54 protein-coding genes (2 of these 54 running past the window's edge) are annotated in these 54,795 nt (G+C 65.1%); 32 read left to right on the top strand and 22 right to left on the bottom strand.

Going from position 1 to position 54,795, the window contains the following annotated elements; translation table 11 throughout:
* Together BLEFHOIH_RS23245 and BLEFHOIH_RS23250 are read left to right on the top strand one after the other, a co-directional pair.
* On the top strand, positions 1-1,101 hold the 3' portion of the coding sequence (locus BLEFHOIH_RS23245; protein WP_088348414.1) for an MltA domain-containing protein. 12 nt of this gene lie to the left of the window's left edge; 1,101 of the gene's 1,113 nt are visible here — the last part of the coding sequence; its start codon lies beyond the left edge, outside the window; the stop codon is at positions 1,099-1,101.
* 256 nt (positions 1,102-1,357) lie between these two features.
* Positions 1,358-1,987, top strand: coding sequence for a Smr/MutS family protein (locus BLEFHOIH_RS23250; protein WP_088348415.1), 630 nt, complete (start codon positions 1,358-1,360; stop codon positions 1,985-1,987).
* 26 nt (positions 1,988-2,013) lie between these two features.
* Here BLEFHOIH_RS23250 and BLEFHOIH_RS23255 read toward each other — a convergent pair whose 3' ends face one another.
* On the bottom strand, positions 2,014-2,499 hold the full coding sequence (locus tag BLEFHOIH_RS23255; RefSeq protein WP_088348416.1) for a VOC family protein: 486 nt from the start codon (positions 2,497-2,499) through the stop codon (positions 2,014-2,016).
* Between the two features lie 374 nt (positions 2,500-2,873).
* Between BLEFHOIH_RS23255 and BLEFHOIH_RS23260 the strand changes: the two genes are divergently transcribed.
* Positions 2,874-3,272, top strand: coding sequence for a DUF2541 family protein (locus tag BLEFHOIH_RS23260; protein ID WP_088348417.1), 399 nt, complete (start codon positions 2,874-2,876; stop codon positions 3,270-3,272).
* Between the two features lie 172 nt (positions 3,273-3,444).
* Here BLEFHOIH_RS23260 and dnaQ read toward each other — a convergent pair whose 3' ends face one another.
* From dnaQ to leuS, 5 genes are all read right to left on the bottom strand, one after another.
* Positions 3,445-4,134, bottom strand: coding sequence for a DNA polymerase III subunit epsilon (gene dnaQ / locus BLEFHOIH_RS23265; RefSeq protein ID WP_088348418.1), 690 nt, complete (start codon positions 4,132-4,134; stop codon positions 3,445-3,447).
* Between the two features lie 3 nt (positions 4,135-4,137).
* A complete protein-coding gene (gene coaE, locus BLEFHOIH_RS23270; RefSeq protein ID WP_088348419.1) occupies positions 4,138-4,791 on the bottom strand; it encodes a dephospho-CoA kinase in 654 nt (217 codons plus the stop codon).
* 12 nt (positions 4,792-4,803) lie between these two features.
* A complete protein-coding gene (locus BLEFHOIH_RS23275) occupies positions 4,804-5,634 on the bottom strand; it encodes a shikimate dehydrogenase (protein ID WP_088348420.1) in 831 nt (276 codons plus the stop codon).
* A gap of 188 nt (positions 5,635-5,822) precedes the next feature.
* A complete protein-coding gene (locus tag BLEFHOIH_RS23280) occupies positions 5,823-6,374 on the bottom strand; it encodes an LPS assembly lipoprotein LptE (protein ID WP_088348421.1) in 552 nt (183 codons plus the stop codon).
* The gene (gene leuS / locus BLEFHOIH_RS23285) at positions 6,361-8,964 is read right to left on the bottom strand and encodes a leucine--tRNA ligase (RefSeq protein WP_088348422.1); all 2,604 of its coding nucleotides are present in this window, start codon (positions 8,962-8,964) and stop codon (positions 6,361-6,363) included. The genes BLEFHOIH_RS23280 and leuS overlap by 14 nt, the downstream gene beginning before the upstream one ends.
* Positions 8,965-9,100: 136 nt before the next feature.
* Between leuS and BLEFHOIH_RS23290 the strand changes: the two genes are divergently transcribed.
* On the top strand, positions 9,101-9,784 hold the full coding sequence (locus tag BLEFHOIH_RS23290; protein WP_088348423.1) for a YggS family pyridoxal phosphate-dependent enzyme: 684 nt from the start codon (positions 9,101-9,103) through the stop codon (positions 9,782-9,784).
* 11 nt (positions 9,785-9,795) lie between these two features.
* Here BLEFHOIH_RS23290 and BLEFHOIH_RS23295 read toward each other — a convergent pair whose 3' ends face one another.
* Complete coding sequence (locus BLEFHOIH_RS23295) at positions 9,796-10,656, bottom strand: DMT family transporter (protein WP_088348424.1); 861 nt, start codon at positions 10,654-10,656, stop codon at positions 9,796-9,798.
* A gap of 84 nt (positions 10,657-10,740) precedes the next feature.
* Here BLEFHOIH_RS23295 and BLEFHOIH_RS23300 point away from each other — a divergent pair, with 84 nt between their 5' ends.
* The 3 genes from BLEFHOIH_RS23300 (at position 10,741) to coaA (ending at position 13,781) form a co-directional block, all read left to right on the top strand.
* A complete protein-coding gene (locus BLEFHOIH_RS23300; RefSeq protein ID WP_088348425.1) occupies positions 10,741-12,162 on the top strand; it encodes a PLP-dependent aminotransferase family protein in 1,422 nt (473 codons plus the stop codon).
* A gap of 317 nt (positions 12,163-12,479) precedes the next feature.
* On the top strand, positions 12,480-12,809 hold the full coding sequence (locus BLEFHOIH_RS23305) for a phosphoribosyl-ATP diphosphatase (RefSeq protein ID WP_088348426.1): 330 nt from the start codon (positions 12,480-12,482) through the stop codon (positions 12,807-12,809).
* A gap of 3 nt (positions 12,810-12,812) precedes the next feature.
* Positions 12,813-13,781 carry a type I pantothenate kinase gene (coaA, locus tag BLEFHOIH_RS23310; protein ID WP_088348427.1) on the top strand — a complete coding sequence of 323 codons (969 nt, stop codon included), beginning with the start codon at positions 12,813-12,815 and terminating at the stop codon, positions 13,779-13,781.
* Positions 13,782-13,888: 107 nt separating this feature from the next.
* On the opposite strand, the gene BLEFHOIH_RS26950 is transcribed toward coaA, so the two are convergent.
* Complete coding sequence (locus BLEFHOIH_RS26950) at positions 13,889-14,044, bottom strand: hypothetical protein (protein WP_170937344.1); 156 nt, start codon at positions 14,042-14,044, stop codon at positions 13,889-13,891.
* Positions 14,045-14,467: 423 nt separating this feature from the next.
* Here BLEFHOIH_RS26950 and BLEFHOIH_RS23315 point away from each other — a divergent pair, with 423 nt between their 5' ends.
* From BLEFHOIH_RS23315 to BLEFHOIH_RS23330, 4 genes are all read left to right on the top strand, one after another.
* Positions 14,468-15,094, top strand: a complete 627-nt coding sequence (locus BLEFHOIH_RS23315) for a trimeric intracellular cation channel family protein (RefSeq protein ID WP_245297159.1) — start codon at positions 14,468-14,470, stop codon at positions 15,092-15,094.
* Between the two features lie 114 nt (positions 15,095-15,208).
* Entirely contained in the window at positions 15,209-16,435 is a 1,227-nt protein-coding gene (locus BLEFHOIH_RS23320; protein ID WP_088348428.1) for a hypothetical protein, read from the top strand.
* The gene (locus tag BLEFHOIH_RS26445) at positions 16,428-17,375 is read left to right on the top strand and encodes a hypothetical protein (protein WP_125461870.1); all 948 of its coding nucleotides are present in this window, start codon (positions 16,428-16,430) and stop codon (positions 17,373-17,375) included. The genes BLEFHOIH_RS23320 and BLEFHOIH_RS26445 overlap by 8 nt, the downstream gene beginning before the upstream one ends.
* Positions 17,372-18,184 (top strand): polysaccharide deacetylase family protein, encoded by an 813-nt coding sequence (locus BLEFHOIH_RS23330; protein ID WP_170937345.1) that lies wholly within the window; start codon positions 17,372-17,374, stop codon positions 18,182-18,184. Before BLEFHOIH_RS26445 ends, BLEFHOIH_RS23330 begins: the two co-directional genes overlap by 4 nt.
* Positions 18,185-18,296: 112 nt before the next feature.
* Here the strand turns inward: BLEFHOIH_RS23330 and BLEFHOIH_RS23335 are convergent, their stop codons facing one another.
* A complete protein-coding gene (locus BLEFHOIH_RS23335; protein WP_088348431.1) occupies positions 18,297-19,292 on the bottom strand; it encodes an adenosine kinase in 996 nt (331 codons plus the stop codon).
* Positions 19,273-19,929: an endonuclease III gene (gene nth / locus BLEFHOIH_RS23340; RefSeq protein WP_088348495.1), complete on the bottom strand. Its 657-nt coding sequence runs from the start codon at positions 19,927-19,929 to the stop codon at positions 19,273-19,275. The genes BLEFHOIH_RS23335 and nth overlap by 20 nt, the downstream gene beginning before the upstream one ends.
* A 119-nt stretch (positions 19,930-20,048) precedes the next feature.
* Here nth and BLEFHOIH_RS23345 point away from each other — a divergent pair, with 119 nt between their 5' ends.
* On the top strand, positions 20,049-20,540 hold the full coding sequence (locus BLEFHOIH_RS23345) for a DUF2244 domain-containing protein (RefSeq protein ID WP_088348432.1): 492 nt from the start codon (positions 20,049-20,051) through the stop codon (positions 20,538-20,540).
* Positions 20,541-20,545: 5 nt separating this feature from the next.
* On the opposite strand, the gene BLEFHOIH_RS23350 is transcribed toward BLEFHOIH_RS23345, so the two are convergent.
* Positions 20,546-21,109 carry a hypothetical protein gene (locus BLEFHOIH_RS23350; RefSeq protein ID WP_088348433.1) on the bottom strand — a complete coding sequence of 188 codons (564 nt, stop codon included), beginning with the start codon at positions 21,107-21,109 and terminating at the stop codon, positions 20,546-20,548.
* Positions 21,110-21,221: 112 nt separating this feature from the next.
* Between BLEFHOIH_RS23350 and dapB the strand changes: the two genes are divergently transcribed.
* The 3 genes from dapB (at position 21,222) to BLEFHOIH_RS23365 (ending at position 23,402) form a co-directional block, all read left to right on the top strand.
* The gene (gene dapB / locus BLEFHOIH_RS23355) at positions 21,222-22,019 is read left to right on the top strand and encodes a 4-hydroxy-tetrahydrodipicolinate reductase (RefSeq protein ID WP_088348434.1); all 798 of its coding nucleotides are present in this window, start codon (positions 21,222-21,224) and stop codon (positions 22,017-22,019) included.
* A gap of 84 nt (positions 22,020-22,103) precedes the next feature.
* Positions 22,104-22,724: a 2,3-bisphosphoglycerate-dependent phosphoglycerate mutase gene (locus BLEFHOIH_RS23360; RefSeq protein ID WP_088348435.1), complete on the top strand. Its 621-nt coding sequence runs from the start codon at positions 22,104-22,106 to the stop codon at positions 22,722-22,724.
* A gap of 96 nt (positions 22,725-22,820) precedes the next feature.
* A complete protein-coding gene (locus BLEFHOIH_RS23365; RefSeq protein ID WP_088348436.1) occupies positions 22,821-23,402 on the top strand; it encodes a DUF4337 domain-containing protein in 582 nt (193 codons plus the stop codon).
* 48 nt (positions 23,403-23,450) lie between these two features.
* Here BLEFHOIH_RS23365 and BLEFHOIH_RS23370 read toward each other — a convergent pair whose 3' ends face one another.
* Entirely contained in the window at positions 23,451-24,098 is a 648-nt protein-coding gene (locus BLEFHOIH_RS23370; RefSeq protein ID WP_210191749.1) for a VOC family protein, read from the bottom strand.
* Positions 24,099-24,108: 10 nt separating this feature from the next.
* Positions 24,109-26,139 (bottom strand): thioredoxin domain-containing protein, encoded by a 2,031-nt coding sequence (locus tag BLEFHOIH_RS23375; RefSeq protein ID WP_088348438.1) that lies wholly within the window; start codon positions 26,137-26,139, stop codon positions 24,109-24,111.
* Between the two features lie 33 nt (positions 26,140-26,172).
* Between BLEFHOIH_RS23375 and mnmE the strand changes: the two genes are divergently transcribed.
* From mnmE to BLEFHOIH_RS23400, 5 genes are all read left to right on the top strand, one after another.
* Entirely contained in the window at positions 26,173-27,489 is a 1,317-nt protein-coding gene (gene mnmE, locus BLEFHOIH_RS23380) for a tRNA uridine-5-carboxymethylaminomethyl(34) synthesis GTPase MnmE (protein ID WP_245297161.1), read from the top strand.
* A gap of 273 nt (positions 27,490-27,762) precedes the next feature.
* Positions 27,763-29,634, top strand: a complete 1,872-nt coding sequence (mnmG, locus tag BLEFHOIH_RS23385) for a tRNA uridine-5-carboxymethylaminomethyl(34) synthesis enzyme MnmG (protein ID WP_088348439.1) — start codon at positions 27,763-27,765, stop codon at positions 29,632-29,634.
* A gap of 1 nt (position 29,635) precedes the next feature.
* A complete protein-coding gene (gene rsmG / locus BLEFHOIH_RS23390) occupies positions 29,636-30,316 on the top strand; it encodes a 16S rRNA (guanine(527)-N(7))-methyltransferase RsmG (RefSeq protein ID WP_245297162.1) in 681 nt (226 codons plus the stop codon).
* Complete coding sequence (locus tag BLEFHOIH_RS23395; RefSeq protein WP_088348440.1) at positions 30,313-31,149, top strand: ParA family protein; 837 nt, start codon at positions 30,313-30,315, stop codon at positions 31,147-31,149. Before rsmG ends, BLEFHOIH_RS23395 begins: the two co-directional genes overlap by 4 nt.
* Positions 31,150-31,281: 132 nt before the next feature.
* Positions 31,282-32,196 (top strand): ParB/RepB/Spo0J family partition protein, encoded by a 915-nt coding sequence (locus tag BLEFHOIH_RS23400; RefSeq protein ID WP_088348441.1) that lies wholly within the window; start codon positions 31,282-31,284, stop codon positions 32,194-32,196.
* Positions 32,197-32,713: 517 nt separating this feature from the next.
* Here BLEFHOIH_RS23400 and BLEFHOIH_RS23405 read toward each other — a convergent pair.
* Entirely contained in the window at positions 32,714-32,962 is a 249-nt protein-coding gene (locus BLEFHOIH_RS23405; protein WP_088348442.1) for a hypothetical protein, read from the bottom strand.
* A 331-nt stretch (positions 32,963-33,293) separates the two neighbouring features.
* On the opposite strand from BLEFHOIH_RS23405, the gene BLEFHOIH_RS23410 reads away from it, so the two are divergent.
* Entirely contained in the window at positions 33,294-34,640 is a 1,347-nt protein-coding gene (locus tag BLEFHOIH_RS23410; RefSeq protein WP_088348443.1) for an AAA family ATPase, read from the top strand.
* Positions 34,641-35,730: 1,090 nt separating this feature from the next.
* Here BLEFHOIH_RS23410 and BLEFHOIH_RS23415 read toward each other — a convergent pair.
* The 3 genes from BLEFHOIH_RS23415 to BLEFHOIH_RS23425 form a co-directional block, all read right to left on the bottom strand.
* Complete coding sequence (locus BLEFHOIH_RS23415; protein WP_088348444.1) at positions 35,731-36,261, bottom strand: GNAT family N-acetyltransferase; 531 nt, start codon at positions 36,259-36,261, stop codon at positions 35,731-35,733.
* A gap of 73 nt (positions 36,262-36,334) precedes the next feature.
* Positions 36,335-37,387, bottom strand: a complete 1,053-nt coding sequence (locus tag BLEFHOIH_RS23420; RefSeq protein ID WP_088348445.1) for a putative zinc-binding peptidase — start codon at positions 37,385-37,387, stop codon at positions 36,335-36,337.
* A gap of 83 nt (positions 37,388-37,470) precedes the next feature.
* A complete protein-coding gene (locus BLEFHOIH_RS23425; protein ID WP_088348446.1) occupies positions 37,471-38,694 on the bottom strand; it encodes an argininosuccinate synthase in 1,224 nt (407 codons plus the stop codon).
* Between the two features lie 171 nt (positions 38,695-38,865).
* Between BLEFHOIH_RS23425 and BLEFHOIH_RS23430 the strand changes: the two genes are divergently transcribed.
* A complete protein-coding gene (locus BLEFHOIH_RS23430; protein WP_088348447.1) occupies positions 38,866-39,477 on the top strand; it encodes a 2-hydroxychromene-2-carboxylate isomerase in 612 nt (203 codons plus the stop codon).
* Positions 39,478-39,559: 82 nt separating this feature from the next.
* The gene (locus tag BLEFHOIH_RS23435) at positions 39,560-39,826 is read left to right on the top strand and encodes a hypothetical protein (RefSeq protein WP_125461871.1); all 267 of its coding nucleotides are present in this window, start codon (positions 39,560-39,562) and stop codon (positions 39,824-39,826) included.
* A 435-nt stretch (positions 39,827-40,261) separates the two neighbouring features.
* Here BLEFHOIH_RS23435 and BLEFHOIH_RS23440 read toward each other — a convergent pair whose 3' ends face one another.
* The gene (locus tag BLEFHOIH_RS23440; RefSeq protein WP_088348449.1) at positions 40,262-40,831 is read right to left on the bottom strand and encodes a hypothetical protein; all 570 of its coding nucleotides are present in this window, start codon (positions 40,829-40,831) and stop codon (positions 40,262-40,264) included.
* Positions 40,832-40,968: 137 nt separating this feature from the next.
* On the bottom strand, positions 40,969-41,574 hold the full coding sequence (locus tag BLEFHOIH_RS23445) for a hypothetical protein (RefSeq protein WP_125461872.1): 606 nt from the start codon (positions 41,572-41,574) through the stop codon (positions 40,969-40,971).
* Positions 41,575-41,842: 268 nt separating this feature from the next.
* Here BLEFHOIH_RS23445 and grxC point away from each other — a divergent pair, with 268 nt between their 5' ends.
* From grxC to BLEFHOIH_RS23460, 3 genes are read left to right on the top strand one after another with little or no spacing between them, the layout of a single operon-like run.
* The gene (gene grxC / locus BLEFHOIH_RS23450; protein ID WP_088348451.1) at positions 41,843-42,100 is read left to right on the top strand and encodes a glutaredoxin 3; all 258 of its coding nucleotides are present in this window, start codon (positions 41,843-41,845) and stop codon (positions 42,098-42,100) included.
* Positions 42,101-42,131: 31 nt separating this feature from the next.
* Positions 42,132-43,007, top strand: a complete 876-nt coding sequence (locus BLEFHOIH_RS23455; protein WP_088348498.1) for a carbon-nitrogen hydrolase family protein — start codon at positions 42,132-42,134, stop codon at positions 43,005-43,007.
* Positions 43,004-43,438, top strand: coding sequence for a DUF1178 family protein (locus tag BLEFHOIH_RS23460; RefSeq protein ID WP_088348452.1), 435 nt, complete (start codon positions 43,004-43,006; stop codon positions 43,436-43,438). Before BLEFHOIH_RS23455 ends, BLEFHOIH_RS23460 begins: the two co-directional genes overlap by 4 nt.
* A gap of 173 nt (positions 43,439-43,611) precedes the next feature.
* On the opposite strand, the gene BLEFHOIH_RS23465 is transcribed toward BLEFHOIH_RS23460, so the two are convergent.
* Both BLEFHOIH_RS23465 and ubiG read right to left on the bottom strand, forming a co-directional pair.
* Positions 43,612-44,022: a DUF2306 domain-containing protein gene (locus BLEFHOIH_RS23465; RefSeq protein WP_088348453.1), complete on the bottom strand. Its 411-nt coding sequence runs from the start codon at positions 44,020-44,022 to the stop codon at positions 43,612-43,614.
* 196 nt (positions 44,023-44,218) lie between these two features.
* Positions 44,219-44,953 (bottom strand): bifunctional 2-polyprenyl-6-hydroxyphenol methylase/3-demethylubiquinol 3-O-methyltransferase UbiG, encoded by a 735-nt coding sequence (gene ubiG, locus BLEFHOIH_RS23470; RefSeq protein ID WP_088348454.1) that lies wholly within the window; start codon positions 44,951-44,953, stop codon positions 44,219-44,221.
* 230 nt (positions 44,954-45,183) lie between these two features.
* Here ubiG and BLEFHOIH_RS23475 point away from each other — a divergent pair, with 230 nt between their 5' ends.
* The 5 genes from BLEFHOIH_RS23475 to BLEFHOIH_RS23495 all read left to right on the top strand — a co-directional run bounded on the left by BLEFHOIH_RS23475 (position 45,184) and on the right by BLEFHOIH_RS23495 (position 52,105).
* Positions 45,184-46,440, top strand: a complete 1,257-nt coding sequence (locus BLEFHOIH_RS23475) for an aspartate kinase (protein ID WP_088348455.1) — start codon at positions 45,184-45,186, stop codon at positions 46,438-46,440.
* A gap of 79 nt (positions 46,441-46,519) precedes the next feature.
* Positions 46,520-48,799: a phosphoenolpyruvate--protein phosphotransferase gene (gene ptsP / locus BLEFHOIH_RS23480; protein ID WP_088348456.1), complete on the top strand. Its 2,280-nt coding sequence runs from the start codon at positions 46,520-46,522 to the stop codon at positions 48,797-48,799.
* A gap of 120 nt (positions 48,800-48,919) precedes the next feature.
* Positions 48,920-50,008: a peptide chain release factor 1 gene (prfA, locus tag BLEFHOIH_RS23485; RefSeq protein WP_088348457.1), complete on the top strand. Its 1,089-nt coding sequence runs from the start codon at positions 48,920-48,922 to the stop codon at positions 50,006-50,008.
* Complete coding sequence (prmC, locus tag BLEFHOIH_RS23490; protein ID WP_088348458.1) at positions 50,001-50,927, top strand: peptide chain release factor N(5)-glutamine methyltransferase; 927 nt, start codon at positions 50,001-50,003, stop codon at positions 50,925-50,927. The genes prfA and prmC overlap by 8 nt, the downstream gene beginning before the upstream one ends.
* Before the next feature lie 428 nt (positions 50,928-51,355).
* Complete coding sequence (locus tag BLEFHOIH_RS23495) at positions 51,356-52,105, top strand: DUF4167 domain-containing protein (protein ID WP_088348459.1); 750 nt, start codon at positions 51,356-51,358, stop codon at positions 52,103-52,105.
* A 70-nt stretch (positions 52,106-52,175) separates the two neighbouring features.
* Here the strand turns inward: BLEFHOIH_RS23495 and BLEFHOIH_RS23500 are convergent, their stop codons facing one another.
* Positions 52,176-52,949, bottom strand: a complete 774-nt coding sequence (locus BLEFHOIH_RS23500) for an MOSC domain-containing protein (protein ID WP_088348460.1) — start codon at positions 52,947-52,949, stop codon at positions 52,176-52,178.
* A gap of 168 nt (positions 52,950-53,117) precedes the next feature.
* Between BLEFHOIH_RS23500 and clpB the strand changes: the two genes are divergently transcribed.
* On the top strand, positions 53,118-54,795 hold the 5' portion of the coding sequence (clpB, locus tag BLEFHOIH_RS23505) for an ATP-dependent chaperone ClpB (RefSeq protein WP_088348461.1). The gene runs 929 nt beyond the window's last position; the window shows 1,678 of its 2,607 coding nt (coding positions 1-1,678); it begins with the start codon at positions 53,118-53,120; its stop codon lies beyond the right edge, outside the window.

The raw sequence follows: 54,795 nt of genomic DNA on the forward strand, positions 1-54,795 counted from the left end.
AATCTGTGGCAGTGGCAATTTTCCGATGCCGAGGCCAAGGGCCTCAAATCCTTCGATAAGACGCCGCTCGAATTCGCGGCGGTCCCCGGCTGGGCGGATGACGATCATGCCGCCGCCTTCGCCGCCTTCCGCAAATCCTGCGGCAAACTTCTCACCGATGCCAAGGAAGGCGACCGCATCAAGCCGGCCTGCGAGCTGGCGACGATGCTGCCGGAGAAGCTGCGCCGCGAGGATGCGCGCCAGTTCTTCGAGAACAATTTCAAGCCGCATCTGGTCAAGCGGCCCTCGACAGGCGCCATGCTGACCGGCTATTTCGAGCCCGAGATCAAGGGCTCGCTGACGCCGACGCCCGAATACAAGATCCCAATTTACGCCCTGCCGAGCGACCTGACCCTGATCCGGCAGCCCTCCGATCGTGGCACGCTGGCGGCGGACCTCACTGCGGCACGCGCCACCGCCGGCGGGCTCGTGCCCTATTACACCCGCCAGGAGATCGAGCAGGGTGCGCTCGCCGGCCGCGGATTGGAGATCGCCTATCTCGCCGACCCCTACGATGCCTTCGTCATGCAGGTGCAGGGCTCCGGCATGATCCGGCTGCCCGACGGCAAAACCTTGCGTGTCGGCTTCGCGGGCAAGAACGGTCATCCCTATTCCTCGATCGGCAAGATCCTCGTACAGGCCGGACAATTGCAGGCGACGTCGGCCTCGCTCGACCAGTTGCTGACCTGGCTGCGCGCCGACCCTGAACGCGGCCGGCAAATGATGTGGGAGAACAAGTCCTATCCGTTCTTCCGCGTGCTCGACCCGTCCGAGGCCGGGGAGGGGCCGCATGGCGCGCTCGGCCTGCCGCTGATGCCGGGGCGCAGCCTCGCCGTCGATCCGCGCTATCACGCGCTCGGCACGCCGATCTGGGTCTCGGCGCCCGATATGAAGGACGCCAAGGGAAAGCCCATCGCCCGGCTGATGGTGGCGCAGGATACCGGCTCGGCCATTCGTGGGCCGGTGCGCGGTGATTTCTTCTTTGGAAGTGGCGACGCTGCCGGACGCAGCGCCGGCGTCACCAAGCACATCTGTGATTTCACGGTTCTCATCCCAAATTAACGGCGAAGCGCGGGGTCTCTGACTGCTCCCCGCGCCGAGCCGATCGCGCCAGAGCCTTATCCTTCCGTTTGCCGGTGGGGCCGTCCAAGCTCGTGGCGAGCTGCATTTGCCGTCAAATTCGGTCCGGCTTTTGCGGATGATGCTTTAGAGTCAGATGCTTACGCAGGAATTGCCGGACAGCCGGAGCCTTGATGCTTTTGGGGGGAGGGCGAGGCGGCGATCGTGCGCAACGCCCCTCGCCGAACACAGAGGATTTATGAATTCGGAGCCGCCATCGCGCAAAAGGCCGCTGACCGCCGAGGAGGCGGAGCTGTGGACCTATGCCATGCGCGAGGCGAATGCTCTGCGCCGCCGCGGCCGTGAGGAGAAGCGCGAGGCGGAACGGCTGGCCGATGAGGCCAAGGCTGAGCGTTTTGCCCCGGAACCGTCTCCTGCCACGAAGGTGCAGCCGGCCGCTAAACCGAGCGCGGATAAACGGCCAGAGCGCCGTCCTCCGCCGCCGAAATCACCGCCTCCGCTCGCTCCCTTCGACGACCGCGACCGCCGCAAACTCTCGCGAGATCGCGACCTGATCGACGCCCGCCTCGATCTGCACGGCATGCGCCAGCGCGAGGCGCATGGGGCGCTGCGGGCGTTTCTGTTCGCGTGCGTGACGCGCGGCCATCGGCATGTGCTGGTCATCACCGGCAAAGGCGTCCGCGCCGATGTGGAGCGCGTGCGCGATCATTTCATCGAGGAACGCGGCGTACTGCGCCGGCTGGTGCCGCAATGGCTGGCGGATGCGGATCTGCGCGGCATCGTGGTCAGCTACACCGCCGCCGGGGTCCGCCACGGCGGCGATGGAGCGCTGTATATCCGTCTGCGCAAGCAGGGAGCCGGAGGATAACTCCTATTGCGCGCCCGGAACCTTGCCTAAGCGCCGTCATAAGCCCTTTGCAGAGCCGCAACATTCGGCTTGCTCATCTTGAGCATGGCCTGCATCGCCCGGCCGGCCTTTTCCTTGTCGGCGTCGAGCAGCATATCGATGAGTGGCGCCCAATTGACCTGCCATGACAGGCCGAAACGATCCTTGAGCCAGCCGCAGACGCTCGGTTTGCCGCCATCCGCCAAAAGTGCATTCCAGTAACGGTCGACCTCGCCCTGGTCCTTGCACTCGATCAGGAACGATACCGATTCGTTGAACTTGAATTGCGGGCCGCCATTGATGGCGGTGAACACCAGACCGTCGAGCTGGAACTCGATGGCCATGATCTCGCCTTCGGGGCCGGGACTGTCCTTCAGGTAATGCGAGGTGCGCAGCAGCTTGGAGTTTGGAAAAATCGAAATGTAGAAGTCGACCGCTTCCTTCGCTTTGAAATCGAACCAGAGGTTCGGCGAGATGCGTGTGCGGATGGTCATTCGTGCGCTCCTTCGGCTGTGATCCTGCATAGGACGCGCCGAGGACGTCGCCTCCGACATTGGCGGGTCGAAAAACGTCGGCGGTAAACGTCCGCCACCCGCATTGCTGTACTTTAAGACTACATCCGAAACGCAATCTGAGATTGCTTCCGGCGGCGCAGGCTGCCGCGGATTGTGCCCCGATCGACCTTCGGGCGGGCGTGCGCCGAGCATGGCCCAAACATCTTGGTGCCGAGCGCTTGCTCTGCCGCATTTATGCGCGCTGCCCGAAGCCCGACTGACACATTTTGGTGCAGCCTATTCGTGGCCGCTTCCGGCCGAACCTGCTACCCGAAGCAAAGCCTGACTAAGAGCCAGCAAGACAGGGAGTGACGATGAATTCAGGAGCCAAATTCCTCACCGGCGCGCTGCTTCTCTCGGCCGCCATGAGCTCGCCCGCCATGGCCCGCGACCATTGGGACGAACTGGGCTGCCAGTCGGTCGGCTTTTTGGGCGACCGTGATGTCATCAAGATCGGACGCCGCGAAGGCCGCTTCAAAGCCATTAAGCTGAATGTGTCCGGCAACGCCGTCCATATCATGGACCTCAAGGTCGTCTACGCCAACGGCGCGCCCGACGACATCCAGGTGCGTTCGGAAATCCGTGAAGGCGGTGAGACGCGTCCGCTGGATCTGCGGGGCCGCGAACGCGCCATCGACCGCGTCGAGCTGGTCTATCGGGCCAAGCCCAATTTCCATGGCAAGGCCAGGGTCTGCGTCTCCGGGCTGCAATAAGCCCTGACAGGAATGGAGCGGGGGGCTCTTTGCATCTCCTGCATCATAAGAAAGCGTTGCGGCACCTCGCTTACTCAGGGGCCGCGACAGATGAGCGGCGGACCGTGATCGCTTTACAGGTGGCGATCACGGTCCAGCCCTCTGAATCCGTACTGTCCGTCCCCGCGCGCGCCTACTGGTACTGCCGCCAGACTGCGGCGCCCCCGAGTTCCTCGATGAACGCCGCATGGGCAGCCGCCTCGGCCTCGGCCAGATTGGCCGGCAGCGGAGTCGGACGGAGCTGAATGACCGCCGAGCCCGCCGTGCCGCGACCGGTCGCCGAGCGCCGGGCGGACAGGTCCAAACCAGGCTGCTGGCCGCCGATGAGCTGCAAATACACATCCGCCAGCAGCTCGGCGTCGAGCAGAGCGCCGTGCTTGGTCCGAGCGGAATTGTCGATATTGTAGCGCTTGCAGAGCGCGTCGAGGCTGTTCGGACCGGCGGGATGTTTGCGGCGGGCGAGCGCCAGCGTGTCGAGCACGCGCTCCGGCGGGATCGTCGATCGGCCGATGCGGTTCAGCTCGAAATTGATGAAATTCATGTCGAAGGCGGCGTTGTGGAAGATCATCCGCCCGCCGTCGACAAAATCCAGAAACGACTCCACCAGATCGCCGAACAGCGGCTTGTCGGCGAGGAACTGCGTCGACAGGCCGTGCACGCGGAAAGCGTCCTGCGGCACCTCGCGCTCGGGGTTGATATATTGATGCCAGACGCGGCCCGTCGGGATGAAATTGGCCAGCTCGACGCAGGCGATTTCGACCAGCCGGTCGCCCTTATGCGGGTCGAAGCCGGTGGTCTCGGTGTCCATGACGATTTCGCGCATCGCTCAGCCCCCCAAATCGCCGTCCCCGGCGGACTCGGTGTGGAGCCGGCGCCAGAGATCGATCTTGTCCCCGGCGCGATGTTTCAATGATTCGAGGATTTTATCGACCTGCGCGATGGTTTCGTCCAGAGGCAAGCCTGTGTCGACGAGATAGTCGGCACGGGCGCGCTTTTCCGCGTCGGACATCTGCTGGGCGCGGATGGCGGCGAGTTTTTCCGGCGTCATGCCGGGGCGGGCCATGACGCGCTCGGTCTGCACCTGTTCGGGCGCGCTGACGACCATCGAGGCATCCACGATACGGTCGCCGCCGGTCTCGAACAGCAGCGGAATGTCGAGCACACAGATCGGCTCGCCGGCGGCGGCGCAGTCCTGGATGAAGCGCCATTGGGCCAGCCGCACCAGCGGGTGCACCAGCGCTTCGAGCCTGGCGAAAGCGTCCGGCATTTGCATCGCGGCCGCCGCCAGTCTGGCGCGGTCGACCTTGCCGCCCACCGTGGTACCGGGGAAGGCCGATTCGATATGCGGCACGGCCTCGCCCTCATAGAGGCGGTGGACGATGCCATCGCTGTCGATGACGGGCACGCCGCGCGCCGCGATGTGGTTGGCGACGGTGGTCTTGCCCATCCCGATGGAGCCCGTCAGACCGATAATCAGCATTGCCCCGAAAACCTAATGTGCGTTCAGATCGGCGATGATAAGCGCGCGCAGCTCCGGCGTCACCTCCGGGCGAATGCCGAACCATTTCTCGAAGCCGGGCACGGCCTGATGCAGCAGCATGCCGAGGCCGTCAGCCACGCGGAAGCCGGAGGCGCGGGCGCGGCGCAGCAGGTCGGTTTCGAGCGGGGCGTAGACGATGTCGTTAACGACGGCGTACGGCGCGAGGGGGGAAAGGTCGAGCACAAGAGGGGGCGCGCTGGTCATGCCGAGAGTGGTGGTGTTCACGACCAATGCACAGCTTTTCAACATGCTGGTGCCCTGCTCCCAGTCGTACACGGCAATGGCGGGGCCGAAAATGGCGGCGAGCGCTTCGGCGCGATCGCGGGTGCGGTTTGCCAGACGGATCTGCTGAAAGCCGCGATCGAGCAGTCCGCGAATGATCCCGCGCGCCGCGCCGCCCGCCCCCAGGACGGCGACTGGCTGGCGGGTTTCATCCCAGCCTGGCGTGCGGTCGTCGAGATTGGCGAGGAAGCCGTAGATGTCGGTGTTGGAGGCGCAAAGCACGCCGTCTTCGAGCCAGAGCGTGTTGGCGGCTTCAACACTGCGCGCGGCGGCGTCGGGGCGGGCGGCGGCGCGGAAGGCTGTTTCCTTGTGCGGTACGGTGACGTTGCAGCCGGCAAAGCCATGGCCGGCGAGGTCACGGAAGAACTCGGGCGCCTCATCGGGGGTGACGGGCCGGCGCACGTAATCGCCGTCGATACCGTAGGATTTCAGCCAATAGCCATGGATGAGCGGCGAGCGCGAATGCGCAACCGGCCAGCCCGCGACGCAAGCTCGTTTCATTCAGCGCTTCCCATTGGCGTCGTGCTCCGCAGCTTTCCTGGTGGTTATCGCATTCCGGCGCATGCGGGAATCGAAAAAGCGCCAGCGCGATCTGGTTGCAGGATCTAACAATAGGCGGGGGCTCAAACGAAATGGCCCCGTCCTCAGGACGGGGCCACTTGAAATTCGTCAGCCTCGACTAGGCGGCCTTAAGCATTCGTCGAGAAATACGCCGCCAGCCTTGTCCGAATGGCTTCCGCGATGGTCCTGGCGGTGCGGTCTTCGGCGTCGCGTCTGGCGCGGATGTCGGCAAACACCGAGTCGACCTTGTCATAGGCGGCGCGGGAATTGCTATGGCCTTCAAGCACGACTTCATTGTCCGACAGGCGGATCAGCCTGAACTGGCTGTAAAGCTGGAACACCTGCGACTTCGGATCGCCGGTGTCGCTGACCAGAGTATTGATCAGCGACTCCTTCACCGAGATGTCGAGCCGGTATTTGGATTTGTCGGCCGCCTCGCCGCCATTGGTGGTCTTGAAGATCAGCTCGTTGCGCACGCGCTGGCCGACGCGGCCCGGAATGGTCGTGATATCGACCGTGCGCATTACGTCTTCGAGCTGCGCGCCGCTGGCCGTCGGGCCGTAGAGCGGCTGCCAGCCGCAGCCGCCGAGCATCGCGACGCCCAGAATAAGCCCGCCCGCTGCGGCAAGCCTGATAGATTTTGCGAGTGCCCCCACCCTTGCGACCTCAAGCAACGACATTGACGATCCTTTGCGGCACCACGATGATTTTCTTGATCGCCCGGCCCTCGATGGCTCTCTGGACGCCGTCCAGCTTCAGGGCGGCAGCCTCCAGGTCGGCCGTCGATGCGTCGCGCGAAATCAGAAGCTCGTCCCGCCGCTTACCATTCACCTGTACGGCAATGGTCACCTTATCGTCAACGAGCAGAGCCTTTTCGACCTCGGGCCAGGGCTGTTTTGCGACCAGACTGTGGTAGCCGAGCCGCGCCCAGCACTCTTCGGCAAGGTGCGGCATCATCGGCGCGAACATCTGAACCAGCAATTCACCCGATTCCCGGAGCGCCCAATCTAGGCCCTCATCTGCGGCGGATTTTTGTCCCTGTAGCGCCGCGCCGAATTTGTTGGCGAGGTCGTAAATCGCCGCAACCGCCGTGTTGAAGCGCAGGTTCTGAATGTTGCGGCTCACCGCGTCGAGCGCGCGATGGGCGGCGCGGCGCAACTCGTCCGCGGCGGGGCCGAATTTCTCAGGCCGCTTGGCGCCGAGCGGCGCGCCCTGGCTCGCGGCCTCGTCGACCAGACGCCACAAGCGCTGGATGAACCGCCATGCGCCCTGCACGCCTTCCTCGGTCCATAGCACGTCGCGCTCGGGCGGACTATCGGAGAGCATGAACCAGCGCGCGGTGTCCGCGCCGAAATGGGCGGTGAAATGGTCCGGGTCGACGGTGTTGCGCTTCGACTTGGACATCTTCTCCGCCGCGCCGATCGTCACCGGGCGGCCGCCATCGACAGTGACGGCGCGGCGGTCGCTCGCGTCATTGCCGGTGAAGCGGACCTCGTCCGGGCTTAGCCACTTGCCGTCCTCGTCCCGATAGGTCTCGTGGATTACCATGCCCTGCGTGAACAGCCCGGCGAAGGGCTCGGCGAGATCGACATGGCCGGTCGTGCTCATGGCGCGCATGAAGAAGCGCGAATAGAGCAGATGCAGGATCGCGTGCTCGACGCCGCCGATATATTGGTCGACCGGCAGCCAGTAATCCACCATGTCGCGCTCGACCGGCACCGTCGCGTGCGGCGAACAGAAGCGGGCGAAATACCAGGACGAGTCGACGAACGTATCCATTGTGTCGGTTTCACGCCGGGCGTCGCCGCCGCAGCTTGGGCAGGCGACATGGGTGAAATCGGGATGGCGGTCGAGCGGATTGCCCGGCTTGTCGAAGCTGACATCCTCGGGCAGCAGCACGGGCAGCGTTGCCGCCGGGACCGCGCCGCATTTTTCGCAATGGATGATCGGGATCGGGCAGCCCCAATAGCGCTGGCGCGAAATGCCCCAGTCGCGCAGGCGGTAATTCACCTTGCGCTTGCCTTCGCCGCGCTTCTCCAGCCGCTTGGCGACCTCGTCCTTCGCCTCTTCGACGCTCAAGCCGTCGAGGAAGCTGGAATTGGCGATCCGCCCCGGCCCGGTATAGGCCTCGCTGCCGACATCGAAGCTCTTCGGGTCCTCGCCCTCGGGGATGACGACCGGCTTCACTTTCAGCTTGTATTTGCGGGCGAAATCCAGGTCGCGCTGGTCATGCGCCGGGCAGCCGAAAATCGCGCCGGTGCCGTAATCCATCAGGATGAAATTGGCGACATAGACGGGAAATTTCGCCTTGCGGAAGGGATGCGCGACCTTCAGCCCGGTGTCGTAGCCCTGCTTCTCGGCGCGCTCGATCTCCTCCGTCGAGGTGCCCATGCGATGGCACTCGTCGATGAAGGCTTTCAGCTTCGTGTCCTTCTTTGCCAGGGCGGTCGCCAGCGGATGGTCGGGCGAGATGGCGCAGAAGGACATGCCGAAAATCGTGTCCGGCCGCGTGGTGAAGACCTCCAGCGTCTCCTGGCCCTCGGGCAGCGCGTCGCCCTCGAGCGGGAACTGCATCAGCAGCCCTTCCGAACGGCCGATCCAGTTGCGCTGCATCAGCCGTACCTTGTCCGGCCAGCGGTCGAGCGTGTCGAGCGCGGCCAGCAAATCGTCGGCATATTCGGTGATCTTCAAGAACCACTGGCTCAGCTCGCGTTGCTCGACGACGGCGCCCGAGCGCCAGCCGCGCCCGTCGATGACCTGCTCATTGGCCAGCACGGTATGGTCGACCGGGTCCCAATTGACCTTGCTCTTCTTGCGGTAGACGAGGCCGCGCTTGAACATGTCGACGAAAAGCCGCTGCTGCTGCGCGTAATATTCCGGGTCGCAGGTGGCCAGCTCCCGGCTCCAGTCCAGCGACAGGCCGATGCCCTTGAGCTGCGAGCGCATCGCCGCGATGTTCTCATAGGTCCAGGTCTTGGGGTGGACCTTGCGCTCGATAGCGGCGTTCTCGGCCGGCAGGCCGAAAGCGTCCCAGCCCATCGGATGCAGCACATTATAGCCGCGCGCCCGCATATAGCGCGCGATCACGTCGCCCATCACATAATTGCGGACATGGCCGACATGGATGCGCCCGGACGGGTAGGGGAACATCTCGAGGACGTAGTATTTCGGCAGCGCTTCATCCATCTGGCTGCGGTCGATCTGGGCATCCTCCCAGACTTTGCGCCAATGTTTTTCGCGATCCGGTGCATTATAGCGTTCAGCGGCCATGGGTGTTGTCTTGTGCTTCGTTTGCGCTCGCCTCATGACGGGGCGTCATTCGGTGTGGTATCCAGCCGAAAAACAGGTGCACGGTCAAGCAGCGCTTGGACCCGCGCCACAACATTCTCGGCTCAGGTGGCAGAATATGACGTCAGACGGTGAAGCTGCGGGAAGGCTGGAGGCGATCCGCCAGCGGGTGGCGTCGGCCGCGCACGAGGCGGGACGCCAGCCGGATATGGTCACGCTGGTGGCGGTGAGCAAGACGTTCGCCGCCGAGAACATCGAGCCGGCGATCGCGGCGGGGCAGCGGATTTTCGGCGAAAACCGGGTGCAGGAGGCGAAGGAGAAGTGGCCGGGCCTTCAGGCGGCGCATCCGGGCCTCGAGCTGCACCTGATCGGGCCGCTGCAATCGAACAAGGCGCGCGACGCGGTGGCGCTGTTCGACGTCATCCACACGCTCGACCGGCTGAAGATCGCCCGGGCGCTGGCCGCCGAGATGGCCGCGCAGGGGCGGACGCCGAAGCTGTTCATCCAGGTCAATACGGGTCTGGAGCCGCAGAAATCGGGCATCGCGCCCGCCGAGACGGAGGGTTTTTTGCGCGAATGCCGCGAGGGGCTGGGCCTTCGCATCGAGGGGCTGATGTGCATCCCGCCGTTTGACGCGCCGCCCGACGAGCATTTCCGTCTGCTGGCGCGGCTCGCCGGCGACCTCGGTCTGCCGGGCCTCAGCATGGGCATGAGCGCCGATTTTGAAACCGCCATCCGCCTCGGTGCGACGCATGTCCGCGTGGGGTCGGCGATTTTTGGGGCGCGGGTGAAGCAGGGTTAGTGAGGGCGGGCTCAGCGAAACCTCCGCGCGCCCGCCACGCACGCGATCACGGCGAAAGTCACCGCCAGCATCATCCAGCTCACCGGCTCATGCAGCAGCGTCGCGGCGAGGGCGAGGCCGAAGAACGGCTGCAGCAATTGCAATTGGCCGACCGCCGCAATGCCGCCTTGGGCGAGGCCGCGATACCAGAAGACGAAGCCGATCAACATGCTGAACAGCGAGACATAGCCAAGGCTGAGCCACGCCGCTGCCTCGATGCCGGAGAAGCTCGCCGGCCTGGTGGCGATCGACAGCGCCAGCATCACCGGCAGCGACAGCACAAGCGCCCAGGAAATCACCTGCCAGCCGCCGAGCGTGCGGGATAGCGTCGCGCCCTCCGCATAGCCGAGCCCGCAGACGATGATGGCCGCGAGCATCAACGCGTCGCCGATGGGCGAGGCGGTCAGCCCTTGTGCTAAGGCGAACCCGGCCACCAGGGCGCTGCCGAGCGCTGAGAACAGCCAAAATGCCGGCTTCGGCCGCTCGCCGCCGCGCAATACGCCGAAGATCGCCGTCGACAGCGGCAGCAGCCCGATAAAGACGATCGAATGGGCGGAGGTGATGTGCTGCAGCGCCAGCGCCGTCAGTACCGGAAAGCCGACGACGACGCCAAGCGCGACGATCAGGAGCGATAGGATATCGCCACGCGCGGGGCGTTTCTGCTCGAAAGCCAGCAGGAGGCAAAGCGCCAGAGCGCCTGCAATGGCCGCACGGGCGACGGTTAGAAAGACCGGGTCAAACTGCATGACCGCGAGGCGCGTGGCCGGAAGCGAACCACTGAAGATCACCACCCCGACAAATCCGTTGATCCAGCCGCTCGCCGCCCGGTCCATGTGACGCTCCTATGCTCCGGTCGCTTATGGGAGGGGGCGGCTGGCAATTCCAGGGACAGTCCGGTACGGTTTCAGGAAACTGTTATGGGATCGGATGCAGCACGGATGATGGACGCCAAAGGCGGAACACGGGTGGCGATGGTCATGGCCGCGATAAAGCAGCGCATTGCCGCCCGCAGCCTGACACGAGGCGACAAGCTGCCGTCGGTCCGCGCTTTTGCCGGCACCGTGCAAGTCTCAACCTCCACGGTGGTCGAAGCTTATGACCGGCTCGTCGCCGAAGGGGTGATTCAGTCCCGTCCTGGCTCCGGCTTCTATGTGGCCAGCCCGGCAGCTCCGCTCGCGCTATCCGCGATCGAGCCAAAACTTGACCGCGCCATCGATCCGTTCTGGGTGTCCCGACAATCGCTCGACGCCGGGGGCGCCGACCTGAAGCCGGGCTGCGGCTGGCTGCCCCCGTCCTGGCTGCCGGAAGAGGGGGTGCGGCGGGCGCTTCGGACGTTGTCGCGGGCCGACGGGCCGGCGTTGGCGGACTACGGCTCGCCGCTCGGGCTTCCGCCTCTGCGCCAGCTCATGGCGCGGCGCATCGGCGAGCGCGGCATCGATGCATCGCCCGACCAGATCATGCTTACAGAATCAGGGACGCAGGCGCTCGACCTGCTATGCCGGTTCCTGCTCGAGCCGGGCGATTGCGTGCTGGTCGACGATCCCTGCTACTTCAATTTCCACGCCTTGCTGCGGGCCCATCGCGCCCGCATCGTCAGCGTTCCCTACACGCCGGCAGGGCCGGACATCGCGCTGTTCGCGGAGGCGCTCCGGGAGCACCGGCCCCGACTCTACATCACCAATTCGGGGATTCACAACCCAACCGGAGCCACGCTGTCGCCGGTGACGGCGCACCGGGTGCTGAAGCTTGCCGAACAATCCGGCCTCACCATCATCGAGGACGATATTTTCGCCGATTTAGAGCACAGTTCCGCACCGCGCCTTGGCGCCTTCGACGGGCTCGACCGCGTGATCCACATCGGCAGCTTCTCCAAAACCCTGTCCGCCTCGGCCCGCTGTGGTTTCATCGCCGCCCGCCCCGACTGGATCGAAGGCTTGATCGACCTGAAGATCGCGACCTCCTTCGGAGGGGGACGGCTGAGCGCCGAGCTCGTCTTCAATGTTTTGCGTGACGGGAGCTACCGGAAACATCTCGAAGCGCTGCGCCTCCGGCTCTCTCGCGCCATGATCGAGGTCGGCGCTCGGCTGAAATCGCTTGGTATCGAGCCCTGGCTGGAACCCCAGGCCGGCATGTTCCTATGGTGCCGGCTGCCCGAAGGCATCGATGCCGCCGACGTCGCCCGGGATGCGCTCGCCGAGAACATTGTCCTTGCTCCTGGCAACGCTTTCAGCCTGTCGCAGTCGGCGACGGGCTATCTGCGCTTCAACGTTTCGCAGTCGCAGGATGACCGCATCTTCGAGGCGCTGCGACGGTCGATCACGCAAAGAGCATGCCCATGACCCTTTGCGCGGAGCCTCCGACGAGGCCGACGCCCTACAAATTCGTTGATGCGCGGTGCTAAAAACGATTCAGCGCTCGGCGAAGAAGTCGCTTCGTTCCCGATAGATTCACCACTTCCCGCATCGTCCTTCCTGCGCTGGCCTTATCCCGTACCATTCCGGCACGGGCCCTGGCGGACGCCGGGAACGGAACCTACCTAACTATTGGTGATTTCAATCGCAACTTCGGGTAAACAAGGCGGGATGCGCGGCCATGGTGGCTTGCGGCGTCTTCGCTCGTAGAACTCCAGACGCCGCAGGACGGCAAAGCTCAAAGCATGGCCAGCGATACATTGTCCACCCTCGCCGCGACCATCAGCGCAAGGCGGCTTGCCAGTGGCGATGCGTCCTATACGCGCCAGCTTCTCGATGCCGGCCCCGCCAAATGCGCGCGCAAATTCGGCGAGGAGGCGGTCGAGGCCATCGTCGCCGCGCTCGACGAAGACGACGAGGCGCTCAAGGCGGAAGCGGCCGATGTGCTCTACCACCTGCTGGTGCTGCTCGAAGTGCGCGGCATTCGGCTGGATGAGGTTTTCAGCGTTCTCGAAGCCAGGATGAGCCGATCGGGGCTCGCCGAAAAGGCTTCACGGTCCCAGCCGCAAGGGTAGCCTATGCTCACCAGACCAGCAACGCAGCGCGCTCGGTTCGAATTCTCCCCCTATCGTATATTTACCCGCGAGGAATGGGCCAAGCTGCGAGGCGGCACGCCCATGACGCTGTCCGACGAAGAGGTGGCGCAACTTTCGGGCGTCATCGAGCGGATCTCAGCCGAGGAGGTGGTGGACATCTACCTGCCGCTCTCGCGACTGCTGAACCTTTATGTCGGCGCGACGCAGAATCTGCATTCCGAATCGAACGGCTTTCTCGGCAAACAAGACGGCAAGACGCCGTTCATCATCGGCATCGCCGGCAGCGTCGCCGTTGGCAAGAGCACCACGGCCCGCGTTCTGCGCGCGCTTCTCGCCCGTTGGCCAAATCATCCGCGCGTCGACCTAGTCCCGACCGATGGTTTCCTGCTGCCGAACGCCGTGCTCGAGAAACGCAATATCATGAACCGCAAGGGCTTTCCGGAGAGCTTCGACCAGAAGGCGCTGCTGCAATTCATGGCGGACGTCAAGGCCGGTCGGCCGAATGTCAAGGCGCCGGTCTATTCCCATTTCGACTACGATATCCGCCCCGGCGATCATATCGTCATCGACCGCCCGGATGTGCTGATCGTCGAGGGGCTGAACGTTTTGCAGCCGGCGACCTTGCCGAAGGACGGCGAGGCCATCCCCTTCGTCTCGGACTTTTTCGACTTCTCGATCTATATCCATGCCGAGCCGGCGACGATCGAGAACTGGTATGTGACGCGGTTCCGCGCTCTGCGCGAGACCGCCTTCCGGCATCCGGACGCTTATTTCCACCGCTACGCCAATTTGTCCGACGAGGAATCGCGCCGCGTCGCGCTCGACATCTGGCAGCGCATCAATCTGCGCAATCTGGAAGAGAACATCCTGCCGACGCGCCAGCGCGCCGATCTCATTCTCGACAAGGGCACCGATCACTTGATCGAGACGGTCTGGCTTCGCAAGCTTTAGCCGATACGAACCGGAAGCTTAGCCGCTACCGCGAACCGCGCTCCACGAGGGAGTAAAGGCAGCGGCGGCGCAGAGTCGGCCGGCCGCTGCGGTCGGACGCTAAAAGCTTATTTCTTCGAGCATTTCTTCGCGGTGTCGTCCCATTTCATCTTGGCCTTGGTGCATTCGGCCTTGGTTTTGGGGGCGTCGGCGGCATAGACGGGAGCGCTGACCGCAAGCAGAAAGCCAGCGACAAATGCGGCATTCACGACCTTCGTAATCATGCGAGATCTCCTTCAGGGGTATCGGACCGTCATCCTAGGTCCGTTTGACCGTGTACGCCGGAAATACAGGATTGTCTAAGCCATCCGCGTTAGAAGAGACGAAGTTCTCCAGCGCTATCGCTCCACGGCAACAGTTGCATGAAAGTTGTGAACCCCGATAGCTGCGGTGGGACGAGGCAAACCGGCTGCACGGTCAAATATGTATAAAGACGTAATTACGACAAGCTTGGGGAAAGCTTCGGCTGAATGATTCTCTCGCCTTTGGATTGTATGCAAAATTACCGAGGCTCAAGCATTAAGCCCGCGTCCGACGTCGACGGGCGTAGGCACGCCCGCCCTTCCAGCACTCGAGCCGGTGACGCGGCCGCCTCCGGGCTGCTACAAGCGGAGATAATCGTCCTTAGCCAACCGGATGCCCGCCTCGTGCTCCCACCTCTTTTCCATGCGCTTGATATCATCGGCGTTGCCGTCTTCGCGACCACCGGCGCACTGGTCGCCAGCCGCAAGCAGATGGACCTGATCGGCTTCGCCTTGCTGGCGACGCTCACCGGCATTGGCGGTGGGACCGTCCGCGACATCGTCCTGGATCGGCCGGTGTTCTGGCTTATGGATCAGTCCTATCTAGTGATCTGCATGGTGGTGGCCACAATATCCTTCTTCGCCGCGCACCTCATACAAAGGCGCTATCCGGTGCTGCTCTGGCTCGACGCCGTCGGTCTTGGCGCCTACGGGGTGCTCGGCGCCCACGTCGCCGTCCAGTCCGGCGCCGGGCTGATCGTGGCGGCCGCGCTCGGCGTCATCACGGCGACCTTCGGCGGCATGATGCGGGACGTGCTCAGCCAAGAGACACCCCTTATTCTAAAGCAAGAATTATACGCCACCGCTGCCCTCGCTGCCGCCGCGACCTATCTCGGTGCGGTCGGCCTCGGCGCCTCGACCTGGATGGCTGCGGTGATCGGAGTCGCGGCTGGATTCGCGCTGCGCGCGGGCGCCATCCAATGGAACTGGTCGCTGCCGCGCTATAAGCCGCGCGAGGGGCGGAGCTATTGACCCCTCCTGTGGATAGCGCCGAGACAGCTCAAGGTTGCTTTTGACTTTTTGTACATCCGGACTATGTTCCGGTCAGTTGATCCTCATCTCATTGAGCAATTCGTTTATTTTCAAATGAAGATTTATTCGCCGATCTACGTGAGCCGATTTTTCGCTCTCGCGGATCAAACAATATTTGCCGTCGCGAATTTTACGCTGACAGTGACGATCGCCAGGTATCACGGCGAGAGCGAGCTGGCGGCGTTCGGCATTGCATTGTCGATCGCTCTTATCCTGCAGGGTATCCAGCTCAACAATTATATCATTCATTTGAACATGCTGGATCGCAGGGTCTTCAGGTTCCGCCGCCGAAGGATATTGGGCGAGCATCTTATCGCGACCATGCCATTCATCATCGGCGCCGCAGCCCTGAGCATCATTTGCGTCAGCCTTGTGGGGCCGAGCATGCTGACAAGGGTCGCCGTCGCGACCATGGCTTGCTTCGCCATTTACTGCCATGTCGGTTTCGAGCGGGTGTTCTTCACCAAGGAAGACAATTACATCGCCCCGTTCCTCAGCTCCGCCGTGTACTTTCTCGTCAACCTCTACATGCTGAAGAGCCATGCCAGCGTGAGCTTTAACCAGGCCATGCTCGTATTGTTCGCCTTCGGCATGGTGCGATACGCCGTGCTGATGTTCGCTGGTCGCCCCGATCTTCGCCGCGGCGCGGCGCTCCTTAGAATCGATCTGCGGCGGAATTCGCTGGGGTCGCTGCTGGGTATGATCGGCTATTCCGGCTACACCCACGTCCCAGTCTTCGCCCTTGGCGCCTTCTCGACACCGGGGCAGGTCGCCGCTTATGTCGCGTTTCGGAGCGCGCTGCAGCCCTCGCAAATCATCATGCGCAGCATGGATGTTGTGGATAAGAACCAATTTCGCGAAGCCATCAGGGCCAGCGACAAGCCGCGCCAGGTTTTGCTTTATCAGGTGCTCTTCTACGGCGGCATGTCGACGGCGATGAGCCTGGCGATCTGCTTCTTCTCAAAAGATATCGTCGATATTCTTTATCACGGGAAATATTATGATTATATCGGCGTGCTCTACATCTGGGCTACCATCACCGTCTTCTTCAACATGACCCAGCCCATCGAAAGCGCGATTGTTCTGAAGAAGATGTTGACGACTTTCAATGTCGTTCGTTCCGCGGTCGGTGTCTTAACCGCTATCGTGACCGTCTTCATCGCCACACCCTTCGGCGCCTTCGGCGTTGCAACCACCAGCATGCTCGCCGGATTGGCCGTATTCTCGCTGGGCGGCGTGATCTCGCTCATCGCGCTTTGTGGACGACCTCAGCATGGATAGGGCCCGTCACAAACTCAAACTGGACGAGGTCGGGGTAGAGGCTGACACCCGGTTAAAGGCGAGTTTGAATGAATTGGCCCATCGATGTTCCGCGCAGGATCAGGCGCTGAGTGGCGTCTTGCGGCGAGTTCAGCGGGCAAGGGATACGCTGCCGCCTTCCATCCACTATAACCGCTTTCCACTCGCCATCTGCCGCATCATTGCCGAGACCCTGCCGCCCGCCGATGTCGATGGCGTCATGCGCGCAAAGCGCTATGTCGTTGCCAATCTGCTGATCGGCAACGCCTCTCGACTTCTGAAGCGCTATTCCCACCCTATGATTGCCGCGTGCATGGTCAGGAACCTGGACCGGATTGCGAGCAACCTGCTCGGGGCCGACGACGACTACGCGGTCTATGACCATTTTGTCAAAGACGTCAACTACGTCAGCGGAGCCTTCGTTCACCTCGGAGCTCGGGCCATCTCGTTGAACGCGAATGCGTCGCTGAGCTCGCTGGTTTCGAGGCCAGCCCTTGGCGCGTATTCTGGGGCCGGCGGATGGATCCGAGCGGTCGCGCGAGGCGGTCGGGGCTGGTTCAGAGCCCATACCGACAACCGGATGATGGAGGATTTCAACGAACTCGGAAGCGAGCGGTTTTATCGCAACGTCGCCGCGCTGCTCCAAGACAATCCCAAGATTCTCGGTTTGGTCTCGACCACCTGGTTCCTCGATCCGCAGATCCTGACGATCGCCCCGCATCTGGCCTATTGGCAACTCACGCCCGTCAAGCACGGTGCCTTCCTTTATCGCCACGGGCCCACGGCGCAGCATACCGCCTGGGCGATTGAAAAGTCGCAAACGCGCCGCAAGCTGGTCGAGGAGGGCCGGTATGTTCCGCAATGCTACTCGATGACCTGGCCGCGCAAGGCGCTTTGCAATTGGGCGGGGATTCCGCAATGATCGGCCGCACCGGCGTCGGCCTCTTCGACCGCGCTCTCGGCAAGGCCCGGCGGGCCTATGCCGAACGCTGTACTTTTGCCCATATCAGCATCCCAGCGGACTTCCGCGCGGTCAGCTTCTGCTTCGACGACTTTCCGCTCAGCGCCGCCGAGGATGGCGCCCGGACGCTGGAAAGCTTCGGCCTCAGAGGGACCTTCTACACCTGCTTCGGCACCTTAAGCCACGACAGCCCGAGCGGCCGTCTGGCGGGCATGCAGGACGTTGCGGCGCTTCATCGCAACGGCCACGAGATCGGCTGTCATACCTACGACCACATGAATTGCTCGTTCGTCGAAGCGGACGACGCGGCGCAATCTTGCGACCTCAATCGCAGGGTCGCGGCCGAGCGCGGCATTACCATGGAGAATTTGGCCTATCCACAGGGCGGCATCAGGGCCTCCACCAAACAATTGCTCAGCACGCGCTACGCCACCGCGCGCGGCACGCTTCAGGGCGTCAATCGCGGCCTTACCGACGCGCATGGGCTCCGGGCCGTGCGGATCTATGAGCACCACGCCGCCTCGGCCATGCGCCAGCGCATTGACGACGTCGCCCTCGAAGGTGGCTGGCTGATCCTCTACACCCACGACGTCGCCACGTCGCCGTCCCGTTATGGCTTGTCGAAGTCACGCTTCCGCGACCTGATCCTCTACACGATCGGGAGAAATCTGCCCGTTCTGACCATTGCCGAAGTGGTCCGCCTCATCGGCCACGCCGGGGCGGCGCATGTGGGATCCGGACCGATACCGGCCACAGCGGGCCAGGCGTAATCGTCGGGCGCCGCCCCTCCCGTCCAACGCGGGTGCCGGTGTCCGCCGCGAAGAACAAGAGAGGCCACTGGGTCCGAGCCCGGCGGCGCCCCCAACCCCATCCGCGTGAGCGTCAGATCAACCCTTGTGCCCGAGCCAAGGCCGCCAGCGATGTTTCCGGCCGCGGACCGATATGCGAGATCACCTCCGCCGCGGCGATGCTGGCCAGACGTCCGCAGACGCGGAGGTCAAGACCGCGCGCGCGGCCGAACAGGAAGCCTGCCGCATAAAGATCGCCCGCCCCCGTCGTGTCGAGAACGCGCGCGACCGGCTCGGCGGGGATCTCGATCAAGTCGCCGGGCGTAACGATCACCGAGCCTTTTTCGCTGCAAGTCACCGCCGCCAGCGCACAGTCCGTCCGCAACCGCGCGCAGGCCGCCGTCAGATCATCGGTCTGGTACAGCGACAGCACCTCGCTCTGATTTGCGAACAGCAGATCGACGCTGCCGCGAATGAAATCGAGAAACGCCTCGCGGTGGCGCTCGACGCAGAACGGATCGGACAGCGTCAGCGAGACGATGGTGCCCGCCTCCCGCGCGATCGTCGCCGCCTCGTAAAAAGCGGCCTTCGCCTGCGGCCCATCGAAGGAATAGCCCTCGAGATAAAGATGGCTGGCATCGCCGATCAGCGCCGGGTCGAGCTCGTTGCTGCTCAGCTCGGCGGCGGCGCCAAGAAAGGTGTTCATCGTCCGCTCGCCGTCGGGCGTGACCAGGATCAGGCAGCGGGCGGTCGGCGCGCTCCCTTGGGTCGGCGGCGTATTGAAGGTAACTCCGGCGGCGCGCAGATCATGCGCAAAAATCTCGCCGAACGGATCCTTCGCCGTCTTGCCCATGAAGCCCGCCTTGCCGCCGAACGAGGCGACGCCGACGCAGCTATTCGGCACCGTGCCGCCGCTGACTTCGATCGCTGGTCCCATTTCGGCGTAAAGCCGCGTCGCCTCCTCGGCATCGATCAGCCGCATCGTGCCTTTGGTCAGACCCTGAGCCTCGATGAAACCATCATCGCAGCGGGCGATGATGTCGACGATGGCGCTCCCCAGGCCGACGACGTCATGAACGGGCTGCACCATCCTCAATCCTCGCAATCTTCATCTCTTCAGGGGTGGTCTTCGGCTCGAACAGGCAGATATCCGAAATCAGGCAGCGCGGACATTCCGGCTTGCGCGCCTTGCAGACATAGCGCCCGTGCAAGATCAGCCAATGATGCGCGTGCAGCATATATTTCGCCGGCACGACGCGTTCCAGCTCCAGCTCGACCGCGAGCGGGTCCTTGCCCGGCGCGAGGCCGGTGCGGTTGGCGACGCGGAAAATATGGGTGTCGACCGCCATGGTCGGCTGGCCGAAGGCGACGTTCAGCACCACGTTCGCCGTCTTGCGGCCGACGCCGGGCAGCGCCTCCAGCGCCTCGCGATCCGCCGGCACGTCGCCGCCATGCTCATCGACCAGCATCTGCGACAGGGCAATGACGTTCTTGGCCTTGTTGCGGAACAGGCCGATGGTCTTGATGGCGTCCTGCACCCGCGCCTCGCCGAGCGCCAGCATCTTCTCCGGCGTGTCGGCGGCTTCGAACAGCGCCCGCGTCGCCTTGTTCACGCCGGCATCCGTCGCCTGCGCCGACAGCACGACCGCGACCAGCAGCGTGTAGGGATTGACGTATTCCAGCTCACTTTTCGGGTCGGGCTGGGCCTTCTGGAACCGGCGAAACATCTCCTCGATCGCCGCCGGCTTCAGATGCTTCGGCCGGACCGTCGCAGGCGTTTTCGGTTTGGATCTGGCCGCCACTAAAGGGTTCCCGACGCCGGGCTTCTCGATTATCTTCGGCCGTCATGACCGATAGCACCGCCAAAGCGCCCGAAGCGCATTTCAGCGCTGTCTTGCTGCCCCATCGCTCGCTCGGGCGCAAGGGCTTTATCACGCTTATGAGCGTCATCAGCGGGGTCAGCTTCCTGACCGGCATCGCTTTCTACTTGAAGGGCGCCTGGCCGGTCTTTGGCTTTTTCGGCCTCGACGTGCTGCTGGTCTACGGCGCCTTCAAACTGAATTACCGCGCCGCGCGCCTCTACGAAACCGTCGAGCTGACCGACGAGCAACTGACAGTGACGCGCATCCACCCCTCCGGCCGGGCGGAAAGCTGGAGCTTCAACCCCTATTGGGTGCGGCTCGAGCTCGAGGAGATCGACAATGCGGCCAACCGGCTGAGCCTCAGGTCGCATGGCCGCGAACTGCGCATCGGCACTTTCCTCAGCGATGACGAGAAGCGCGGCTTTGCCCATGCGCTCGGCGCGGCGCTCTATGACGTGCGCGGCTCGCGGATCTGAGCTGGCTACATCCGGCTCTTGCCGCGCGCCCCGACGATCTGCGGCGCGTCGGCCTCGCAGCGGAAATCGGCCGCGCCCTCATCGGCGATCTTCTGCGCCAGCCCGTTCGGGTTTGGGGTGGCGAGCGCGTCGATATAGGCCATATGGCAGGCCTCCGAGCCGGAAATTTTCGTCACCACCAGCACCTGACCGGCAGGCCCACCGTCGAGGCCGCCGGTGAAATAGCGCAGGATCGCCGCATGCGGTCCCTCGGCTCCGGGCCGGATGCGCAATTCCAGCGTGTCGTGGATATGGTTTAAGGGCGCCAGCGTCTGGCTGAACGCCTTCTGCTTCAGCCCGTTCGGTCCATAGCCGACGAAACTGCGCAGATCCCCTTCGGCGACATAGAATTCGTAATCGCCGAAATCGCGGCAATGGCGCACTACGGAGGCGGTCTCCCGATCCTCGTCGATGATCGCGCAGCGGGCGATGTCGAATTTGATGTAGATGCTGCTGGCCCCTTCCGCCACGGCGTCGGTCGGCGCGGCGAGTATCAGGGCGAAGCAGCAAATCAGTCTGGAAACGGTCATCGGTCGAACGGCTTTGCGGTGAAAAAAACCCGGCGCCCCCCAGCGATGCTTTATGTCTCGCCCCATCACTGCTATAGGGCAGCTTGACTGAACACAACCATCCGATGGCGATATGAAACTGGCAATTATGGGCGCGGCCGGGCGGATGGGACAAGCCCTCGTCCGTATCATTCACGAGATGCCGGATTGCGCGATCTCCGGCGGCACCGAACCGGCGGGCTCGCCGCATCTGGGCGCCGATATCGGCGAGATCGCGGGCGTCGGCAAGCTGGGCATCCCGATCACCGACGATCCGCTGGAACTCTACATCCGCTCCGAAGGCGTGCTCGACTTCACCACGCCTGAGGCGACCGCCGAACATGCCGGCCTCGCCGCCCAGGCGCGCATCGTGCATGTGATCGGCACTACCGGCCTCTCGCCGCAGCATCAGGACGCCATTCTCGCCGCCTCGCGCCATGCTGTCATCATCGAATCCGGCAATTTCAGCCTGGGCGTCAATCTGCTCGAAGCGCTGGTGAAGAAGGCGGCCAAGGTGCTCGGCCCGGATTACGATATCGAGGTCCTCGAGATGCATCACCGGCTGAAGGTCGACGCGCCGTCGGGCACCGCCCTGATGCTCGGCCGGGCCGCCGCCGAGGGGCGCGGCATCGGGCTGGACGACCACTCCGTGCGCGTCCGCGACGGTCAGACCGGCGTGCGCAAGCGCGGCGATATCGGCTTTGCCGCTTTGCGCGGCGGCGACGTCATCGGCGATCATTCGGTGATCTTTGCAGGGCCCGGCGAGCGGGTCGAGATCGCCCACCGCTCCGGCGACCGCCAGCTTTTCGCGCGCGGCGCGCTGCGGGCCGCACAATGGGGCAAGGGCAAGCCGCCCGGCCTCTATTCGATGCACGACGTGCTGGATCTCTGACCGGCCGCAACGATATCGGCGCGGGCGCATTCATACACAAACACGCGGCTTCCGCTTGAAGCCTTCAGACCTTCGAGGACGCAGATGGACAATATGCTGGTGCTGGTCCGCCATGGCGAGAGCGAATGGAACAAGCTCAATCTGTTCACCGGCTGGCGCGATGTCGATTTGACCGAGACCGGCGTCGCCGAGGCCAAGCGCGCGGGCGAGTTGCTCAAGGCCGCCGGCGCGCATTTCGACCTCGCCTTCACCAGCGCTCTGAAACGCGCCCAGCGCACGCTCGACATCATCCTCGCAGAACTCGGTGAGACCGGTATCGAGATCATCCGCGACCAGGCGCTGAACGAGCGCGACTATGGCGACCTCTCCGGCCTCAACAAGGACGACGCCCGCGCCCGCTGGGGCGAGGAGCAGGTGCATATCTGGCGCCGCTCCTTCGACGTCCCCCCGCCCGGCGGCGAAAGCCTGAAGGACACTGCCGCGCGCGTGCTGCCCTATTACGAGACCCGGATCTGGCCCGAGCTGAAAGCGGGCAAGAACGTCATCGTGGCGGCGCACGGCAATTCGCTGCGCGCTTTGGTGATGAAGCTCGACGGCCTCAGCCAGGAGCAGGTGCTGGCGCTGAACCTCGCCACCGGCGCGCCCATCATCTATCGCCTCAACCCCGACGGCACGGTCGCCGAGAAGCGCGATTTGGCGGGCTAGGCGCGCTGTCCTGCCCGGCTTGCCGCGCCCTTCCCTTGCACATGTCAGCCGTACACGGTAAGCCAAAACCGGGTCACATCGCGGCAGGGGGCAATCATGAGCGTACCGGATCTCTTGGAGCATGCACACGCGCCGGAGAGCAAATTCACACCGATCTATATCGCCGTCCTCGCCGTGCTGCTGGCGATCTGCTCGATCGGCGATGACGACGCGGCCAAGACCATGATCCGCTCCAGCGTCGAAGCGGCCGACACCTACGCCTTCTTCCAGGCCAAGAATATCCGCCAGACCAATTACGAGCTCGCCGCCGACGCCATCGAGGCGCAGCTCAAGGATCCCGCCCTCACGGAAGAAGGGCGCAAATTCCTGCATGACAAGATGGACGCTTACCGCTCCAAGGCCGCGCGCTATGAGAGCGAACCGGCGACCGGCGAGGGCAAGGCCGAACTGCTCGCCAAGGCCAAGGCTCTCGAAACCGAGCGCGACATTGCTCTCAAGCGCGATCCCTATTTCGATCTCGGCCAGGGTCTGCTGCAGATCGCCATCGTGCTCGCCTCGATCTCGCTGATCATCGACGGCGCGTTTTTGGTCTGGGTCAGCGGCCTGCTCGCCGTGGTCGGCACGTTTGCGATGGTGAACGCCTTCACGCTGGCCGTGGCGGTGCCGTTCCTGAGCTGACATCGGGGGGCAAGGTGCGCCGAGCCTGCGCGTCCTTGCCCCGCTTGCCTATATCGTGACCGTCTCGCCGGCCGGCGTCACGATCTTGGCCGACAGGCCCGGCTTCTCCCCTTCGGCCACCTTCACCGACGAAAAGCCGCGCGCGCAAAGCGTCCGCAGCGCTCCGGTCAGCCAGGCGGCGTCGGGGTGGGTCAGGGTCAGCTCCTGCAGCCAGAAGCCCTCGTCCGGCAGCGCCTCCCATGGACGCGCGCCGCCATCCCATTCGATCAGATGCGGAATGACGCCGTCGCCGGGCAGGTGCCCATCATCCGGCACCGTCAGCCGCCAGCTCAGCATGCCGCGACTGACCGATGTCACCGCGCCGAGCGGCACCGCCGCCGCCTGCACCGCCGCGATGATGTCCGCCGTCCGCAGCACCCAGGCGATTAGCGCCGGGCCGTTTTCCAGCCGCGCCCGCATTTGCGGCTCGTCGAGCGCGTACCAGCGCGGACGGGTCGGCGGCGTCGCGGCCGGGTTGACCGCGATCACCTCGAGATAGCGGTTCGCCCCGAGCCGCATGAGCCGGTTATGCGTGCCCATGCTCTCGTGCCGGCCGCCGGCCGGGATCTCGATGCCGAGCCGCTCGCGAATGAAATCCGCCCCGTCCTCCAGCGACGCGGCGGCGATGACGATATGGTCCAGTTCGCAAGCGGGCATGGGTTCCTCCCTAATCGGTCAGGACCTTCCGGCTGCTCCGCAAAGCCGACAGCAGCGCGTCCGGCGCGGTCACCGGCGGCGAGCATTGCGGCCCGATGCAGATATAGGCGGTGGCCTTGCCGTCGACGGCGCGCTTCCCGTAGGCGGGCGAGTTTTGCGGGGCGCCTTGGTCTTCGTCCAGCCACTCTACCACAGTGCCGGTGAGCGAAAGGTGATTGAGCGCGCCGAGCATCGCCTCCTCGCCCGCGCCGCGCATCAGCACGACATGCTGCGGGCTGAAATGGTCGGACAGCGCGCTGAAGAAGCCGGTATGCAGGCTCGCCAGCCGCAGCGCTTCGCCGACCAGTCCCCGGCGCAGCGCCTCGGCGAGGTCGCGATAGCGAGTCTCGCCGGTAATGGTGTGCAGCGCGACCAGATTGCCGAGCATCACCGCATTGGCGTTCGGCACGGCGTCGTCGCGGGCGGAGAGGGTGCGGATGATGATGTCGGACGTATCGGCGGCCGAGAGGTAGTAGCCGCCATCCGGCTCGGCCCAGTATTGCGCCTGCATGACCTGCGTCCAGCGCTCGGCGTCCTTCAGCTTGGCGGCGTCGCCCGTCGCCAGATAGAGGGCGATGGCGGCGGCGATCATATTGGCGTAGTCGCTGGCGACGGCGGGCGTCTTGGCCTGGCCGGCGCGGTAGCTGTGCAGCAGGCGGCCGTCCTTGCTCATGTGCTTGCCGATGAAATCATAGGCCGCGATCGCCGCCTCGACCCAGCGCCGCTCGCCAAACGTCTGCCCGGCATTCACCAGCGCCGCGATCGCCAGCCCGTTCCAATCGGCCAGCACCTTGTCGTCCCAGCCGGGCGCCACCCGGCTCTTGCGCGCCTCGAACAGCTTGGCCCGCAGCTCCTGCAGCTTCTCTTCCTCGGCAGGCGACAACAGCTCCATGCTGCGGAGCCGGTTGAGGATGTTGGTCTCCTCCCAATTGCCGTGCTCGCTGACATCGTAGATTTCGGCGAACAGCGCCGCGTCCTTCTCGCCGAGCAGGCTGACGATCTCGTCCCGGCTCCAGACGTAGAACTTGCCTTCGACGCCCTCGGAATCCGCGTCATAGGACGAGGCGAAGCCGCCGTCGGGCGCGACCATCTCGCTGAGCAGCCATTCCACAGTCTCGGCGACGCGGCCTTCCAGCAGCGGGTGCCGCCGCTCCTTCCAGACCTCGGTCATCAGGTCGATGAGCAGCGCATTGTCGTAGAGCATCTTCTCGAAATGCGGGACCAGCCAGCGCTCATCGACCGAATAGCGCGCGAAGCCGCCGCCGAGATGGTCGTAGATGCCGCCTTGCGCGATGTGGACCAGCGCGTTCTCGACGCCGTCGGTGCAGGCGGCGATGCCCTGGCGCAAGCCGAGCTTCCACAGGAAGCCCAGAATGACGGCATTGGGGAATTTCGGCGCGCCCGAGAGGCCGCCATTCACCGGATCGAGCGCCTGGGCGAGCCGGCTTGCCAGATCGGCCAGGGTGTTCTCATTCAGATTGTCCTCGGCCGCCGTCTCGATCTTGGGCTGGATCGCCGCCTTCAGCGCTTCGGCATTCTGGCGGATCTTGTCCGGCTCCTCGCGGTGGATGCGGCTGATCTCGCGCAGGACATGGGTAAAGGGCGGGCGGCCATAGATCTGCTGCTTGGGGAAATAGGTGCCGCCCCAAAATGGCTCGCCGGTCGGCGTCAGGAACATCGTGAGCGGCCAGCCGCCCTGTTCGCCGAGCTGATGCAGCGCGTTCATATAGAGCGCATCGACATCCGGCCGCTCCTCGCGGTCGACCTTGATGTTGACGAACAGCTCGTTCATCACCCGCGCCGTTCCGGCATCCTCAAAGCTCTCATGCGCCATCACATGGCACCAGTGGCAGGCCGCGTAGCCGACCGACAGCAGGACAGGCTTGCCCAGCCTTTGCGCCTCGGCGAAGGCCTCCTCGCCCCAGGGCCACCAATCCACGGGGTTATCCTTATGCTGCAGGAGATATGGACTGGTTTCCTGACTGAGCCGATTGTAGGACAAAGCTCGCTCCTCTTTTGCCTGCGGAGGTTCATCGTGACCACCATCTACGCTCTCTCTAGCGGTCATGGAAAGTCGGGCGTCGCGGTCATCCGCATTTCCGGGCCGGCGGCGGGCGATACGCTCGCCAAACTGGGCGGCTCGCTGCCGCAGCCGCGCGTCGCGACGCTCCGGACGCTGCGCGATCCGGCGGACGGTACCATCATAGACCACAGCCTGACGCTTTGGTTCCCTGCGCCCGCCAGTTTCACCGGCGACGATCTGGCGGAAATGCACGTGCATGGCGGCCGGGCGGTGGTCGAGGCGCTGTTCGGGGCGTTGGCCGGGATGGTCGGGCTGCGACCCGCCGAGCCGGGGGAATTCACCCGCCGGGCGTTCGAAAACGGCAAGATGGACCTCACCGAAGCCGAAGGTCTAGCCGATCTGATCGACGCCGAGACCGAGGCGCAGCGGCGGCAGGCCTTGCGGCAGGCGGGCGGCTCCTTGCGCCTGCTCTATGATGGCTGGCGACTTAGGCTGATCGGCGCGCTGGCGAGCATCGAGGCGGAGCTGGATTTCTCCGACGAGGGCGATGTGCCGGAGGAAGTCGCGGCCGGCGCGCGGTCGCTGGCGGGGGCTTTGCGGGAGGAGATCGCGGCGCATCTGGCCGACAAGCGCGGCGGCGAGATTCTGCGCGACGGGCTGCGGGTGGTGATCGCCGGGCCGCCCAATGCGGGCAAGTCCAGCCTGATGAATGCGCTGGCCCGGCGCGACGTGGCCATCGTCTCGGCGGAGGCGGGCACGACGCGCGATGTGATCGAGGTGCGGCTCGATCTCGGCGGCTTTCCGGTGATCCTGATGGACACGGCCGGCATTCGCGAGGCGGCGGGCGAAATCGAGCGCGAAGGGGTGCGGCGGACGCTGGAGCGGGCGCAGGAGGCCGATCTGGTCCTGTGGCTGGATGATGCGACGGCGCCGGAGAATGTTTCACGTGAAAAGTTCGGGGCGAACGGCGCCCGCATCATCGAGGCGGTGAATAAGGTCGATCTGGCTCCGGCGGGGAATGGCGGCGCGCTCGCTTTGTCGGTCAAGACCGGGCAGGGGATGGACCGGCTGATCGAACGGCTCGCGGCGGAAGTCCGCGATGCGGCGGATATCGGCGAGAACCCGGCCATCAGCCGCGCCCGCCATCGCCGCGAGTTGGAGCGTTGCGCCGCCGGTCTGAGCCGCTTCCTGGCGGGCGACTTCGCCGAGCTGGAACTCCGGGCCGAGGATCTGCGCGACTCGGCGACGGCGCTCGGGCGGCTGGGCGGCCGCGTCGATGTGGAGGACATTCTGGACCAGATTTTCGCGGAATTTTGCATCGGAAAATAATGTTTGCGCCAAGCTCGCCGTTTCACGTGAAACAGCGGGCCAAAACCCTTGCTAGGGGCCAATTTCCAGCCCGAGCCCGGGTTCTGAGGCTGGAATTGTGGGATGTCGCCGGGACATGATGGAACGTGTCGGAACGCAATCTTGCGCCCACTTTGACGCGCCGGTTGGAAACGGCTAATGTCCCTCCCAATTTCCGGATTTGACGGGCACGCGCCACCGCCTCCGGGCGGAAGCCGAACGGATTCCGCGCCGCGCCCCCGAACGAGCAGACCGATGCGACACACGGCCTATGACGTCATCATTATCGGCGGCGGACATGCCGGCTGCGAGGCGGCCGCCGCTTCCGCGCGCATGGGCGCCCGCACGGCGCTGGTGACGCATAAGATCGAGACCATCGGCGAGATGTCGTGCAATCCGGCCATCGGCGGGCTCGGCAAGGGCCACCTGGTGCGCGAGATCGACGCTTTGGACGGCCTCATGGGCCGCATCGCCGACCGCGCCGGCATCCAGTTCCGGATGCTGAACCGCTCCAAGGGCCCCGCCGTGCAGGGCCCGCGCGCCCAGGCCGACCGCAAGCTGTACCGCCAGGCCATGCGCGCCGCCATCGAGGCGACCGCCAATCTCGATGTCATCGCCGAGCCGGTCGAGGATTTGATCGTCACCGACGGGCGCGTGGCTGGCGTCGTCACGGCCAACGGCACGGAATACAGCGCCGCCGCCGTGGTCGTCACCACCGGCACCTTCCTCAAGGGCCTCATCCATATTGGCGAGCGCCGCATTCCCTCCGGCCGCGTCGGCGAAGCGCCTTCCATCGGCCTCTCGGACCGCCTTTACGGCCTCGGCCTCGCCATGGGCCGCCTGAAGACCGGCACGCCCGCCCGCCTCGACGGCAAGACCATCGACTATTCCGCCCTCGCAGCCCAGCCCGGCGACCAGCCGCCGGTGCCGTTCTCCTTCCTCAACGACCGGATCGAGACGCCGCAGACCGTCTGCCACATCACCCATACCGGCCCGGAGACGCACCGCATCATCGCGGAGAACCTCTCCCGCGCGCCGATGTATTCCGGCCAGATCGAGGGCGTCGGCCCGCGCTATTGCCCCTCCATCGAGGACAAGGTCGTCCGCTTCCGCGAGCGCCAGAACCATCAGATCTTCCTCGAGCCGGAGGGGCTGGACGACGACACCGTCTATCCGAACGGCATCTCCACCTCGCTGCCCGAGGATGTCCAGGAAGCCTTCATCCGCACCATTCCGGGGCTGGAGGCCGTCCGCATCATCCGGCCCGGCTATGCCATCGAATATGACTATGTCGATCCGCGCGAGTTGCTGCCGACGCTGGAGGTCAAGCGCCTGCCGGGCCTGTTCCTTGCCGGTCAGATCAACGGCACGACCGGCTATGAGGAAGCGGCGGGGCAGGGCCTCGTCGCGGGCCTCAACGCCGCGCTGAAGGCGGGCGGCGGCGGGCGAGACTTCATATTGTCACGCACCGACGCTTATATCGGCGTCATGATCGACGATCTGGTGACGCGCGGCGTCGCCGAGCCCTATCGCATGTTCACCTCGCGCGCCGAATACCGGCTGCGCCTGCGTGCCGACAATGCCGACGCCCGGCTGACCCCCCTCGGCGAGGCCCTGGGCTGCGTCGGCCCGGCGCGCTCGGCGGTGTTCGCCGCCAAAACCGCCGTCATGGATGCCGGCCGGGCGCTGCTCGCCAGCCTCACCGTCACGCCGGACGAGGCCAACGCCAAGGGCATGAGCATCAACCGCGATGGCCGCCGCCGCACCGCGTTCGAAATGCTGGCCTTCCCGGATATGAGCGTCGCGCGCCTCACCCCGCTCTGGCCCGAACTTGGCGGCATCGCGCCCGCCATCGCGGCCCAGCTCGAGATCGACGCGCGTTACGACATCTATCTCCGCCGCCAGGACGCCGACATCGCCGCCTATCGCAAGGACGAGGCCATCGCGCTGCCCGCTGCGCTCGATTATGGCGCGATCTCGGGCCTGTCGACGGAACTGCGCCAGAAGCTCGTCCAGGGCCGCCCGGCCTCGATCGCCCAGGCGGCGCGCATCGACGGCATGACCCCGGCGGCGCTAATGCTCGTGCTCGCCCATGTGAAGAAGGCGCCGCAGCGGCGCAGCGCATGAGATGATGCAAGCCACCGCCCCCGAAAAGCTTCTACGCATCGCCGGCCCCGCCGATTTCGCCGCCGCCTTCGATGTTCCACGTGAAACGGTGGAAAGGCTGGAGACCTACGCAGCGCTCCTTATTCAGTGGCAGCGCGCGGTCAATCTGGTGGCGCCATCGACGCTGAACGATGTGTGGCAGCGCCATTTCGCCGACAGCGCCCAGCTCCTGGCGCGCGCATCTGCGGCAAAAAAATGGGTCGATTTGGGCAGCGGTGGGGGTTTCCCCGGACTTGTGATTGCCATTCTGCTCGCGAATCATGAGAATCATATCGTGCATCTCATCGAGTCGAATGGCCGCAAATGCGCCTTTCTGTCTGAAGTCGCCCGGCGCACGGGTGCGCCCGTCAAGGTTCACGAAGGGCGCATAGAGGATAATGGCCTCAGCGGCAGCATAGGCGCCGCCGACGTGGTGAGCAGCAGGGCGCTCGCGCCGCTAAAACTCTTGCTTGGACTGGCGCAGGGCTTCTTTGCGGACCGAACCGTGGGTTTGTTCCTGAAGGGGCGCGATGCCGGGCAGGAAATCGCGGAAGCCGGGGGGCTGTGGCGTTTCGAGCATGAGTGTATTCCAAGCTGCACCAGCGGCGAGGGCAAGATCGTCGAGATCAAAAACTTGATCTCTCAGGGGGATTATTCGCGGTGAAATCTTTCTCGTACGGACGGCCGGATTTGCGTGTCCTCGCCGTGGCCAATCAAAAGGGCGGCGTGGGCAAGACCACGACGGCGATCAATCTGGGCACGGCCCTGGCCGCCGCCGGCCAGCGCACCCTGGTCGTCGATCTCGACCCGCAGGGCAATGCCAGCACCGGCCTCGGCATCCCCGAGGACCAGCGCCACGTCTCGACCTATGACGTGCTGGCGGGCGCCGCCGCGCTCGAACAGGCGATGGTGGAAACCGCCATGGTGCCGGGCCTTTACGTCGCGCCCGCGACCCGTGATCTCGCCGGCCTCGAGCCGGAAATCTCCGCCGCGCCCAACCGCGCCTATTTCCTGCGCGACGCCATCGTCTCGCTGCGCGCCTCCGAGCAGGACCGCCCGGAGAAGGAGCGCATCCGCTATGTGCTGATCGACTGCCCGCCCTCGCTGAACATCCTCACCCTGAACGCCATGGCGGCGTCGGATTCGGTGCTGGTGCCGGTGCAATGCGAGTTCTTCGCGCTGGAAGGCATCACCCAGCTCAAGGAGACCATCGAATTCGTGCGGGCGAGCCTCAATCCGACGCTGGAGATCCACGGCGTCGTGCTGACCATGCATGACAGCCGCACCAAGCTCGCCGACGAAGTCTCCAACGAAGTGCGCGGCTTCTTCGGCGAAAAGGTCTATGCGACGGTCATTCCCCGCAATGTCCGCGTCGCGGAAGCGCCGTCGCACGGCAAGCCGATCCTGCTCTATGACAGCAAGAGCCCCGGCAGCCGCGCCTATATCGACCTCGCCGCCGAAATCATCGACCGCGAACGCCGCGCCTCCGCCGCCTGAGCCGGCTCCCTCTCCCATTGGGAGGGGTCCCAACACCGGTGAGGCATGACCCCTCACCCGGCGCCCCGCGCGCCACCCTCGCCTTCGAGGGGCCAGATTGCCGTACCGTTTGTATGGATTGAGGACGAGACCATGAACACACCGCTACCCGCGAACAAGAACCGGCTCGGCCGGGGCCTGGCGTCCTTGATCGGCGAGAATGTGCAGACGCCCGGCGCGCCGGGTCAGCCGGGACCCGCCAAGACGCTGCCGAGCCATGGCGAGCAGCGGATGATCCCCATCGACCGCATCAGCCCCAGCCCTTTCAATCCGCGCAAGACCTTCGACAGCGCCGAGCTGGACGAGCTGTCCAACTCGATCCGCGAAAAGGGTCTGGTGCAGCCCATCGTGCTGCGGCCGATCGGCTCCAGCGGGCATCATTACGAGATCGTCGCCGGCGAGCGCCGCTGGCGCGCCGCGCAGCGCGCCTCGCTGCATGTGGTCCCCGCCATCGTGCGCGCGCTCACCGACCAGGAAGCGCTCGAGCTGGCCATCATCGAGAATGTCCAGCGCACCGACCTGAACGCCATCGAAGAGGCCGGCGGCTATCGCGAGCTGATCGACCGTTTCGGCTATACCCAGGACGAGCTGGGCCAGATCATCGGCAAGAGCCGCAGCCATCTGGCCAACACGCTGCGCCTGCTGAAGCTGCCCGACAGCGTGCAGGCGTTGGTGCGCGGCGGCGAGCTGAGCGCCGGTCACGCCCGCGCGCTGGTCGGCCGCGAGGATGCCGAGGAGATGGCGCGCGAGATCGTCGACAAGGGCCTCAACGTCCGCGACGTCGAAGCACTGGTGCAGACCAAGAAGGATAGCGGCGGCGTCAAGGCGCGCGCGGCGACCCCGGGCCTGCAGAAGGACGCCGACACCCGCGCCGCCGAGCGCGAGATGGCTGACGCGCTGGGCCTCGCGGTCGAGATCGCGCCCGGCAAGGGCGAGGCCGGCGAGATCATCATCCGCTACCGCACGCTGGAGCAGTTCGAGACGGTCAGGAAGAAGCTGGCGGTGTAGGGGCGGTGCGGGCAGGGAATGGACGAAGGCCGCCCACACCCGGCGCTGACAGATCGGGATTGCCCGCGCGAGCGGGATTGTGCCCCTCATGCCGCCGGAGCAGCCGTCTGCAGCCGGACCGTTTTAATTAGACGCACTGCGCAACCCCTTGCCGCAGCCCAACCCTCTCCCAGGGGAGAGGGTGGCGCGCGAAGCGTGCCGGGTGAGGGGTTGGTGCCTCACGGCTTGCTCACGAACCCCTCACCCCAGCCCTCTCCCAAGGGAGAGGGAGTCCGGCAGAGGATCGCGGAGCGCCGCGCAATATCCCGCGTCCATTAAAGGCGATTACGCTTTAGCGTAAGCACCCCAATCAAACCGTTTCCCGCGAAAGCGGGAATCCAGTACGCCGCAGCGGCGCGGTTTCAGGCACTGCCCGGCGGCAGACTTCGCCCTTTACTGGATCCCCGCCTGCGCGGGATGACACGTTGGGTGCGCGTATGGGTAAATCGGCTCACACGCGCGGACCTCCAGACCGCCCTTAATCGCGCTTGATGATGACCGTCTCTTCACGGTCGCGGTCGCCGTCGCGGCACAGCACGACGCGCTCACGCTCGGCTTCGTCGCGGGTCTTGAAAGCAAGCGGCCCGACCTGGACAATCGTCGTATCGGTCGGACGTGTCTCCACGACCCGGCACTCCCGGTCCGGTCCGCGCACGACATAATATTCATCCGCCGATGCCGGGGACGCCAGCGCGGCAAGGCCACCGATAATGAGGAAATATTTCATAATTCTCGCTCCTTGTGGTTCGTAGGAGGCAAACGAATTTAAATCAATAAAGTTGCACTTCCTCAGTGCTTCGCTGACCGTCTTATTGCTGCCCCAATCAGGCGCCCGGTGTGACCCGCAATCTCACGTCCCGCCGGACGCGCGGCGCCACCGACTTAACTGATTACGGAAAACACCTCTCCTGCCACGGAATTTCCGTTTTGTGCGAATAATGTTCATCTTATGTTTCGCCGAGCCGCCGAATTTGTTAAAAACCCTTTATCGGCATGGCGGCCTTGCGCGCCGCGCTTTACCTTGCCTCAACGTCACCTGAAAGGAACCGGCCCCCAACATGCTTTCGGCTCCCATCGCAGCCTCGCCGCGGCCCGATCTCCGCTGGCCGGCCGGCGTCAACCCGTCCGATGAATTCGCCTCCGTCATCGAGCAGACCCGGGGCGGCGAGGAAAGCCTGTTCGTCACCGGGCGCGCGGGCACGGGCAAGTCGACGCTGTTGCGCTGCCTGAAGAGCAACCTGCCGCAGAAGACCGCCGTGCTGGCGCCGACCGGGCTTGCCGCGGTGAATGTGCAAGGGCAGACCATCCATTCCTTTTTCGGCTTCCCGCCCCAGCTCATCACCGCCGACATCGTCAAACGCGCCCGCCGCGCCGCTCTGTTCCGCTCGATCGAGACCATCATCATCGACGAGGTGTCGATGGTGCGCGCCGATCTGATGCAGGGCATCGACATGGCGCTGCGGCTGACCCGCAAGCAGCCGCACAAGCCCTTCGGCGGCGTGCAGATCATCGCCATGGGCGACCTGCACCAGCTCCCGCCTGTCGTGCGCGACCGCGAGACCATGAACCATTTCCACGAGAATTTCGGCGGCGTCTATTTCTTCAACGCCCCCGTCTTCCGCGACGCCCCGCTCGGCCTCACCGAGCTGACCACCGTCTTCCGCCAGAAGGACGAAGCCTTCGTCGACGCGCTGAACGGCGTGCGCGAGGGCGAGCCGTCGCGCGACCAGCTCGACATCCTCAACGACCGCGTCTCGGAGTTTCGCGCCCTGCCCAATTGCGACGATTATATCGTGCTGACGCCGGTCAATCAGGCGGCGGAGAACACCAACCGCGTCTTCCTCGACCGGCTGGGCGGCAAGGCGGTGCAGTTCGACGCCGTCATCACCGGCAAGTTCGACGCCTCCGCCTGCCCGACCGACGCCAGTCTGGTGCTGAAGGAAGGCTCGAAGGTCGTGCTGCTGCGCAACGACCCGGACAAGCGCTGGGTGAACGGCACTCAGGCCAAGATCTCCCGCATGGAGGGCCGCACGGTCTTCATCGAGGTCGCCGGCGAGGAGCACGAGCTGGAGCCGGTGACCTGGGAGAGCATCCGCTACGACCACGACCCCGACACCGACCAGATGGTCGAGACGGTGGCGGGCTCGTTCCGGCAGCTCCCGGTCCGCCTCGCCTGGGCGCTGACCATCCACAAGAGCCAGGGCATGACGCTCGACAAGGTCTATGTCGATTTCGGCCGCGGCACCTTCGCCCATGGGCAAGCCTATGTGGCGCTGAGCCGGGCGCGCTCGCTTGAGGGCCTCGCCCTGGCGCGGCCGATCCGGCAGTCCGACATCATTTTCGACGAGCAGGCGCTCGGCTACCGGTCGGTGTTCGGCAGGTACGCGCCGCAGCGGGCGGTTTAGGTGGGGGGCGTCCGGCACGGGTTGTCCGCCGGGGCTTGATGGCGGCCTGGGTACGGGCCGTCCGGCGCTTCTGAGCGTCCGCAGAGTGGGATTGGCGACCGCAAAAAACCTGACCCGCCCTTCCAGTTTCTTGTCATCCCCGCGAAGGCGGGCTTCCAGCAACGCGGGTATTCATGACGGGATTGCGCACATAATCTCCGCCCTGCGAGTACTGGATCCCCGCCTTCGCGGGGATGACAAAAAGGGGGTTAAATCGCAGTCTCAATTCCGTCGCCCCGGCCGTCAGAGCCGGGGCGTAATCGCCTCACATCTTGCCGCCGTGCTCGCGGATACGGGATTGGGTCCCGGCTCGCCCTTACGGGCGTCCGGGACGACGGGAGGAGGGGCCTTTGGGAAACTCAAAGTCTCTCGGGAAAGGCTGCGGGGGGAACTCGGCGCTGGGAATTCACTTCCGTCGCCCCGGCCTTCAGAGCCGGGGCCCACTCGCCTCACATCTTGCCGCAGTGCTCGCGGATACGGGATTGGGTCCCGGCTCGCCCTGCCGGGCGTCCGGGACGATGCGAGGAGGGGCCTTGGGAAACGCAAAGTCTCTCGTGTCGAGGCATGGCTGCGGGGAACTCGGCGCTGGGAATTCAATTCCGTCGCCCCGGCCGTCAGAGCCGGGGCCCACTCGCCTCTCCTCTTGCCGCAGTGCTCGCGGATACGGGATTGGGTCCCGGCTCGCCCTGCCGGGCGTCCGGGACGACGGGAGGAGGGGCCTTGGGAGACGCAAGGTCTCTCGTGGCGGGGCATGGCTNTTCAATTCCGTCGCCCCGGCCTTCAGAGCCGGGGCCCACTCGCCTCTCCTCTTGCCGCAGTGCTCGCGGATAGGGGATTGGGTCCCGGCTCGCCCTGACGGGCGTCCGGGACGACGGGAGGAGGGTTTTGGGAAACGCAAAGGCTCTCGTGGCGGGGGGATGGCTGCGGGAAATCAGCGCCGGGAATTATTGCATATGTCGTTCAACTTACGGGCGCCGGCTCTGGCTCGCTCGCGTCTCCCGAGGGGTCTCGCCGGGCGATAGCCTCCGCGTATTTGCCGCGCCAGCCGGCGCTACCGCGCCGTGCGCCCGACGCGTTCCCAGACGAAGGCCACCCGGTTCAGCGTCACGTGGCCGTAATGCTCCGGCGCCGTGGCGCTGCGGGTGCCGCCGAGCCGGCCGTAGAACGCGCAGGCCGCCTCGTTCTCCGCCAGCGCCCAGACCACCAGGCTCTTGCGCCCCTTCGCCTCCATCGCGGCTTTCGCGGCGAGGAACAGCTTCTTGCCGAAACCCATGCCCTGGAAGGTCGGGGCCAGATACAGCTCGAAAATCTCGCCGGTCTTGCCGCTCGAGGCGATCCGCGCGGCGCCGAACGAGACATAGCCTTGCGGCTTGCCGTCGAAGGTCAGCACCATCAGGCCGGAGCCGGGGCGGCGCAAGGCGCGCGCCCACCATGCCGGTCCGCGATGGACGATGATCTTCTCCAGATGGAGATGGGGAATGATGCCCTGATAGGTCGACCGCCAGGCTTCCTCGTGGACGCGCGCTATTTCCGCCGCGTCGTTGCGGGTTGCCTCCCGGATTTGTACAAGCTCCCTAGCCATCCCAAAAATATAAGCTGGACCAGCCGCCATTGCGAGCGGCAAGTTGCCCCTTTGGCGAAATCTCGCGAAGACCTTAATTCCGCCGCGCCGACTTCACGATTTGGTGCACGAGGTCGAGCTTTTCCGCCGCCGCCGGCGAGACGACGAAGGGATAGAAATCGGTCAGCCCCATGCTGCGGTTCAGGCTGTTGACGGCAAGCGCCAGCGGCACCCAGCGGTCGATCAGCTTGCGGGCGCTCGCCGCCTGATAGGGATCGGCGGAGCCGGAGGCCGGCGTCCACCAGGAGCCGGTTTTCTGGTTCGGCAGGCGGGGCACGAGGCGGTAGTCGTCGGCGGTGTCGAGCGCCTCGACCATGTGCAGGTAATGCGCCCAGCTTTCCGCCCAATCCTCCCAGGGATGCGCGGTGGCGTAGGCCGAGATGTAATTCTCGCCCCAATCGGCTTTCGGCCCGTTCTGGTGATAGGCGGCGAGCGCCTCGCCGTAATCGGCGCGCTCATCGCCGAACAGGGCGCGGAAGCGCTCCAGCCAGCGGCTGTTGTCAACGAGCGCCATCCAGTAATAATGGCCGCTCTCATGGCGGAAATGGCCGAGCAGCGTGCGGTAGGGCTCGCCGAATTGCGCGCGGGTGCTCTCGCGGACGGCGGGGTCGGCTTCGGCGACGTTCAGCGTGATGACGCCGTTCTCATGGCCGGTCTTGGCGTCGGCGAGAATGTCGAAGACCAGCGGCGGCACGCCGTTGACCTCGCCCGCCGATTTCACCGGCAGGCGGAGCTTGAGAAGCTCGTAGATCAGCCGCCGCTTGGCCTTCTCGAATTCGAACCATCGCTCCAGATTGCCGGGGACGGTGAGATCGGGAATGGTGCGGTTGAGGCCGCAGCTCAGGCAGTAATCGCCGCGCCGCTCGGCGGGCACCAGCCAGTTGCAGACCTGCTGCCCGAAATTGGCGCAATAGACCATGCGGTTCTTGCGCGAGGGATGGGTGGCGAAGCCGCCATCCTCGTCGGGGAACAGCGTGAGCATCGTCAAACTGATGGGATCGAAGCCCAGCGCCGTGCCGCAGTTCTGGCAGACGACATTGTCGAAATAAACCGGCTGGCCGCATTTGCCGCATGAAAAGACGCGCATGAAATCCCCTCGGAGGTGCGATGAACCACGCTCGCTGGCAGGCGAGTAACGCAAGCTCGCCAGCGCGGTTCCTCGCCTCCCGGCTATTCCAGCCGGTATTTTCGGGACCGCGCGCCGATGAGACGCAAGCGCAGGGCGTTGAGTTTGATGAAGCCGGCCGCGTCGCGCTGGTCGTAGGCGACGGCGCCTTCCTCGAAGGTGACGAGGTCCTGGCTGTAGAGCGAATAGGGGCTGGAGCGCGCGACGACCGTCGCCGAGCCCTTATAGAGCTTCAGCCGGACGGTGCCGGTGACGAATTCCTGCGACGTGTCGATCAGCGCCTGCAGCATCTCGCGCTCGGGCGAGAACCAGAAGCCATTATAGATCAGCTCGGCATAGCGCGGCATGATCTCGTCCTTCAAATGCGCCGCGCCGCGATCCAGCGTCAGGCTCTCGATGCCGCGATGGGCGGCGATCAGGATGGTGCCGCCGGGCGTCTCGTAGACGCCGCGCGACTTCATGCCGACATAGCGGTTCTCGACGAGGTCGAGCCGGCCGATGCCATGCGCGCCGCCCAGTTCGTTGAGCTTGGTCAGCAGCGCCGCCGGCGACAGCTTCACACCATCGACGCCGACCGCATCGCCGCGCTCGAATTCGATCTCGACGAATTGCGGCTTGTCCGGCGCCGCTTCCGGGCTGACCGTGCGCTGGAAGACGAATTCGGGGCATTCCTGCGACGGGTCTTCCAGCAGTTTGCCCTCGGAAGAGGTGTGCAGCAGGTTGGCGTCGACCGAGAACGGCGCTTCGCCGCGCTTGTCCTTCGGCACCGGGATCTGGTTCTGCTCGGCGAATTCGAGCAGCGCGTTGCGGCTCTTGAAGTCCCATTCGCGCCAGGGCGCGATGACGTGGATGTTCGGCTCGAGCGCGTAATAGCTCAGCTCGAAGCGCACCTGATCGTTGCCCTTGCCGGTCGCGCCATGGCAGACGGCGTCGGCCCCGGTCTCGCGGGCGATCTCGATCTGGCGCTTGGCGATCAGCGGCCGGGCGATCGAGGTGCCGAGCAGGTAGATGCCCTCATAGAGCGCGTTCGCCCGGAACATCGGGAAGACGTAGTCGCGCACGAAAGTCTCGCGCAGGTCTTCGACGAAGATCTGCTTGATGCCCATCATCTCGGCCTTGCGGCGGGCCGGTTCCAGCTCTTCGCCCTGCCCCAGATCGGCGGTGAATGTGACGACCTCGCAGCCATAGGTCACCTGCAGCCATTTCAGGATGATCGATGTATCCAGGCCGCCGGAATAGGCGAGCACGACCTTCTTGATGTCGGACATGGGGAAGCTTTCTTCTGTTATGCGCCGCCCGCGTTTATAGGAGGCGGGGCGAGCCGCCCGCAAGGGATTTGCGGACGCGGGCGGATGGAGCTGCCTCGCCCGATCGCGGTCGCCCGTTCCCGCGCGGGGCAAGCCCGGCTAGGATTGGGAAAAACAGCCTGGGAGGCCGCCATGCCGCAGCTCGAATTCTGGTACGAATTCGCATCGCCCTATTCCTATCTCGCCGCGATGCGCATCGAAAAGGCCGCCGCCCGGCGCGGCGTCGATGTGGCGTGGAAGCCGTTTCTGCTCGGGCCGATCTTCCAGGCGCAAGGCTGGCCGGATTCGCCTTTCCGGCTGTATCCGAAAAAGGGCGACTACATGATCCGCGATCTGGAGCGTCTGTGCGGGGCGCGCGGCCTGCCGTTCAAGCAGAGCCCGGCCTTTCCGCAGAACGGGTTGCAGGCGGCGCGGCTGGCGACCATTGGCGTGGCGGAAGGCTGGGGACCGGCCTTTTCGCGCGCGCTGTTTCTGCGGGAGTTCGGCGAGGCGGCCGATATCACGGATCGCGGCGTGCTGGGCTCGGCGCTGGCGGCCGCCGGTCAGGATGCCGAGGCGGTGATGGCGCGGGCGCAGGACCAGGCGGTGAAGGACGCTCTGCGGGCGCGGACGGCGGCGGCGCAGGCGCTCGGCATTTTCGGCGCGCCGAGTTTCCTCACACAGGACCGCGAACTGTTCTGGGGCGATGACCGGCTCGATCAGGCGCTGGACTGGGCGGCGCGCGGCGCCGGCCCCACCGGGTGACTACGCATAAGCGATGACCGCGATTTTTCCCCCGCGCCTCCGCGTGCTAGCAGTCGATGCAATGGCGATGAGGGACGCGACCATGCATCTGATTGTGAGAATTTCCGCCGTGCTGGCGCTTGCCGCGATGGCGCTTTCGGCCCCGAATGCCCACGCCGCGGCGTCGCCCTGCAAGGGGCTGGCGCAACAGGGCTGCGAAAGCAAGGGCGCTTGCTCCTGGGTGAAGGCTTATAAGACGACGAAAGGCCGGGACGTTTCGGCCTTCTGCCGCAAGAAGCCCGAGCGCAAGCCGTCGGAAGCCAAGGCCAAGACGCCGCCCGCCGGCGTGGCTGACGCTTCGGCGCGGTGATGCGGATTGAATATGGAGCCTTGCCGCAGCCGGACTCCCTCTCCCATGGGGAGAGGGTTGGGGTGAGGGGGTAATGCCTCTCGATAGAATAGGGCGTCGCCACATCGAGAGGTGGGACGGGCTTCGCCACACGGAGAGGCATTACCCCCTCACCCGGCACGCTGACGCGTGCCACCCTCTTCCCATGAAGACCTTTGCAAAACTTCGATTCCTTCGCCCCGGCCGCTAGGGCCGGGGCCCACTCGCCTCTCCACTTGCCGCAGCAATAGCGGAAATATGATTGGGTCCCGGCTCGGCCTGACAGCCGTCCGGGACGACGGGGAGAGGGCCTTCGATACGCAAAGGTCTCCCATGGGAGAGGGCTGAGCTGCGGCTGTTTCGAGAGGCTTGCAAAATCGCGGCGCACTGGGCCGTTCCGGCCCGCGCGATCCGGGATCAGAGCGCGACGCGCCAGGCGTCCATCATGGCGGGTGCGCAGCTCATGAAGGCTGCGGGGACTGCCATCATCGCGGCAAAGACCGGGAAGCTCGCCTGGGCCAGCGCCAATTGCTGCGTCGCCTGGGCGGCGTAATCGGGCTGCGGCGCGGGCAGCGCCTTGACCTCGGCGGGCACGGCGCCCCAGAAGGACAGCATGTGCTGCGCTTGCGGCTGAGGCTGCGGCGCCGGCGTCAGCCAGGGCTGGGCCAGTCCGAAACCGGCCTGGGCGGCGCCGGGCATTCCCCAGCTCATCATGCTGCGCATCATGCGGTCGAACATCAAAATATTGTTCAGCCGGACGAAGAAGAGATGCACGTCGCTCGAAATCTTGGTCAGCGAGGTGGTGAAGGCCAGCAGCGACTGGCGCGTGACAAAGGTGAGATAGTCCGGGAAATCGCCCGGCAAGGGTTCCTTAGCGGCGGGCCGGCTCTTGCGCGGAGCCGCTCCGCCATAGGGCATCAGCAGATGGAAGGGGCCGGCAGCGAAGGGCTGGACACCGTAAGTCGTGGCGGGGGTCCAGTTCAGCATCGCGTCGCTCCAGCGGTCAGTTGTTCAATAATGAATATATCAGATCTATGCTGCAGTGCAACATAGATCTGTGGACCACGCGGGAACACACATTGACAGGCCGGCCGAAGCAGTCGCTCGGGCCGGCCCTTCTAAACTCAGCGCAGCAGGCCGTCATTGTAGGCCGGGCCGCCGCCGCCACCGGCGCTATAGGGCCCCCAGCCTTCCGGCTGGATGCTGACCGGATCGCGCACATATTTGTGCCGTGCGCGATTATAGACCGCGATATTCTTATAGGGGCGCAGCAGGATGCGTCTCTCCTCATAGGCGTAGCGGTGCGGCACGCGGATCCGCGTCCGCCGCGCCGGCGAAATCTGCACCAGCTTCTCTGTCCAGACCGTCTCGCCGGGGATTCGGATCTTGCACATCACATAGCGCCCGTTGATCAGCCGCTGCTCATAGGCGACGCGCCCCCTGATATGCTGGCGCACCCGGACCGAGCGGTAGACCGCCGGCCGCACCACCCATTCGATGCCGCTGTCGAGCGGGATGCGGCGGGTCGCGGTGCCGTAGAGCGAGGGCTGCCGCGCCACCTCGTAAACGCCGGGCTCAAGCTCGACGCGGCGCTTGAACGTCCGGTTGTAGGACGGCGCGTCATAGCAATTCTCCCGGCAGCCATAATCGCCGGCCTGCGGCGTGGCCGCCGAGGCGGCGAGGGCGAGCGCGCCCGCGGCGAGAGTCAAAAGCTTGTCACTGATACGCATGAACATTCCCCTAGTTGCCCCCGTGTGCGGCGGCCTCCCGGCGGCCTTCCCACCGGCATAGCCGATCCGATATGCGTCGACCGGGTCCCGATCCGCCCGTCATCCGAGGCGCTGGCATCGCTATCGCCACGCCATTGACAATCGTGCAAAATGCTTAAAAACCCGTCAAATCCGAAACCCATATCGGGACAGGGCGTTCCAGGCCGGCATTGCAAAATTACGTTGGCGCGCCATTTCACATTCCGTCTGCCTTAAGCGAGAGCGGCCGATGCCTCCGATCACCATCTACACCACCCTGTTCTGCGGCTATTGCACCTCCGCCAAGCGGCTCCTGACCAAGAAGGGCGCCGCCTTCACGGAGATCGACGTGACCATGGACTATGCCAAGCGCGAGGCGATGGTCGAGCTGGCGGGCGGCCGGCGCACCGTTCCGCAGATTTTTATCGGCGAGCGGCATATTGGCGGCAGCGACGAACTTTACGCGCTCGAGGCGAAGGGCGAACTGGACGCCCTTCTCGCGGGATGAGATTATACGGGGTTTGAAGGAAGATTTGCCGATGCCAGCCGCGCCCAAATTCCGTGCCGCCCTCGTTCAGCTCCGCTCCGGCCGTGAGATCGGCCCGAACATGGCCATCGCCACCGACCTGATCCGGGCCGCCGCCGCCGATGGCGCGCGCTATGTGCAGACGCCGGAAAACACCCCGCTGATGGAGACGGTCACCGAGCGGCTGTTCGAGCGCATCCGGCCGGAGGCGGAAACCGCTGTCCTCGGCGAATTCGCCGAGCTTGCCCGCGAACTCGGCATCTGGCTGCATGTCGGCTCGGTCGCCATCCGGGTCGGCGAGCGCAAGGCGGCCAACCGCGCCTTCGTCTTCGCGCCGAGCGGGGCGATCGCCGCGCGCTACGACAAGATCCACATGTTCGACGTCGACCTGCCGAGCGGCGAGAGCTACCGCGAGTCGAAGAACTACCAGCCCGGCGCGACGGCGGTGAATGTCCGCCTGCCCTGGGGCGTGCTGGGGGTCACCACCTGCTACGACCTGCGCTTTCCCGAGCATTACAAGGCGCTGGCCCAGGCGGGCGCCGATTTCCTCACCGCCCCTTCGGCCTTCACCAAAGTCACCGGCGAGGCGCATTGGCATGTGCTGCTGCGTGCCCGGGCGATCGAGACCGGCTGCTACATGCTGGCGGCGGCGCAGGGCGGAGCGCATGAGAACGGCCGCTCCACCTATGGCCACAGCCTGATCCTCTCGCCCTGGGGCGACATCCTCGCCGAAGCGGGCGAGGAGCCCGGCATCATCGCCGCCGAGATCGATCCGGCCGAGGTCCTTGCGGCGCGCCAGCGCATTCCGGCCCTGGACCATGTGCGCCCGTTCGAACTGGCCACCTTCGAGCCGGACGCCGCCAAGGCCCCGGCAGAATCGCCCGCATGATCAAATATTCGCTGCAATGCGCCGAGGGGCACCAGTTCGAAGCCTGGTTCTCGAACTCCGCCGCCTATGACGCGCAGGCGAAAGCCGGCCAGATCGTCTGCCCGGCCTGCGGCACGACCGATGTGCGCAAGGCGCTGATGGCGCCGGCTGTCCGCTCCAGCCGCAGCCGCGAGGCGGTCGCCAGGCCCGGCCCGGCGGCGGAGGGTCCGGCCGGCGAGGCCATCGAGCTGATGCGCAAGCTGCGCGAGCACGTGACGCGGAACGCCGAATATGTCGGCCCGCGCTTCGCCGACGAGGCGATGAAGATCCACAATGAGGAAGCCGAGCAGCGCGGCATCTACGGCGAGGCCTCCGAGCGGGAGGTCAAGCTGCTGCGCGAAGAGGGCGTCGAGTTCTATCCGATGCCCGTGCTCCCCGAGGACCACAATTAGCGGATCGACCGCGATCGCGGCGATCGCCAAACCCCCCTTTTGTCATTCCCGCGAAAGCGGGAATCCCGTCCTCCGCAGCGTTCGCGGTTGGGCACTGGGCGACGGCTGATTTCGCCCTTTACTGGATCTTCGCTTTCGCGGGGATGACAAAAACGGGTGAGCACCGCGGTGCCTTAGCGCGCCGCCGCGCTCGAAAACACCACTTCATGCATCAGCCGTCCCGGCACCAGGGTAAACAGCCCGGTGATGACCAGCGCGCCGATAAAGAGGCCGATCATGGTCTTCCGGTGCGCGCTCACGCGGTGACGCCGCGCGGCCGTCACGGCGACCGTCAGCATGACCAGCACGAAGATCGACAGCCCGTGAATCCAACTGAAATTGCCGAACTGCTTCATGCCGTGAATCCAGAACGAGCTGATCGCCACCGCCGCCATCGTCAGCACCCAGCTCCAGCCGAGCGCGCGATGAAGGCGTGTGCCCTTGGCGCCGGAGAGTTGGGCGATGCCGAGAGTGAGGGCTGTCGTCGCGGCGATGACGTGGAAGATAATGACGGGCTTGGCGGAGAGCAAAGGTTCGAGCGTCATGACCGTGGGCTTTCTCCGCGACAGCGCCTCGCTGGGCCTAGATCACTGAAAGGATAACACAGTTCCGAAATCCCCGAAGGCGGGGATCTAGTACGCCGCAGCAAATGAGGTGGCGCAATGCTGGAATCCGGATTTGTGAATACTGGATCCCCGCCTTCGCGGGGATTTCGTCTGAGTGTAGGTTGGGCCTGTCCGACTACGCCACCGGCCTCCCCGCCGAGGACAAATAATTCACGTCGCAATCGTCGGTGAGGTCCCAGCGCGCCCGGAGCGGATCGTAGCTCATGCCGCGCTCGCGGATCGGCTCGAGGCCGGCGTCGCGGAACATGCCGCGCAACTCCTCGGGCGTGACGAAGCGCTGCCATTGATGCGTGCCCCGCGGCAGCCAGCCGAGCAGATATTCCGCCGCGACGATGCCGAGCGCGTAGGATTTCGCCGTCCGGTTGAGGGTCGAGACCAGGAGCAGGCCGCCCGGCCGCATCAGCGCGGCGCAGCTTCGCAAGAATTCCGGCACGTCGGGCACATGCTCGACCACCTCCATCGCCACCACGCAGTCGAAGCGCTCGCCGCCCGCCGCGAGGTCCTGCGTCGTCGCCGCGCGGTAGTCGATCGCCAGCCCTTGCGCCTCGGCGTGCGCCCGCGCCACGGCGATGTTCTCCGCCGCCGGGTCGATCCCGGTCACGGCCGCCCCGAGCCGCGCCAGCGGTTCGGCAACCAGCCCGCCGCCGCAGCCGACATCCAGCACGCGCAGATCCGCCAAAATCTTCGCCGGACGCGGCTCGCGGCGCAGATGCGCGACGACCTCGTCGCGGATGAAGGCGAGCCGCGCCGGGCCGAGCTGATGCAGCGGGCGGAACTTGCCGGTCGGGTTCCACCAGTCGCCCGCCATGGCGGCGAAGCGTTCGACCTCGTCATTATCCACAATATTCATTTTCGGTCTCCCGCCATTTATCTTTAGCTTTTCCGGGGCCTGAACGGGGGCTTGCACCTGTCGGTAGCGCCCCTATTTGCGGAAATGCCGTCCAGGCTTTATAAGCATCGCACGGGGTCTTTGCCAATTTGCGCAGGCGCGCTCAGGGTTTCTCAAACGAGATGTGAGAAACACCGGAGCTCCGCGCATGGCCGAAGCCCCGCCAGTCGCCTTTCAGGACAGAGTTCAGCATGGCCGTTTTGGTAATGAAATTCGGTGGGACGTCGGTTGCCGACATCGACCGGATTCGCAATGTCGCAAAGCATGTGAAGCGTGAGGTCGATGCCGGCCATCAATGCGCCGTGGTGGTGTCCGCCATGGCCGGGCATACCAACCAGCTCGTCGAGTGGACGCGGCAGGCTTCGCCGATGCATGACGCCCGGGAATATGATACGGTCGTGGCCTCGGGCGAGCAGGTGACGTCCGGGTTGCTCGCAATCGTGCTGCAGTCGATCGGCGTTCAGGCCCGGTCGTGGCTCGGCTGGCAAATTCCGATCAGGACCGATAACGCCCACAGCGTCGCGCGCATTGCCGATATCCAGGCGGCCGAGCTGAGGGAACGGCTGGGCCGGGGTGAGGTTGCGGTGATCGCGGGCTTTCAGGGCATCAGCCCGAATGGACGCATCACGACATTGGGCCGCGGCGGCTCGGATACGAGCGCCGTGGCGGTCGCGGCAGGCATCGGCGCGGATCGCTGCGACATCTATACAGATGTGGATGGCGTGTACACGACCGATCCGCGCATCGTGCCAAAAGCGCGCCGGCTTGATAAGATCTCCTACGAGGAGATGCTTGAAATGGCCTCGCTCGGCGCAAAAGTCTTGCAGACCCGGTCGGTCGAGCTGGCCATGGTTCATAGAGTGCGGGTTCAGGTCCGCTCCAGTTTCGAAGCGCCAGAGTCCTGTCCCCCATATGGGAGCAACGGACGGGCGCCGGGCACTTTGGTGTGCGACGAGGAAGAGATTTTGGAACAGCGTGTCGTAAGCGGAATTGCCTATGCCAAGGACGAGGCGAAAGTCACACTCCTGCGCGTCGCGGACAAGCCTGGCGTCGCTGCCGGCGTGTTCGGGCCCCTGGCCGACGCCAATATCAACGTGGATATGATCGTCCAGACGGTTTCCGACGACGGCCGCTTCACCGACATGACCTTCACCGTCCCCGCCGGCGACCTCGACCGCACCATGGGCGTGCTCGAAGGCGCCAAGACTCAAATTGGTTACTCCGATTTACGCGGCGCCACGGATATAGTAAAAGTCTCCGTCATCGGCGTCGGAATGAGAAGTCATGCGGGCGTCGCGGCCCAGATGTTCAATGCACTTGCCGAAAAAGGTATAAATATCGAGGCGATCTCAACATCGGAAATCAAAATCAGCGTCCTTATTGACGCTGCCTATGCGGAGCTTGCGGTTCGTACGCTTCATTCACTCTATGGTTTGGACGCGGGGTAGACCCGCATTTTCCGACATGGCTTACAAAATAACTTCGCATCAAGACGTCAGCGACGCAGACGCGGGAGGGACTGGGCGGATGCCCTGGACATCGAGCGCACCGCGGGTGCTACTGAGACAACTGCGCGAAGTCATGGCCCGTCCGGGTGTCGGTCAGGCCAAGCAGGAAGAGATTCAGGCGCGGCTGGACCGGATCGTTCGGCTTATCGCGGCGAATATGGTTGCCGAAGTCTGCTCGATCTATGTCCGGCTCGCCGACGGCTCCTTTGAGCTTTACGCCACCGAGGGCCTGCGCAAGGAAGCCGTCCACACCACCCATATGAAGCAGGGCGAGGGCCTGGTCGGCCTCGTCGCCCGCAGCGGCGAGCATGTCAACCTGCCCGACGCGCAATCGCATCCGGCCTTCTCCTACCGGCCGGAGACGGGCGAAGAAATCTATCAGTCCTTCCTGGGCATGCCGATCATTCGCGGCGGGCGCACCATCGGCGTGCTGACCGTGCAGAATGCCATCGCGCGCGCCTATTCGGAGGAGGAGGTCGAAGTTCTGCAAACCATCGCCATGGTCACTGCGGAGATGATGTCCAATTTGCTGGAAAGCCTGAACGTCGCGACCGCCGAGGCGCGGCGCGGCCAGAGCCAGACCATCAAGGGCATCACCATGTCCGACGGCATCGCGCTGGGCCATATCGTCCTGCACGAGCCGCGCGTCAGCATCGCCAAGCTGTTCGCCGAGGATGTGAACGCCGAGCAGGTCCGGCTCGATGCCGCGCTCGGGCAGTTGCGGGAAACCGTCGACGCCATGTTCTCGGACGGCGAGATCGCCCGCGCCGGCGAGCATCGCGACGTGCTCGAAGCCTATCGCATGTTCGCGCACGATCAGGGCTGGATGAAGCGGCTGCACGAGGCGGTCGCCGCCGGCCTGACGGCGGAGGCCGCTGTCGAGCGCGTGCAGAGCAATCAGCGCGCCCGCACCATGCGCCAGTCCGATCCGTTCTGGCGCGAGCGGCTGCACGATCTGGACGACCTCGCCAACCGGCTGCTGCGCCTGCTGACCGGGCGCTCCGCCACCGCCGCCGGCACCGACCTGCCGCGCGACACCATCCTCGTCGCCCGCACCATGGGGCCGGCCGAGTTGCTCGATTACGACCGCAAGCGGGTGCGCGGCCTGGTGCTCGCCGATGGCGGCGCCTCGAGCCATGTGGCGATCGTCGCCAAGGCGCTCGGCATCCCGGCCATCGGCTATGCGCGCGACGTGCTGGAGGAAGTCGACCCCGGCGATCCGGCCGTGCTCGATGCCGAATCCGGCGTCTTCCATGTGCGCCCGTCGCTCGAAGTCATCCGCGCCTATGCCGACAAGGCCCGCTTCCGCGCCCGGCGCCAGGCCCAGTACGAGAAGCTGCGCGACACGCCCGCCGTCACTAAGGACGGCCTGCGCGTGGCGCTCCATGTCAATGCCGGTCTGCTGGTCGATCTTCCGCACCTGACCCAGTCGGGCGCCGATGGCATCGGCCTCTACCGGACCGAACTCGAATTCATGGTCTCCTCGACATTTCCGCGCATCGCGCAGCAGACGGATATGTACAAAAAGATCATCCGCGGCGCGGGCGCCAAGCCGGTGACCTTCCGCTCGCTCGATGTCGGAGGCGACAAGATCCTGCCCTATCTGCAGTCGATCCCGGAGGAGAACCCGGCGCTCGGCTGGCGCGCGATCCGCATCGCGCTCGACCGCCCCGGCCTGTTCCGCACTCAGATCCGCGCGCTGCTGTCCGCCTCGGCCGGACGCGAATTGCGGCTGATGCTGCCCTTCGTGACGCAGGTCTCCGAATTCGTCGAGGCGCGCAAGCTGATCGACAAGGATCTGGCCCATCTGCGCCGCCATGGCCGGCCCGGCCCGTCGAAAATCGCGCTCGGCGCCATGATCGAGGTGCCCGCCATCCTGTGGCAGCTCGATGAGATTCTATGCCGCGTCGATTTCATCTCGGTCGGCAGCAACGACCTGCTGCAATTCATTTTCGCCGCCGACCGCAGCAACAACCGCGTCAGCGGCCGTTTCGACGTGCTCTCGCCCCCGGCTTTGCGCGTGCTGCGCCACATCGTCGTGCAGGCGGAGAAGCATAAGGTGCCCGTCACGCTGTGCGGCGAGATGGCCGGCCGCCCGCTCGAAGCGCTCGCCCTGATCGGCCTCGGTTTCCAGTCGATTTCCATGGCGCCGGCCTCGGTCGGCCCGGTCAAGGCGATGATCCTTGCCGTCAGCGCCGCCGAAATTCAGCGCTATCTGCTTGACTTGGTCGATCACGGGCGGGAAGACATCCGGGATCGCCTGAAAGATTTCGCTCGCGCCCACGACATCCCGCTTTAGCGGGGCGCTAGCCCCCGTCGCTTTCCGAACGGAGCCGCGAGATCCTGCCGCCGCTATCGACGCGCCGCCGGCAGGCTGCGGCCCGAGCCGTATTTGCATCCATTCGCCCGAGCCCCGAACATGACCACCATTCCGAAAGAGAAGCTCGACAAGCTGGTCGCGCGCTGGGAGTCGATCCAGAAGACGCTGTCCGAGAACCCGGACCAGGAAACCTTCGTCCGCCTGTCGCGCGAATTCTCCGATCTCGATCCGCTCGTCGCCATCGTCCGGCGGCTGCGCGAGGCCGAGGACGAGCTTTCCGGCCTGCGCTCCATCCTCGACGACCCCAAGGCCGACAGCGACATGGCCGAGCTGGCTTCGGCCGAGCTGCCCGATCTGGAAGCGCGCGTCGAGGCGCTGGTGCAGGAAATCCGCGTCCAGCTCCTGCCGAAGGACGCCGCCGACGAAAAGAGCGCCGTGGTCGAATTGCGCGCCGGGACCGGCGGCGAAGAAGCGGCGCTGTTCGCGGGCGATCTTTTCCGCATGTATCAGCGCTACGCCGCCATCAAGGGCTGGAAGGTGCAGATCATTTCCGAGAGCGAGACCGGCAAGGGCGGCTATCGCGAAGTCATCGCCAATTTCACCGGCAAGGGCGTGTTCGCGCGGCTGAAATTCGAATCCGGCGTCCACCGTGTGCAGCGCGTGCCGGAGACCGAGACCAGCGGCCGCATCCACACCTCGGCCGCGACGGTCGCCGTGCTGCCCGAGGCCGAGGATGTCGACATCGAGATCCGCGAGCAGGATCTGCGCATCGACACCATGCGCTCCTCCGGCGCCGGCGGCCAGCACGTCAACACCACCGACAGCGCCGTTCGCATCACCCATCTGCCGACCGGCCTCGTGGTGACCTCGAGCGAGAAGTCGCAGCATCAGAACCGCGCCCGCGCCATGCTGGTGCTGCGCGCCCGGCTCTACGACATGGAGCGCTCGAAGATCGACGAGGCGCGGGCGGCGGAGCGCAAGGTCCAGGTCGGCAGCGGCGACCGCTCGCAGCGCATCCGCACCTATAATTTTCCGCAAGGCCGCGTCACCGACCACCGCATCAACCTGACGCTCTACAATCTGCCGCAGGTGCTGCAGGGCGAAGGGCTCGACGAGCTGGTCGACGCGCTGACGACGGATTTCCAGGCCAATCAGGTCGCGACCATGGAGGGGCTGGCGGATGCCTGATCCCGCGCTGGCCGCCGTGATCGCCCGGCGCGCCGGCCTCGACACCGCGCGCGCGGCAATCGCCGCGCTGGCCGCCGCCTTCCGCGATGCGGGCCTGCCGACCCCGGAACTCGACGCCCGCCTCCTGGTCTTCGACGCCGCCGGCCTGACGCCCGAAGCCTATATCCTTCGCCCCGACCATCCGCTCACCCCCGCCGAGGCCGAAACCATCGCCGCCTATCGCGACCGCCGCCTCGCGCATGAGCCGGTCTCGCGCATCGTCGGCTACCGCGAATTCTGGGGCCGCCGCTTCAAGATCGGCCCGGATGTGCTCGATCCCCGCCCCGAAACCGAAACGCTGGTCGAAGCCGCGCTCGATCTGCTGCGCGCCGAAGGCCGCCTCGGCGAGCCCTTGCGCATCCTCGATCTCGGCACAGGCTCCGGCTGCATCCTGCTGACATTGCTTGCCGAATTGCCGCAGGCCTGGGGCGTCGGCGCCGACCTGAGCGCCGGCGCGCTGGCCATCGCCGCGGAGAACGCCCGTGCGCTCGGACTCGCCGACCGCTGCGCCTTCGTGCGCGCCGACTGGTGCGGAACTTTTCGCGGCCCCTTCGCTTTACTTGTGACGAACCCACCCTATATACGGAGTACGGATATTGCGGCATTGGACCCAGGCGTCCACCGCTACGACCCTTTCGGCGCGCTCGATGGCGGCGCCGACGGTCTGGGAGCCTATCGGAGCATCGCCGGAAACTGCCTTACGGCGGCCGCGCCGGGATCGTGGATCCTGGTTGAAGCCGGCCAGGGGCAAGCGGCTGAAATCCTTAGTCTCTTTCAAGAAGCCGGCGAAGCTTCGTATCCCGGCGACTGGCAAATTCTTCCCGATCTGGCCGGAATCGAACGCGTGGTGGCCATAAAGCGACAGAACGTGGGCCGATAAGCGTTTCGACAAAAAAACAGTTGGAAATTCGCCGCGATCAGGCTAGCTTTTAGACACGGATTCGGCAGCCCACGAAGGAAAGACATCAGCGCGCACTTCACGACAAATGAGGGACGCAGGCGCTAGGCTTCGTTGGCATCGTACGCTGCAGATCGGTTTGATTTTCTGAAATAGAGGATTGGCTGAACCGCTTCATAATCGGCGATGATCGATCGCGATATGAACATTTTTCCATAAAAATAGCCCGTTGACCCCGAGTGGGGATCGAGGGCGGCGGTTCGGTGGCGAGATAGGAATTTCTCGGAAGTCCGGCGGGGAAGCTGATCAAATCACTGGTCATTCCCTTTACTTTTGCAAACTGGAAGCGTAACGGCTTTTGACGAACGAGCGCCGCTTGCGCCTCCAATAAAGATGATAGACGGGAGCCCATGAGGCAAGGACAGCAAAATAGGCGCGGCAGAGGCCGGAGCAGCAATAACAACAATAATAACAACGCCAATAATAACAGCTCGAACAACAATAACCGCAAGCCGCAGAACCCGCTGGCCCGTAACTTCGAGTCCAGCGGCCCGGATGTCAAAATCCGTGGCACCGCCGCCCAGATCGCCGAGAAATATATGACCCTGGCGCGCGACGCGTCATCGTCCGGCGACATCGTCATGGCGGAAAATTACCTTCAGCACGCTGAGCATTATAACCGCATCATCATGGCCGCGCAGGCGCAGGCCGCCGCCGCATCGATGGGGCACCAGGGTGTCGAGAACGGCCACGGCGGCATGAACGGCGCTTCGCACCGCAATGCCAATGGCGAGGCCGGCCCTTCGATGCGCGACCAGCCGCAGCCGCATATCCATCCGCAATCCGCGCCGCAGCCGCAGATCCAGCCGGTCCAGCGCGTCGAGCCGCAATCGGATGAGCAGCCGGCCCTGAACGAACTTCCCGATTTCATCCAGCAGCCGGTGCGCGAGCCGAAGCCCGAAGCCGCCGCCAAGGGCCGGGACAATAAGGACAAGGACGCTGCCGGGATCGATCCCGAGACGGGTCGTCCGCGCCGCCGCCGCCGCTATGCCGCCGCCAACGGCACCGCCAATCCGGCGGCCGCTCCCGAGGAAGCCAATGGCAACAAGGCCATCGAGGTCACCGGCGACGACCGCTCATCCGACGAGGCGCTGGCTTAGTCCGGCGCCCGTCAATTCCGCTTCCGCCGCATGAGACGCCCGTTCCGCAAGCTGCTGGAACGACGGCGGATCAGTCTTCCAATTCCATCCTATCGCCGGGGCGAATCTCGCCGGGCCCGATCACCGTCGCGTAAATCCCCAGAGCCGTATCGCCATAGGTCCGCAGCAAGGTCGGCGGTATGGCGGCGTCGCGTTCGGCGGTTTGCGGGTTGACGTTGGTGGCCTCGCAGCGCGCGGTCTCGGCATAGATTTTCAGCCTTGCGCTGCCCGTGCGGATTTTGCGCCCGATCCACTTTTTCTCTTCCCACGCATCCGCCCCCTCGAAATAGAGGTTGGCGCGAAAGCGCAGCGGATCGAGCGCCATGCCCGTGACGCCCTCAAGGTCGCGGACGCTCGCCATATTGACCAGATGCAGGCACTTGGCGGCGACATCGGAAAAACTGTGCCCCGGCGCCGAGACGATCCGCGGCGCCCCCTTCAATTCCCCTTGCATATAGCCGGCGAAAAACTGCTCCACCAATTGCCGCCCGAGCTTGGTGTTGAGCGCCCCGCGCGCCACCTGCTTGCCGTCGCGGCTGACCGTCAGCACCTGCGTCTCGTCGTCGAATGCGGTCTGTAGCGCGGCGAGACGCTCGTTCCTCATCAGCATGAGGAAATTTACTTTCGGCAGATATTTTGGGTTTTCCGGGTCGAATCGGCCGGGACCGTTCTCGATCGCAAAAGCACGATCGGAGCGAATGGTCTCGCCGGGAACCAGCGCCGCCAGATCCAGCTTTTCGGGACTAAGCCCCTTGATCGGGTAGCGGTAGATTGAAACAATTTCTAAGTTTCCGGATAGGGTCATGAATGTGCCTGTCAGTCGCGGATGCCGGATGATGCCCTCTTTTGAGTTGCGGCCGCAATCTTATATTAGGCGCATGAGACGCCGCTTGCGGGTCTTTGATCGAGGACATTGTCAGGGCGCATATGGCCGCGCTATCGAGGCGCCATTCGCGTGCCAAGGAGGACAATCATGAACTTTGAAAAATTCACCGACCGGTCGCGAGGATTTCTGCAATCCGCGCAAGGGCTCGCCCTTCGCGAGGGACATCAGCGGCTGACCCCCGAGCATTTGCTGAAAGTGCTGCTCGATGATTCCGAGGGCCTGGCCGCCGGGCTGATCACGCGCGCGGGCGGGCGGCCGGGCGACGCGCTGGCGCGGACCGAGGCGGCGCTTGCCGCCATGACGAAGGTCTCGGGCAGCGGTGCCGGTCAGGTCTACATGGCCCCGGCGCTCGCCAAGGTGTTCGACCAGGCCGAGAAGCTGGCGGAGAAATCCGGCGACAGCTTCGTCACCGTCGAGCGGCTGTTGCTGGCGCTCGCGATGGAGAAGGAAGCCGAGACCAGCCGCATCCTCGCCGATGCCGGCGTGACGCCGGTCGGACTGAACGCCGCCATCAACGACATCCGCAAGGGCCGCACCGCCGACAGCGCCTCCGCCGAGCAGGCCTATGACGCGCTGAAGCGCTACGCCCGCGACCTCACCGAGGAGGCATCGCGCGGAAAGCTCGATCCCGTCATCGGGCGCGACGAAGAGATCCGCCGCACCATCCAGGTGCTGTCGCGCCGCACGAAGAACAATCCGGTGCTGATCGGCGAGCCGGGCGTCGGCAAGACCGCGATCGCGGAAGGGCTCGCCCAGCGCATCATCAATGGCGACGTGCCGGAGGGGCTGAAGGGCAAGCGGCTGCTGGCGCTCGACATGGGCGCGCTGATCGCGGGCGCGAAATATCGCGGCGAGTTCGAGGAGCGGCTGAAGGCCGTGCTGCAGGAAATCACCGCGGCCGAGGGCGGCATCATCCTGTTCATCGACGAAATGCATACGCTGGTCGGCGCGGGTAAAGCCGAAGGCTCGATGGATGCCTCGAATTTGCTGAAGCCTGCATTGGCGCGCGGCGAGTTGCACTGCGTCGGCGCGACCACGCTCGATGAATACCGCAAGAATGTCGAGAAGGATGCGGCGCTCGCCCGGCGCTTCCAGCCGGTGTTCGTCTCCGAGCCGACGGTCGAGGATACCATCTCCATTCTGCGCGGGCTGAAGGAGAAATATGAGCTGCATCACGGCGTCCGCATCACCGACAGCGCGCTGGTCGCCGCCGCCACGCTCTCCAACCGTTACATCACCGACCGCTTCCTGCCCGACAAGGCCATCGACCTCGTCGACGAGGCCGCCAGCCGCCTCAGGATGCAGGTCGATTCCAAGCCGGAGGAGCTGGACGAACTCGACCGCCGGCTGATCCAGCTCAAGATCGAGCGCGAGGCGCTGAAGAAGGAAAGCGACGCCGCGTCCAAGGACCGGCTGAACCGGATTCAGAAGGAGATCGCCGAGCTGGAGGAGAAATCCGGCGCGCTCGCCCGCCGCTGGCGTGACGAGAAGGAGAAGCTGTCCTCGGCGCAGAAGATCAAGGAGGAACTGGATGCCAGGCGCATCGAGCTGGAGCAGGCGCAGCGCAAGGGCGACCTCACCCGCGCCGGCGAGCTGGCCTATGGCATCATTCCCGACCTGGAGCGGAAGCTGAAGGAGACCGAGGCCGTCGACGGTTCGGCGACCGGCCAGATGATGGAGGAGGCGGTGACGCCCGACCACATCGCCGGCGTCGTCTCGCGCTGGACCGGCGTGCCCGTCGAGAAAATGCTCGAAGGCGAGCGCG

It is taken from the genome of Rhodomicrobium sp. R_RK_3 (genome assembly GCF_002198715.1).
GTDB lineage: Bacteria > Pseudomonadota > Alphaproteobacteria > Rhizobiales > Rhodomicrobiaceae > R-RK-3.

Coding starts and splice junctions, on each gene's coding strand:
- BLEFHOIH_RS23430 (WP_088348447.1), top strand. CDS start 38,866: ATGCCGCAGCTCGAATTCTGGTACGAATTCGCATCGCCCTATTCCTAT.
- BLEFHOIH_RS23420 (WP_088348445.1), bottom strand. CDS start 37,387: ATGCGCGTCTTTTCATGCGGCAAATGCGGCCAGCCGGTTTATTTCGAC.
- BLEFHOIH_RS23255 (WP_088348416.1), bottom strand. CDS start 2,499: ATGACCATCCGCACACGCATCTCGCCGAACCTCTGGTTCGATTTCAAA.
- BLEFHOIH_RS23410 (WP_088348443.1), top strand. CDS start 33,294: ATGCTTTCGGCTCCCATCGCAGCCTCGCCGCGGCCCGATCTCCGCTGG.
- BLEFHOIH_RS23330 (WP_170937345.1), top strand. CDS start 17,372: ATGATCGGCCGCACCGGCGTCGGCCTCTTCGACCGCGCTCTCGGCAAG.
- BLEFHOIH_RS23290 (WP_088348423.1), top strand. CDS start 9,101: ATGACGTCAGACGGTGAAGCTGCGGGAAGGCTGGAGGCGATCCGCCAG.
- BLEFHOIH_RS23335 (WP_088348431.1), bottom strand. CDS start 19,292: ATGGTGCAGCCCGTTCATGACGTCGTCGGCCTGGGGAGCGCCATCGTC.
- coaE (WP_088348419.1), bottom strand. CDS start 4,791: ATGCTGATTATCGGTCTGACGGGCTCCATCGGGATGGGCAAGACCACC.
- leuS (WP_088348422.1), bottom strand. CDS start 8,964: ATGGCCGCTGAACGCTATAATGCACCGGATCGCGAAAAACATTGGCGC.
- BLEFHOIH_RS23295 (WP_088348424.1), bottom strand. CDS start 10,656: ATGGACCGGGCGGCGAGCGGCTGGATCAACGGATTTGTCGGGGTGGTG.
- BLEFHOIH_RS23475 (WP_088348455.1), top strand. CDS start 45,184: ATGGCCGTTTTGGTAATGAAATTCGGTGGGACGTCGGTTGCCGACATC.
- mnmG (WP_088348439.1), top strand. CDS start 27,763: ATGCGACACACGGCCTATGACGTCATCATTATCGGCGGCGGACATGCC.
- dnaQ (WP_088348418.1), bottom strand. CDS start 4,134: ATGCGCGAAATCGTCATGGACACCGAGACCACCGGCTTCGACCCGCAT.
- BLEFHOIH_RS23275 (WP_088348420.1), bottom strand. CDS start 5,634: ATGAAACGAGCTTGCGTCGCGGGCTGGCCGGTTGCGCATTCGCGCTCG.
- BLEFHOIH_RS23345 (WP_088348432.1), top strand. CDS start 20,049: ATGACCGATAGCACCGCCAAAGCGCCCGAAGCGCATTTCAGCGCTGTC.
- BLEFHOIH_RS26445 (WP_125461870.1), top strand. CDS start 16,428: ATGGATAGGGCCCGTCACAAACTCAAACTGGACGAGGTCGGGGTAGAG.
- BLEFHOIH_RS23280 (WP_088348421.1), bottom strand. CDS start 6,374: ATGTCGTTGCTTGAGGTCGCAAGGGTGGGGGCACTCGCAAAATCTATC.
- prmC (WP_088348458.1), top strand. CDS start 50,001: ATGCCTGATCCCGCGCTGGCCGCCGTGATCGCCCGGCGCGCCGGCCTC.
- ubiG (WP_088348454.1), bottom strand. CDS start 44,953: ATGAATATTGTGGATAATGACGAGGTCGAACGCTTCGCCGCCATGGCG.
- BLEFHOIH_RS26950 (WP_170937344.1), bottom strand. CDS start 14,044: ATGATTACGAAGGTCGTGAATGCCGCATTTGTCGCTGGCTTTCTGCTT.
- BLEFHOIH_RS23260 (WP_088348417.1), top strand. CDS start 2,874: ATGAATTCAGGAGCCAAATTCCTCACCGGCGCGCTGCTTCTCTCGGCC.
- BLEFHOIH_RS23360 (WP_088348435.1), top strand. CDS start 22,104: ATGGACAATATGCTGGTGCTGGTCCGCCATGGCGAGAGCGAATGGAAC.
- BLEFHOIH_RS23495 (WP_088348459.1), top strand. CDS start 51,356: ATGAGGCAAGGACAGCAAAATAGGCGCGGCAGAGGCCGGAGCAGCAAT.
- BLEFHOIH_RS23300 (WP_088348425.1), top strand. CDS start 10,741: ATGGGATCGGATGCAGCACGGATGATGGACGCCAAAGGCGGAACACGG.
- BLEFHOIH_RS23425 (WP_088348446.1), bottom strand. CDS start 38,694: ATGTCCGACATCAAGAAGGTCGTGCTCGCCTATTCCGGCGGCCTGGAT.
- nth (WP_088348495.1), bottom strand. CDS start 19,929: ATGTTTCGCCGGTTCCAGAAGGCCCAGCCCGACCCGAAAAGTGAGCTG.
- BLEFHOIH_RS23405 (WP_088348442.1), bottom strand. CDS start 32,962: ATGAAATATTTCCTCATTATCGGTGGCCTTGCCGCGCTGGCGTCCCCG.
- BLEFHOIH_RS23455 (WP_088348498.1), top strand. CDS start 42,132: ATGCCAGCCGCGCCCAAATTCCGTGCCGCCCTCGTTCAGCTCCGCTCC.
- BLEFHOIH_RS23500 (WP_088348460.1), bottom strand. CDS start 52,949: ATGACCCTATCCGGAAACTTAGAAATTGTTTCAATCTACCGCTACCCG.
- dapB (WP_088348434.1), top strand. CDS start 21,222: ATGAAACTGGCAATTATGGGCGCGGCCGGGCGGATGGGACAAGCCCTC.
- BLEFHOIH_RS23370 (WP_210191749.1), bottom strand. CDS start 24,098: ATGCCCGCTTGCGAACTGGACCATATCGTCATCGCCGCCGCGTCGCTG.
- BLEFHOIH_RS23460 (WP_088348452.1), top strand. CDS start 43,004: ATGATCAAATATTCGCTGCAATGCGCCGAGGGGCACCAGTTCGAAGCC.
- BLEFHOIH_RS23415 (WP_088348444.1), bottom strand. CDS start 36,261: ATGGCTAGGGAGCTTGTACAAATCCGGGAGGCAACCCGCAACGACGCG.
- BLEFHOIH_RS23365 (WP_088348436.1), top strand. CDS start 22,821: ATGAGCGTACCGGATCTCTTGGAGCATGCACACGCGCCGGAGAGCAAA.
- prfA (WP_088348457.1), top strand. CDS start 48,920: ATGACCACCATTCCGAAAGAGAAGCTCGACAAGCTGGTCGCGCGCTGG.
- BLEFHOIH_RS23350 (WP_088348433.1), bottom strand. CDS start 21,109: ATGACCGTTTCCAGACTGATTTGCTGCTTCGCCCTGATACTCGCCGCG.
- BLEFHOIH_RS23435 (WP_125461871.1), top strand. CDS start 39,560: ATGCATCTGATTGTGAGAATTTCCGCCGTGCTGGCGCTTGCCGCGATG.
- BLEFHOIH_RS23440 (WP_088348449.1), bottom strand. CDS start 40,831: ATGCTGAACTGGACCCCCGCCACGACTTACGGTGTCCAGCCCTTCGCT.
- BLEFHOIH_RS23465 (WP_088348453.1), bottom strand. CDS start 44,022: ATGACGCTCGAACCTTTGCTCTCCGCCAAGCCCGTCATTATCTTCCAC.
- grxC (WP_088348451.1), top strand. CDS start 41,843: ATGCCTCCGATCACCATCTACACCACCCTGTTCTGCGGCTATTGCACC.
- BLEFHOIH_RS23445 (WP_125461872.1), bottom strand. CDS start 41,574: ATGCGTATCAGTGACAAGCTTTTGACTCTCGCCGCGGGCGCGCTCGCC.
- BLEFHOIH_RS23400 (WP_088348441.1), top strand. CDS start 31,282: ATGAACACACCGCTACCCGCGAACAAGAACCGGCTCGGCCGGGGCCTG.
- BLEFHOIH_RS23250 (WP_088348415.1), top strand. CDS start 1,358: ATGAATTCGGAGCCGCCATCGCGCAAAAGGCCGCTGACCGCCGAGGAG.
- BLEFHOIH_RS23320 (WP_088348428.1), top strand. CDS start 15,209: ATGAAGATTTATTCGCCGATCTACGTGAGCCGATTTTTCGCTCTCGCG.
- coaA (WP_088348427.1), top strand. CDS start 12,813: ATGCTCACCAGACCAGCAACGCAGCGCGCTCGGTTCGAATTCTCCCCC.
- ptsP (WP_088348456.1), top strand. CDS start 46,520: ATGCCCTGGACATCGAGCGCACCGCGGGTGCTACTGAGACAACTGCGC.
- rsmG (WP_245297162.1), top strand. CDS start 29,636: ATGATGCAAGCCACCGCCCCCGAAAAGCTTCTACGCATCGCCGGCCCC.
- BLEFHOIH_RS23305 (WP_088348426.1), top strand. CDS start 12,480: ATGGCCAGCGATACATTGTCCACCCTCGCCGCGACCATCAGCGCAAGG.